Consider the following 57,671-nt stretch of genomic DNA (forward strand, 5'->3'; position numbering starts at 1 on the left):
AATATGCTATTTTTTTGTATATTACAGCTTGTAAATTTCGGCGTATTTGGCTTCCAGATAATCGGCAAGATAATCCGGGTTCAATTCTTCACCTGTTACGGCAATAATCAATTCGGAAGGTGTGCGACTTTTACCATACCGGTAGATCTTGTCTGTAAGCCATTCCTTAATAGGAATCAGATTACCTTCGGCAATAAGGGTATCAAACTCCGGCATTTCCTTGCGCAATGTATGTAGAATTTGAGCTGCATACATATTACCCAGAGAATACGAAGCAAAGTAACCAAAGTCCCCACCAGACCAGTGAACATCCTGAAGAACGCCTTCGCCATCATTCGTTGGCATAATACCGAGGTATTCCTTGTATTTTGCATTCCAGGTTTCTGGCAGGTCCTTCACTTCCAAGCCATCGTTAAATAACATTTTCTCAATCTCGTATCGGATAATAATATGCAGGTTATAGGTCAATTCATCTGCTTCAATTCGAATGAGTGAACTCTCCACCCGATTGATTGCACGATAGAAATCTTCCATTTCAACCTCGCTCAGTTGCGGGAAATGCTGCTGCAAATCTTTGTAATAGCGTGTCCAGAATGGCAAGCTGCGACCAATCATATTTTCCCAAAGACGAGACTGAGACTCATGAATCCCCATGGACGTTCCTTCAGCAAGAAGTGTACCCGCGAGACTGTCATCAATATTTTGCTCATACAGGGCATGTCCGCCCTCATGCAGTGAACTGAAGACTGCGCTTGCTACATCATCTTGCAGATAATGTGTTGTGATTCGAACGTCACCCGGGTTAAGGCCCGTTGCAAAAGGATGAACACTCTCGTCCAATCGTCCAGCTTCAAAGTCATACCCCATTTGTTCCAGGATGAACAAACTGAACTTCTCCTGCTGTTTGGTGTCAAACAACTGATTCAGGAACTCCGTATTCGGCTTGTTGTCCGAAGCATTAATCTTCTCTTGCAAAGGCACCAAACGTGCTTTGAGGCGGGCAAATACAGCATCCACTTTCTCAACAGTCAGATCTGGTTCATACATGTCAAGCAGCGTATCATAACGCGTCTCCTTCACACCCCAGTAATCAATAAACTCCTGTTTGAGCTTAACGATATCTGTCAGATATGGGGAGAATCCTGCAAAATCACTGTTATGCTTGGCATCTTCCCATGCGGTTTCGGACTTGGCCGTGAGTACAGTATAAGCTTGTACTTTCTCAGGTGGTACAGATTGACTGCGATCATATTCTTTCTTGCAATCTTCAACCAGACGACGATCTATATCTTCGAGTTGTTCCAACACCGCTGGAGCCGTTAAAACATCCAGGCAGGTCTTCATGTCAGCCGAAGTTTGCAGCTTGAATGCTTCGGTGGACAACATGCCCAGCGTCTCCGAACGAGTCGGAACGCCTTTTTTCGGCGCACCTGTGCGCAGATCCCAGTGAAGCAAACCAATGGCTTCATGATAGCTCTTGATTTTACGAGCCAGATTACGGAAGGATTCCAAATGTTCCTGTGTTTGTTTATCCATTGTTAACGTTCACCTCTTCAAAAAAAGTGTATTCCCCTATTGATGATACTTTTCCTATTGAGTATAATCAACTTTTAACAGAGGCAAATTTCATTAATCTCCTAAAAGATACGTGTTCAAAAAGTCTGGGTTTCATTACCGAGAAGATGGAGATGAATTTCAACTTCGATGCTGATTATGCCCTCAGGCATGTTTTGTAATCAAAAGTGGACTTTTTGAACAACCTCTAGAAGGTGAGTAATGACATCTGTTGACCGTGATATAAAAATAAAGCAAAGGCGCGTAGGACAAGCTGCATCAAATGCAAATGGCCGTGCTCGTCGTATTGGATAACAGGAGGCAATGGACATGAACAACATTCAAGAGATTTTGGCTTACAACAAATCATTTGTCGAGACTAAAGAATACGAAAAGTATACGGCTGGCAAGTTTCCAACCAAAAAGATGGTTATCATCACTTGTATGGATACACGTCTGGTGGAAATGCTGCCCAAGGCTATGAACCTGAAGAATGGTGATGTGAAAATCATCAAAAACGCAGGTGCGATTATCTCTCAACCTTTCGGGAGTGTAATGCGTAGTGTGCTTGTCGCCATCTATGAACTGGGTGCAGATGAAGTCCTGGTTGTCGGACATACGGAGTGTGGTATGGCTTCCCTTCATGCAGAAACCATGATTGGACATATGGTTGAGCGTGGCGTGTCTGAAGAAGTCATGAGTACCCTTGAGAATTCGGGTATTCGTTTGCAAAAATGGTTGCGCGGGTTTGACAGCGTAGAAGAAGGGGTAAAACATACTGTGGAAGTGATCAAGAAGCATCCTTTACTTCCTCCCAATGTACCCGTCCACGGCATGGTTATCGACTCTGCTACAGGTGAGCTTGATCTTGTCGCTGAGGGGTATGGACAACAGGCATCTCTCTAAATGGTTTGGAGTGCGGACCTTAAGGTTCGCACTTTTTTTTGTCTAAATTAAGGCAGTTGTTCTGTCAGGTTGTCAAACCATACAGTTTCAGTGTACACTTTTATGAAAGCGGTCAAAGAAAGCAAAAAGGTTTATTTTCTCTGACCCAGCCCTAATATTAAGGAGACATGTGCATGAACATACTTTCCTACGGATTGCTCGGGCTGCTTACCCGCGAGGAGTCATCGGGCTATGATCTGATGCTGAAGATTCAGCCTCATTGGCAGGCGAAACACAGCCAGATCTACCCACTCCTGTCCAAGATGGAAAACGATGAGTTATTGGCTTCACGCTGGGTGCAACAGTCTGACAAACCGGACAAGAAAATGTACGCAGTTACGGAAAAAGGCATTGAAAAGCTCTTGGAATGGATGATTACTCCGGTTACCGCACCAGTTACACGCGATGAGTTTAATTTGCGTATCTTGTGTGTTGGCATTGCGGAAGACGGAAGCATGAGACGCATTCTTAACGAGCGTAAAAGCTGGTTTATGGAACGCATACGGTACTTCGAGGATCTGAAGTCACGTATACCTCTGGATAATCTTCGTGTAGGCAACCGAGATTTTGGAAGCTACATCTTGGTACAAAAAGGGTTAATGCATGCGCAAACTGGCCTGGAGTGGTGTCATTGGGTTACCCAACTGCTTGATGGTCAAGCTGCAATTCAAGACCCAAGTCCAAGCGTTTCAGAAATTTAATAAAATTTGAAACGTTCCTGCAAGTTGACCGTATTACATGAGTAAGGCCCATTTTGGGTGATTCAAACAAATTAATCGGGGGGTTACGATCTTTACAATGAAGAAAAAATTTGGAGTTAAACATCTAATGATGGTATTTATGGCCTTTACATTATTGTTCGCAACAGTGGGAGTAACGAATCCGGATTCTGCGGATGCAAGACGTGGTGGCGGATTCAAATCCGGTACGAAAAGTTATACCAACACACCTAAGAAGTCAGATTCCAACAGCAACGTGAATCAATCCAATTCCGGTAATAACTCCGGTACTGGTGCAGCTGCAAACCGTGGTGGCGGATTCTTCGGCGGTGGCGGAGGATTCATGAAAGGCATGATGCTTGGTGGTCTTGCTGGTATGATGTTCGGTGGATTGTTCGGTGGCATGGGCGCCTTGGGCAACATCCTTGGATTGCTCGTGAACGTTGCAGCAATCATGTTGATTGTTATGCTGGCTATGGCACTCTTCAGAGCCATCTCCAATCGTCGCAAACCTGCTGCGGATGGCCGTTATGACCGTCGCAACGATCGTGATGATGACCGTAACAGAAACGGACGGTACTAATCTCTATGGTTCTGAGCATGGATGAAATTGTGAATGCAATCTGTATTCATATGGCAGAACGTAAGGGTGTACGTCCAACCGATGTGAACGTAGAACTGAGTTGGGAAGAGGATACAGGTTATTCCGCTGAAGTTTGGATTCAAGGCCGCAGTCAATATCTGGTGGAGTCCAATATGATTGAAGCGATTCTTCGTTACCTGCACAGTGAATACAACATCCGGGCGTACCGTGAGAACGTACGACTTGATCTGGATGAAGAGATCACAGCGATCGTCAATCAATAAAAATCAGGTCAAACACTGACCTGTTATACAAAAGACCGTCTCCGCTCTGTCACCTGACAGAGATGGAAGACGGTCTTTTTGTTTCTGAAGCTGTACTAGGATTGAAGTTTAACCAGACTGTAATTCTTTTTACCTTTACGGATAATGATAAATTTACCGCCAATGGCGTGCTCTGCAGACACCGTGAATTCAAGCTCTGTGATTTTCTCACCATTCATGGAAATCGCACCTTTGGTAACATCCTCACGCGCCTGGCGCTTGGATGGCTCCAGACCCAGATCCACGAGCCAGTCCACGATATTTTTGGCTTCGCCGTCCGTTTCATAAGTTGGCATTTCCTTGAAGCCCTGCTCGATTTCGTCGGCTGTCAGGGAACGGATATCACCACTGAACAGCGCCGCTGTAATGCGCTTAGCCTGTTCGAGCATTTCTTCGCCGTGAACGAATTTTGTCATTTCTTCCGCAAGTGCTTTCTGTGCTTCACGTCTGTGCGGCTCTGTCTCTACCTTTTCGGCCAAAGCTTCAATGTCTTCTTTGCTCAGGAAGGTAAAGTATTTCAAGTATTTGATCACATCACGGTCATCTGTATTCGCCCAGAACTGGTAGAATTCAAATGGTGTCGTTTTGTTCGGATCAAGCCAGATTGCGCCGCCAGCTGTTTTACCAAATTTCGTACCGTCGGATTTGAGCATGAGCGGAATGGTCAGACCATACGCTTTCGATTCGGATCCTTCTTTTTTACGAATCAGATCAAGACCACTCGTGATATTACCCCATTGATCCGAACCGCCGATTTGAAGCTGTACATCTTCATTCTGGAACAGGTGCAGGTAGTCGAGTGATTGAAGGATCTGGTAGGAAAACTCGGTGAACGAGATTCCGCCTTCCAGTCTGCTCGCAACGACATCCTTGGCCAACATCGTATTGAGGTTAAAGTTTTTGCCGTAGTCACGCAAGAATTCAATGACATTGATTTTGTGCGTCCAATCATAGTTGTTCACCATGCGAACCTGATTATCACCGTCTGTTACGAATAACTTCTTCATCTGTGCTGTCAGTGCATCCACGTTCTCCTGCACTTGCTCCAACGTTTGCAGAGAACGCTCTGCCTGACGACCACTTGGATCACCAATCGTGCCTGTAGCCCCACCAATCAGAATAACCGGACGGTGTCCTGCCAATTGAAACCGTTTCAGCATCATGAAAGGAATCAGATGTCCAATGTGCATGCTATCCCCTGTAGGGTCAACTCCACAGTATAATGAGATGGATTTGCTTTCAGTCAGTTCACGCAGTCCCTCTGCATCCGTCTGCTGGTTAATGGCGTCACGCCACTGTAATTCATCAATAATATTCATTCGTATAAACCCCTTTTCTATCCTCAAGATTCAGTCATGATTCACGTTGAATTGCGAAATAACACAATGGATCGGCATTTTTGGACACAAAAAAATCGCCTCCTTGTCTTCATTAGACACAGGGACGATTATCATAACCGTGGTACCACCCAAATTGCATGGACAACACATAACTTTAACACGCTATCCACACCACTTTTAGCAATATATCGTTTGCCCATCCGCTTGGCATTACCCAAGTACTCCAGAGTGTAATTCGCAGCCCTTGTATGTATCAGGTTCCATCAACCCCTGACTTTCTGTAACAGGGACAAAGCCGCTACTGCGCTCTATCAACGTGATTCATGTATTCAATTTATAGCAAGTATAGCCGAACGTTTGAGTCATTGCAAGACCAAGTATGCAAACTTGGAATTGAACAACATAGAACAACTGACGCTTCAATCGGAACCAGGTTATATAGGCATCATGTTCAATTTCCCATGATAATAACCATAGGCTTTCTCCGCAATCTGATCCTCATTATTCCAAAATTGCTCATCCAAGGCATCCAACTGCTGCTCTTGTTCCATTGAGAGTAATTTAGGAATATCCCACAGTTCAGTAAGTCTTTCGTCCTCTTCCAAGTGCTTAATGCAGCCGTATGCTGACGTAATAATGTCTGTCACCTGAGTCGCACCAATGGTCTGTAGTGCTCGCAATGCGTAACGGTATGCCTCTTCTCCCCAGTTGCAGAAAAACTGTATAAAACCACCATTAAAGACATCTGTCTCTAGCAGCCAGAGAGCAGCAATTTCCTGTTCATTTGAAGTTAAGGCTGCCCATCCTTGTCCAGAATCATTCTTTTTTCCAACATATAATACAGCATAGTCATACCACACATCATTGTTATCTTGCTCACTCACGTGACACACCTCACTTTTCTCTATTTCATGCCCTCCAGCTCCTGACGTTTACCCGTCTGATGCCATTGGAAATACGGATCACCGATCTGCTGGAAGGCTTCCTGCACGCCCATGTTCAGATCCGCCATCACTTCATTTGAATAGTTCAAATGCGTCTGTTTGTTATCCACACCATGTCTTTCCATCAACTCTACATGTGTCGCGGTGAAAATAATATCCGCCAGCAACCAGTAGATGACTTCGTCTGAGTGTTTCATCCGCTTCTCCAACGAGACGAGACCACGTTCGTAAATTCGAACAGTATACGTATCTTTTCCGCTCTCTACATAGGGAACACTATCCCATTTTAAGGTCTCGAACAAGCGGTTAACATAGTTTTCCATCTGTTCCCTGCGGAAAGATGTTCGTTCTAACAACTGTAAGAGGATCTCAGCTAATTGATGTTTGCTTAAGATGTTGGACAATGAATACACCTGCCAATCAAATAAAAATGAAAAAGCTGCCCAAGGCAGCCTCTTCTTCCATGCTGTTCAATCAAGTCCCACAAAAAGTCTGGTACGAAGTATTGCACTGTGCTGGCAGTTCAGCATATTCAGCCTGTTCGGGTGAATGTGCAAATGGATCTGAAAGAACAGCCAAAAGCTTCTGCATCACGCTAAGATCTCCGTGATTTTCTGCTCGCTCAAGCGCTTCTTCAACCCGGTGATTACGAGGAATGACGGCTGGATTGCTTGTTCGCATCAACTGCTCAGAGACTTCCTTCGTCCCCTGCTGTCTGTCCAATCTTGCTTGCCAACGTTCATGCCATTCAGAAAATTCTGTCGAGGCATACATTGTTATCCCTTCCAATGTGTCAAAGGTCAACGCCAGGAACGTATTGGTGTAATCTGCACCATGCTTCTCCATGAGTTCAAGGAGATCCTTGATCAGCGCTTCATCTTCGGCTTCTTCGTCCAACAAGCCCAGTTTGGCACGCATCCCCTTGAGCCAGTGCTGATGGTACAATTCAGAAAATTGTGCGATAGCATCCTGCGCAAGTTGCACTGCCTGCTCTTCATCTTCATGCAATAACGGCAGAAGCGTCTCGGCAAATCGAGCCAAATTCCAGCCAGCAATATAAGGTTGATTGCCATATGCATAGCGACCTTGTCTGTCTATGGAGCTAAATACGGTCGCAGGATTGTAAGCATCCATAAAGGCGCATGGACCGTAATCAATGGTCTCGCCACTAATGGCCATGTTATCCGTGTTCATCACACCATGAATGAAACCAACCCGCTGCCATTGGGCAACGAGAGCCGCCTGCCGCTTAATCACTTCCTGAAGGAGCAAAAGATAACGATTTTCGGTTTGAGCAACCTCGGGGAAATGTCGATGCAACGTGTAATCAGCCAACGCTCGAAGATCTTCAATAGACCCCCATCTTGCTGCGTACTGGAAGGTTGCCACCCGGATGTGACTGGAAGCCACACGAGTCAAGATCGCCCCAGGCCGCTCTGTTTCGCGAATAATGTTCTCGCCTGTAGACACCACCGCCAGACTGCGAGTTGTTGGAATACCCAGTGCATACATCGCTTCACTAATGATATATTCGCGTAACATGGGTCCAACGGCAGCTCGTCCGTCTCCACCACGGGAGTAAGGTGTTTTTCCTGAACCTTTCAGCTGGATATCCACTCGCTCGCCCTGTGGCGTAATCTGTTCTCCCAGTAGCAAAGCTCGTCCATCTCCAAGCATGTTGAAATTGCCGAATTGATGGCCTGCGTAGGCCTGCGCTAATGGCTCGGCTCCTTCCGGAATCAGGTTACCCGCAAAGATTTGCGCTCCTTCATCACTGTCAAGAGACTCCACATTTAACCCCAGACTGGATGCAAGCAGTCTATTGAATATAATAAGCTTTGGTGATTCAACAGGTACTGCGCCCTGACTTGTAAAAAAGGGTTGCGGTAACTGTGCATAACTATTGTCCAAATTCCAGCCTTTGTTCGACGTCGCTTGTTGCATGATGCTCACAACTCCTTTTCTGTACCCAAGAATATCCCTCGGTTATATTTTAGCCTTGTGAACCAATGCTCATTTATGTAGTCGCATGGAAATTCAATTTAGGGAACATATAAAATGTTCTTGATGAAACTTTAGCATATTTGCATTCCTTTTGCATTCCTCATGAATATTAACTTGGATGTAGGAACTAATACATTGCAGGTTTGCACAAAAAAATCCAAGTGGTTTCTCTGCCAAGTGGAGTCATTCCCTTTCATTCCACTTCCCAGAAAACCGTCTTGGATCTATTCCATATACGCTATGACATGTATGTTATTACAAGAATTACGTATGTGCTTCCTGAACCTGTACGGGTTGTACAGGCAAGCTTTCTTTTTTGAAGCTGAGATTAAAGAAGACATTGAGCAGGATCGCTGACAGGCTTCCTGTGATAATACCATCGCTAACAATGATGCGAATACTTTGAGGAAGCTGGGCAAAAAGATCGGGTACAGCGGTAACGCCAAGTCCAAGAGAAACGGAGCAAGCCACGATTAACAGATTGGATTGTTTACCGAAGTCGACGTTTTGCAGCATTTTGATCCCGGATGAGACGACCATTCCGAACAGGACAACAGTTGCTCCCCCGAGGACTGCGCTAGGAATAATGGTTGCAAAAGCAGCTACCTTTGGAATGAGTCCCAGAAAGACCAGAATACCTCCGGCTGCAACAACGACATTGGTCGTTTTCACTTTGGAAAGTTGAACCAAACCGACATTCTGTGCAAATGTATTGTATGGAAAAGCATTAAATATGCCGCCCAGGACAAACGCGAGACCTTCTGCGCGATATCCCCGTGCCAGATCTTTCTCGTTAATGGGTTGATCACAGATTTTGCTCAGAGCCATAAATACACCTGTTGATTCGATGATTACGACCGTACCTACAATTATCATTGTAATGATAGGGCCGATTTCGAACGTGGGCCATCCGAAGTAAAAGGGTTGGGGTAGATGGAACCAGGAGGCTTCCTGAACAGCGGAAAAATTCACTTTTCCCATGAAGGCTGCGATGAGGGTGCCCACGATAATACCAAGGAGAACAGCCAGGGATTTAACCAAACCGCGAGCATATCGATTCAGAATTAGAATGAAAAGCAATACGCCAAAAGAAAGGGCCAAATTGTCCAAACTTCCAAAATTCTCGCTGTTTGCTCCCCCCGCCATGTTTTTAATGCCGGTTGGGATTAACGCAAGACCGATGATGGTTACTACTGTACCGATCACAACGGGTGGAAATAATTTGACGATTTTGCTGAAAAACACGGCACAGATGACGATAAATAAACCCGCTGCAATGATCGACCCATATATGGCAGGAATTCCGTACTGCGATCCAATCGCAATCATGGGTGTCACCGCTACAAAAGAACTTCCAAGCACCGCTGGCAAACCTATACCCAGGTACTTCCCTTTCCGAGCCTGAAGCCATGTTGCAATCCCACACGTTAACAGGTCAATGGATACCAGATACGCCAACTGCTCTGCCGTCAGATTTAGCGCTCTGCCCACAAGCAAAGGTACCAAAATTGCTCCCGCATACATCGCAAGTACGTGCTGAATCCCCAGTGAAAATACTCTCATCTTTTTGGTTTCTTTCATCCCACGTTGCCCCCCTGAAATTAGAATCAACCGAACCACTGCAAAATCATGTTATGTTGATTCACATTATATAAACTATTCAGGGAAGTTCCATGATTCATAACATAGAATTGTGATAAGAGATAAAGAGCCCAATAAATATTGGGCGTGTTATACAAAAGGTCTTATCAAACGGTTTATACCGCGTTATATTAGTTAACACAAAAGGTTTGGTTCCAGTTCAGAGGTTTGATGTTAAAACGTTGCTCCATGACCTCTCCGTTCTGATGAACCATCTCTGTGAAAAAGACTTCTTCTCTGTTCATCAGAACAACGGATGAAGCTCTGGTCCCATAGTCGAATTTCTCACTTCTAACGAAGATGGGTGATAACAAACGTTCCCACTCCAATGGAACGCCTGTATGAGGCAGAAGTTCGTCCACTGAAGGATCTGCCATTTGCAGCATACCTAATATTTGTTCAGTGAGAGTACCCTCGTCTACGTTCTCCCCTTGGATGATTTTCTCCAGCCCTTCTTTCCCACGTTTCACCTTGGGCCAATCTGTATTGATCAAGTGATTACTAATCCCGTATATTCCCGGTTTCAACTTCATCACGACATTGCCCACATTCGAATAATAATAGAGGTTCTCCGGGTCACCCACTAACAAATTGTAGCCAGGATAATGATCTCGGTTTTGCTCCGCGCGTTGGATATATTGCTCAGGTGTGGACGTTCCCTTTAAAAAGTCAGCAACCAGATCTCCTCTCGAGCCCTTGGCATGTACCTCTTCATTCGGATCACGATAATTCGTAACAGCAGCCAGACGCCCACCGGTTGTTACGCCCATCCAGGTTCCCATTTTTGACAAGTCTCGCCCTGCCAATATTTGAGGGTAATCTTCCCAATAGTGTGCTTGAGCCGTAGGTCTGTGATAGAATTCATCCCTGTTTGATCCCAAAATAAGCGGATACGTTGGATGCATATTGTAAGCAAATAAAATTAAACACATGGGAATCTTCAACTCCTATAGTCGTCAAACCTATATAATCGCAACTTTATATCACGTAATCAACGACAATGACATCTTCCACCCAACCATCCAAAGAAGCTACAAATGCCTGATGAGCAGGATGTGGACCATAAGCACGCAGTGCGTCCTGATCTGCAAACGTCACTCTCAATCCAATCGTATAACCTTGAATACGGTCCGTTTCTTCCGTGACATTAATCCCTGCGGTCAACGCGACAATCCCCGGGATTTGTTCCTGTAACGCAAGCAATTGATCCACCCATTCCTGCTGTTTGGCTAGCGTGGTTTTATCGTTAAATTTAAAAACAACCAAATGATCAATCATATTGTCATTTCTCCTCCGTCCATTCGAATAATAATTCCATTTCGTTAAGTTAATTCAACAATTCCAATCCGCCCATCATATAGGGGACAACTCGCTGGGCCAAGTCATTAGGAGATTCCTGTCTTCCATCCATATTCCATCGATACGTCATTCCATAGATCGACCAGCTTAGCATGGTTGCAGTTATTTTCATTGTTTTGGGATCTACTCCCTTTGCCACTTTACTCATTAATTCAAGTAGAAATTGTTCCAGCTGTGTCTTAATATTTTCTTCAATTATCGGTGCAACTGTCTCATATTTCTTGATGCAGTTATTGCTTGAGACGTGATAATCACACAATGAAAATATAAGTTGCTGTATCGTTTCCGCTGATAAACGGGCATCCGGGTCTACCCTTTTCGTTACATATTCCATAAAAGCATCCGATAACAAGGCTTCAAGCAGGGCATATTTATCCTGAAAATGGGCGTAAAAAGTGGCTCTGTTAATTGTGGCTTGTTCCGTAATATTTTGAATCGTAATACTGTTGAAATTTTTGAGATTCAATTGGTTTAAAAACGCATCCAGGATTAATTGCCGAGTGCGAATGGCACGCGGATCGTTCGAGTTTGGAGACAATACACCAGACATGTCCCAATCCTCCTTTGTACACAACATATTTGGTCAGACTCCTTCATTATAGATAAGTGCTATTGGTTCAACAAGTGAAAGTAAGTGCAATGACACCATACAATAATCCGTGTCTTTCGCTTAAGCAACAAAACATTCAAACTGTTGGTTGAGTAGGCTTGTAGGAATTGTTAACATTGCAATCGTACCCACTGAGAGGTACAACATAATGGAGGTGCATACTTTGAGTAATCCACAATATAACATTATTTCTACAGAGCGTTTGTTTCAACCATACAACGTTGCAAAGCTAACCCTGTCCTCGCGCATCGTCATGTCTCCCATGGCACGCGCCTTCTCCCCGGATGGTGTCCCTGGCCCCGATGTAGCCGCATATTACCGTCGGCGTGCCGAGCATGGTGTTGGACTCATTATTACCGAAGGTGCGACCATTGAGCATCCATCTGCATCCAGTGAACCTAGAATCCCTCATATGTACGGAGCAGCAGCTCTACAAGGCTGGTCTGAAGTGGTCGAACAAGTTCATGATGCTGGCGGCAAAATCTTTCCTCAGATTTTACACATGGGAATCGTTCGTCCTTCAGGATCTAACCCACACCCGGAAGCTGTATCACTCAGTCCATCGGGATTGGATATGGAAGGTACACAAGTAGGTGCGTCCATGACGGAGGCAGAGATCGCGACGGTGATTCAAGCTTATGCTGATGCAGCCGCTAATGCGCAACGCATCGGTTTTGACGGAGTTGAGCTTCACGGTGCACACGGATTTCTGATCGATCAGTTTTTCTGGAAAACGACGAATAGAAGGACGGATCGCTACGGTGGTGACCTTCGGAAACGAACTCAATTTGCGATAGAACTTGTCATGGCAGTTCGTGCTGCGGTGGGTCCTGATTTCCCTATTGCAATGCGTATTTCCCAATGGAAGATGAATGATTATCAAGCCCGACTGTTCGACACACCCGAACAACTGGAACAATTCCTTAGCTTGTTAGTTGACGCGGGTGTAGATATCTTCCACTGCTCGACACGACGCTTCTGGGAGCCCGAGTTTGAAGGATCCGATCTTGGATTTGCAGGGTGGGTACGGAAGCTAAGTGGTCAAACCACGATAACCGTCGGTTCTGTAGGTATGGCAGGTGATCCTGAAGCAGAAGGCAATGAAATAAAACATCCGGGGATGAGCGAACTCATGAAGCGGTATGAGCAACAGGAATTTGACCTGGTTGCAGTGGGACGTGCACTTCTTGGCGATCCGGCATGGGCTGTCAAAATACGCGAAGATCGCGTATCTGAGATTCAGGCTTTTACACCTGAAGCACTGACCACGCTATACTAAGAACAATGACTTATTATTCCAGACATTTTTTCCCCATATATGTAGGTTTGAACCCATGAATCAACTATACTATGCAAAGGGCTCGCTTTCCCTCCGGGATCGCGGGTATTTTGTTTTTGAGATATCTGTACGATCAATACCTCGAGCAATAGCAATATCGTTCAAGAAAATTCCTTCTTTGCAACCTATAATGACCTTAACTTACCAGAAAGAAGGTGCATCATGACTCGGGAAGTGCGAACTGTGGTATTTGATACCGACTTACAGCTAGAAGCTTATCAGTTTGAAGGCATTATGCAGAAGTTCCCCAATCACTTTCATGACTATTACGTCATTGGATTTATTGAGCAAGGCAAGCGTCACCTCGTCTGTAACAATGAAGAATACATTTTGAATAGCGGAGACATGATTGTCTTTAATCCACATGACCCTCATGCCTGCGAACAGGTCGATGGCAGAACGCTCGATTATCGCTGTATCAACGTCCAGCCTGAGGTGATGCGGGAGTATGCAAGAGAGATTACCGGACAAGCTTACTTGCCACGGTTTACATCCCCCGTTCTCTACCAAAGTGAACTTGTTGGTTCTCTGCACGAGCTGCATCAGATGATTTTGGAGGAGCAATCGGATTTCTGCAAAGAAGAACGGTTACTTTTTCTGCTGGATCAATTGATGCGAGATTATTCAGATGCCGAACCGCCTGTTTCCACTCAGGATGTTACTATAGAGATCAGACGCATATGTGAGTACATCGAATCTCATTACATGGAGAGCATTTCATTAAACGAGTTAGCCGAATTTACGGAGATGAGCAAATATCACCTGCTGCGTTTGTTCACTCGCCAGAAAGGCATATCACCCTACCGCTACCTGGAGACAATTCGTATTAACCATGCCAAACGGTTCCTGGAACAAGGTCAGCTTCCGATTGAAGTTGCCGCACAGACAGGATTTAGCGACCAGAGCCACTTCACGAATTTTTTCAAAAAACTGATTGGCCTGACGCCCAAGCAATATAGACGTATCTTCAATCATGATACCGAGCCGAAACGAACCACCCATCACATCGTATGACGAATCGTTATAACACCAAGCTCTCTACCGGACATTTACTCGCTTTGTTTACCATATTGATCTGGGGCACTACCTTTGTCTCGACGAAGGTTCTGCTGATTGACTTTACCCCAGTGGAAATTTTGTTCTTCCGCTTCCTGATCGGATATTTGGTACTCGTGTTGATCTATCCGCGTTCTCTGCGGACCTCTTCATTCAGGGAAGAATGCTTATTTATCGGAGCAGGCATATGTGGAGTGACTCTATATTTTCTCATTGAAAATATTGCGCTGCTGTACACAACCGCTTCCAACGTGGGTGTTATTGTCTCCATTGCTCCATTCTTCACTGCCGTACTTGCACATTTCTTCCTGGATGGTGAGAAGTTAACACGCCGCTTTCTTATCGGATTTGGTATTGCCTTGAGTGGCATCCTACTCATCGCACTGAATGGCAATCTCGTGCTGCATCTGAATCCGGTAGGTGATCTGCTTGCTGTTATAGCACCTGCGGTATGGGCGATTTATTCTGTATTCATGCGTAAAATTGGCCAGCTTGGCTTCCACACCATTGGTGCGACCCGCAAAGTATTTTTCTATGGCCTGATCTTCATGCTGCCAGCTCTTTTCCTGTTCGAATTCCATTGGGAACTCGGGCGCTTCACAAGTGTGACCAATCTTTCTAATCTTCTCTACCTCGGTCTGGGTGCCTCCGCGTTGTGTTTCGTGACCTGGAACCGGGCTGTGAATCTTCTCGGAGCTATGCAAACGAGTGTATATATCTATCTGGTGCCTGTCATTACTGTCGTGTCGTCTGCGCTCGTTCTTCGGGAACAGATCACCTGGGTGATTGTAATTGGTGCGTTCTTAACACTATTCGGCTCTTACATTTCAGAGCGCAAAGCACACAAGCTTAACAACAAAAACACTAATCCTCTGAGAGGTTAGTGTTTGCTTTAGTTTTCTATTCATTTTTCACTTCATTTTTTACTTCATTTTATCTCATTCAATTGAGACAGCAGAATCTCCAGTTCCTCTTGCTCCAGGTGACGCCATTGCCCCCGCTCCAGTTGATCCAGTGTAATGTTCATAATTCGCACACGCTCCAGCTTCAATACGCGATAACCCAAGGCTTTGCACATTCGCCGAATCTGCAGATTGAGACCCTGTGTCAATATAATTCGAAATACATTTTCACTCTGCCTATGCACTTCGCAGGGCTTGGTCACCACGTTCAGAATTTCAACACCTTCAGACATGCACTTTACAAATTCATCGGTTACAGGTTTATCTACAGTCACTACATATTCTTTATCATGATTGTGCTCCGAACGCATCATCTTGTTCACAATGTATCCATCATTCGTAAGCAAAATCAACCCCTCAGATGCCTTATCCAGCCTGCCTACCGCAAATATGCGAGAAGGATAATTCATATATTGAATGATGTTGCCCTCCACATGTTCTGCTGCTGTGCAGACAATACCGATCGGTTTATTCAGAGCAATGTAGACAGGTTCACTGTCATTACGAGGAATCTCCTTGCCATCAATGAGTACCACATCATGAGGTTCAACATTCGCCCCTTTTTCACATACCCTGCCATTGATCGTTATGCGTCCGGCTGCAATTAAACGGTTCGTTTCCCTGCGGGAGCAGAATCCCGTTTCACTTATGTATTTGTTAATTAACATGTGTCACCGCTTCTCATCTGTAATCTATCTGCTGGTCTTTAATTAATGCTGCGTTCATTTACTCCTTCATGAGTTAGTACCTTGTACTGATTCTCATTTCACATCATCTCATTTATACTGAAATGAAGCAATGAATGCTTATATGAAAACATATAGAACAGTACATAGGAAAGCCAACATACACACGGAAGGGAGTTTCACATGTACAACGTTACTCGATTTACAGTTGACCCCGATGATCCAAACCAAGACTCTGGCATGTGGATTGGTGGAGAGATTGCATACGTTGCAGACTGGCCGCTCAACCCTGAGGGGCAACCGTTAATGCATCTGTTCTCCATCAATTGCAACACACTTTCGCAACAGGTTCCTATACCTTCTTTACCACAAGATAAATATATCTCGGTCTTCTCGACTTACTCCGCTTCCGAATACTTTCTGGACCAGGTAACCTATACGGGGGATGAGCTGGAATGGAACGAGAATATTCTCGCCGGATGCACTTATGTCTCGGTATCTTCGCATCCACTTGCTTCCGTATGTCCCGTGCCACCCGTTCCGTTAAGCGGCGTACGTTTGATTGAAATGGAGTTAGACGATCAGGAATTCCCTGCATTTTCATTCTTCTCTCCCACTTTACCAAACGGTGTGAACGGAATTGACCACCTGCTAGAGGAATATCAACTGGTGTGTCAGATATATTCCGGAGATTTTCCTGAACCATATCGGGATATATTGGGTCTTCCTGATGCTAACGGTTATTTGTTTTTGCGAAAGGGTCCAGCATCTGCTCATGCACCATTCGATGGAATTTTCTTTGTACAGACTGCTTAATGGTGACACGTGTGTCAGGTCCATCATATGGAACGGCTAGTCAGAACGTTTCCTGTCTACTTAGACAGGGGGCGTTTTTTTGATATTCGCACGGTTTACTATCCTCCTTCAATACAAGTGACAACACTGTTATATGGTCATGTACCTTGATCGAATCTATCCTTTCGACACGAAATCGTTTTAGAAAAAAATAAACTCGAGAAATATCTCTAACCATCAAAATTTAACATTATTTTACAATAAAAAGCATGTACATTTGGACAATTATGGTTTAAGTTATATATGAAATAAACATTAATTACATAATATAAAATTTTTATCCAAATAGGAGGTAAACTTTTGAAGAGAATATTCGCTCTTAGCTGCGGCTTTTATCTGTTAATCGGCATAACCAGCGTTGTGCTTGGTGCCCTTCTCCCTGTTTTATTGTCATATTATGATCGCGGTTACAGTGATGGCGGTTTTTTGTTATTTCTGCAGTTTCTTGGATTTCTTGTCGGTGTACTTGTAGCTCCTGCCCTGACAGCCCGTATCGGAAGAAAAGCGATGCTGACCCTTTCCTTGATCTGTATTGTGGTTGCTTATGTTGTTCTCGGATTTTTGCCATCATGGACAAGCGTTCTTCTACTTACTATTCTCATAGGCTTTGGCTCTGGCATCATTGAGCCTTCCGTTGGAGCATTCACGATCGAATTCACTGAGAATCAGAAGGCAGTCGCCATGTCCAAGCTGGATGTCTTCTTTGCACTTGGGGCACTGCTCATCCCGGCTGTCGCTGCTTTATTTATCTGGATGGATCTATGGCATCTTACGTTCTATATCGTGGCCGTGTTGTCACTGGTTCTCATGCTGCTGTGGATTACCATGCCCCGTCCAGCCGCACGGTATCTGGAACAGGCTGGCGAGAATACAGTGGCACATGCAGCTGGTAAAGCCCGATATTCGAGAAAACAGTTGGGACTACTAACGATTTTCGTTATCTTCTTTTTCATCTACATGGGACTCGAACTGGGATTAATGAACTTTCTGCCTTCCATTCTCGTAGAACGATTGCAGCTTCAGGAATCTGTCGCATCACTGAGTGTCTCCATCCTGTGGATTGCAATGATCATCGGTCGTCTTTTCTCGGGAAAAATTGCGGAAGCAGTCAACTATATGCCTTTCCTGATCTGGAGTACGGTCGGCACGCTTATGTTCGCAATCGCTATGGTATTTGTAACTGGACAGTGGGCAACGTACGTGCTGATCTTCGGGACCGGTTTGTTCATGTCAGGGCTGTTCTGTATTGCACTCGTCTATGCAAATGTTCTGATTCCCGGCATGACCGAACGCACAACCAGTATCCTGATCGCATCGGGTGGTATTGGAGGTGCCGTCCTACAGTATGTGACTGGATGGAGTATGAGTACCTGGCCTGTTGTGAATACAATCTGGATCTTGTCCGGATTCTGTCTGATCCTTCTTCTCACATTGATGGTCTCTCATCTATGGACTGTAAAAAACAATGTAGTACGTGCTGCTCTCGCACAACATCGTAAGGAAATGTAAACTTCATGACTTAAGGGAGGTGATGCCCGCATCATCCGGAATTGTTGAGCTTCGTTCGAGCTAGTACACCATTATATTGGAGGAAATCGTATGCAAACTTTAACCAACAACCGCTTCATAGCCGGAAAAGGGATTAAGTTGATTGACGATTCAGGTGTCGAATACCTCGATGGCGTGTCAGGTACGTTCAATCTGTCACTGGGCTATAATCACCCACATGTAGTCAGCAAAATTCAGGAACAAGTCGGCAATCTGACGCATATGTCCTCCTCCTTCACTGAACCATACGTAAATGAAGTACTTGATCACTTAATCGAATATGCTCCAAACGACATTAATGCCGGATGGATGCGGGATATTACCGGTTCAACTGCAAACGAATGTGCGACCAAAATTGCACAGAAGTATACTGAATCGACAGACATCATCAGCCTGTATCTATCCCATCATGGGCAGACCCAATTTGCCACCGGGATTTCGGGGAATGCCTTTAGACGGAAACGGTTCCCCAATTCAGCTGTGGCTAACGCTGTTCATGTACCTGCCCCATACTGTTATCGCTGCCCATTCAAATCCTCAAACGGAGACTGCGGCTATCAATGCGTTGAAGCTATCTCTGATGCAATAGAACATGCAAGTTCCGGCTCAGTCGCCTGCATGATCATCGAACCCATTCTGGGGAATGGCGGCAATATCATTCCTCCTGCCGGATATTTCAAACGACTGCGTAAACTGTGTGATGAATACAACATGCTTCTCATTGCCGACGAAGTACAGACTGGTATTGGTCGTACGGGAACCATGTTTGCCAGCGAACTGTTTGACATCCAGCCTGACATGATTACCCTTGCGAAAGGTCTTGGCGGAATCGGCGTTCCTGTTGCTGCTGTATTAATGCAATCCCGATTGAATGTGCTCGAAAAACACGAACATTCCTTCACCTCTGGAAGCAATCTGATTTCCGTAACCGCTGCCAAATCCACCCTGGAGGTGGTATCCGAACCCGGATTTCTCGATGCCGTGAAACGAAAAGGTGAAATTCTGGGTGAATTGCTGCATGAATTGGCTATAAAGTACCCAAGTATCGGGGAAGCTCGTGGCGTCGGGCTCATGTGGGGATTGGAGATCGTAGGTGACGGTAATGAACCGGATACACTCAAAACCAATGCCATTATTGATCGCGCTTTTACAGATGAGCATCTGATCTTGAGAAGTTCAAGATATGGCTTTGGCAACGTTGTTAAGGTCCGGCCTTCCCTCACCACCACTGAAGACGAATTGGTAGAGATTGTGGAGCGGTTGGATTCGGTGCTTGCCAGCGTTCATTAGTGAGTAATTCATATTACACTCGAACACTACGCAAACTGAACAACCTTTCGATCGCTGTTATCCCCGGATTTTTTTGATTCCCTTTCCCAAGGGAAAAACCCGTTGATAAAGGCGAACGCTCCGCTTCTCCATGTTTGTTCTGTTCTCTTCGTTATCGTGTAATCTGAAATACAATTTTTATAATTATAAGGAGGTCATATCATGCTTGCATTGGTATACAAATCTGCCTGGGATGTTGCACTTGAGGAACGACCTGTCCCGGAAATTACAAGAGATAATCAGGTGTTGGTTCGTATTCGGGCGACAGGCGTATGTGGTACCGATCTCGGTATTGTCAGCGGCAAATATCATGCGGTCCCTTCCGTCATACTCGGTCATGAGTCTGCAGGAGAAGTCATCGATGTTGGCTCTGCGGTAACGACATTACAACCGGGTGACCGTGTTGTGATTGATCCTACCTACTACTGCGGACAATGTGACATGTGCAGAACAGGCAGGCAAAATCATTGTACACATAAGTCTGTTACGGAGACAGGTGTAAGTGCTGACGGGACATTTACGGATTATTATGTGACCGAAGATCGCTTTTTGTACAAATTAAAGGATCATGTGAGCTATGAGGAAGCGACGTTGACGGAACCGCTCAGTTGCATGCTGACAGGAATTAATCAGATCCATCTACTGCCGAATTTCAGAACGATCATCCTCGGCGCAGGCCCGATTGGCATTCTGTACAGCTACGCGCTCGCGTCCAAAGGTGTTACCGGTTGTCTGGTCGACATCTCGGAGGAACGCTTGGCCATAGCCGGCTCCATTGCACCAGAGCGTTGGGAGGTTCATTCATCCTTCGAAAATGCGATAGAATCGCTGTCACCCGCAACTCATCAGGTCGATATGATTGTGGATACAACAGGTGTTGTAGGTACACAAGTGCTCTCCCAGCTCGCCAGTGGCGGTTATCTGATGTTGGTAGGTCTAAGAGATGGAAATACGTCGTTTAATCCAAAAGAAGTCGTGGACCGCAGTCTGAAAATTATTGGTTCCATCGATTCTCTGGGCACATTCGCAACAGCACATTACATGATTGAGCAAGAAATCATTCCAGCAAAAAAAATCATCACCCACTCCTTCCCACTGGAAGATTACGAAGAGGCGTTCCGCACACTTGGCTGCGATATTCAGGGACGTACACTTCAAGCCTCTTCACATGCCATTAAAGTTGTGCTGCAATCCAGCAGTTCCAGTTTCTAAGTTGGAAAGCTAACCATGAATGGATTAGATCAGAGATACATGTTTACACAATCCTGGAGGAGGAATACAACATGGTAGCAAACCAAGAGTCTGGCGGACTGGGTGCGGCCGATGATAACATCATTCAAGCAGTTATTTTTGATATGGATGGTGTACTGATTGACAGCGAACCGATTTATTTCGAGATTGAGCGTAGCTCCTTTGCCCATTTTGGCGTAGTGATGACGGAAGAAGAACACCACACTTATGTTGGAGTTACGCTGCAATCCATGTGGCAGCAAGTATTGGACACACATCAACTGACAGCTACGCTGGAAGAAGCACTGGTTTATCATCAGCATAATGTGATGCAAACCATGCTGGCTCACTCCAACTTGACGGCAATGCCTTCCGTGGAACGCTGGTTAAGCTGGCTGCAAGAGCAACACATTCCCATAGCCGTTGCTTCTTCCTCTCCACGTGCACTGATTGATTTGATCATGGACAAGACTGGACTTGGGCGATACTTTGAGGTACGAATGACCGGAGAGGAAGTCGAAAAGGGTAAGCCTGCACCAGATATTTTCCTGACCACAGCTGAAATGATTGGCGCATCCCCGTCGAATTGTCTGGTGATCGAAGACTCTCGCAATGGTGTTCAGGCCGCCAAAAGCGCAGGCATGCGCTGCATCGGCTATCACAATCCAGGATCAGGAAATCAGGACTTATCCAAAGCCGATCTTCAGATTTCCAGTTACGATGAGTTATGGACCTTGAAGAACACATTACCCTTTGAAGGCAGATCGCCAAGCCTGGCGAAGCTGCGCTGAAAAGATCGTAATTCTGGAATTAACGGACCTGGGACTATTTATAGAAAAAAATAACCCAAACGGCTTCAATTCATTGGAATTGGAGCTGTTCGGGTTTTGCTTGCTGCAATGGGTATTACATGAGAACACAGGTGTAATATCAACTAAACCGAAAGATCGAGACTTCCACCCAGATTGGGATGAGGAGCCGGAAGTGACTTTAACATTTCAGTCATTTGCTGACCTTGCTGCTGTGCTATGTCTTTCGACATAGACATCACTTGCAAACTTGCCGACTGCACTACTGAAGCCTGGCTCATTGCCATTGATAATGCTGCAATATCCATGCTCTGTACTCCTTTCTCTATCTTACTTATGGACGTACTTAATATATATCGGTTAACGAGGATCAAATGTTGAAGGAATAACACAACTCTACTTATATTTAAGCAGACTTCATTCGTTTTAGTGGTTGCCTTGGAGCTTTCGGTATATTTATCTACTGGATCTTGTCCGGAATTATGAAATAAATACATGGCAAACAGGCAACTGCCCATCCGGGAGTTGCCTATTTCATTTCACTTCATACTCTCATACATAATTTTACTTACCCCTCAATCAATCCATACTTCACAAAACTATGATACAATCCATCTTCCTCAACTGTGCCAGTAATATCATCTGCAATGACTTTCAGACCTGGCTTCGCATTGCCCATGGCAATTCCGACGTTACAAAACTCCAACATCTCGGCATCATTCATGCCATCACCGATGGCGAATGTATCCTCCTGCGACATGCCCAGATGCTCCAGCAGATCGGCAATCGCAATGGCTTTGTGAATACCAGGGATCATCAGCTCACCACTTCCTTCACCAAAGATCGGCACCGTGCACTGAATGACTTCGAATTTGCCTTCGAATTCCTGCTTGATTCGCTCAAACGGAATCACCGAGCTCTCCAAGAAACATACTTTGTTCACGTCATCCTTGTACAAGTCGGCCTCTCCATACGTCAATCCAGCAATGAACGGATGCGGTTTCAGCTCCTTCTTCTCTTTCGCTACCGGATCATTCTCCACGTCACCATAGATGCGTCGTTCCAGGTGAGGTTGCAGATTGCTGCTTGCATATAGAGCCGAGTTGGATTCAAGGTAGAAATCAATGCCATGTTCGTTGAAGAAATCGACCATATGGCGAACATCTTCCGCTGTCACTCTTTTGTGATACAGCACGTCCTTGCCAAACTCCACATAGCCTCCACCTGCACCGATCAGACCGTCAAATCCGACATCCCAGATGGAATCATAGATCTCCGCCTTGGAGCGACCTGTACATAAATAGAGCAGATGTCCATTCTCACGAGCCTGTTTGCAAGCCTTCTGCGCTGACAACGGAATGTTTCCGTCATCATCTACCAAGGTACCGTCAATATCAATAAATACAATTTTCCGCTTCATTTCTTGCATTTGCCTAGCCCCCATTATGTATGTTGTCTATGTCTAACCTAGCGAGTGCCGACAGGCATTTCCCTGATATAAAATCATCTATTCCGTGGTGTTCGCTGATCGATCAACTTCTCCAAAAATTCGGCAAAAGAATCCGCGTATACTTCAGGTTCCCCATTAAAGTAATCCAAACGCATCACCTTGTACTCTCCTAAGTGATCAGCCGTCTGCGTATCAAAGTAGTAATATTCATCCTCGTCCGGTACAAACAGTTCCAGTTTCCCTTCCTTCTTGGCGTCTTCATCGGCAAGTCGGTATCTATACAAAATGTCAACATCCGTATACTCTCGATGTTCTTCAGACGTAATCGTCAGAATTCCAGTCCCACTTAACAGCGCTTGACCATAATTCAGAAGCCACCAGCGATACGATGGAGGTAACGAAAAACCCAACTCTTGTTCAACTTCAACAATCCAGCTCTCTTGAACTTGATGATTCGGGAACCAGCGTATAGCCTCGGTATGCTCCAGCTTCTCAATCAGACTTGAATACATGGATAGATCTCCCCCGTTACTATTAAAATATTATTTTCCTTCATTCATTCAAGTGTCACTTACATGCCAACTTGTCCATATGTACGATCTGCCAGTCATTGTCCTGTTCAGCAATAACCGTAAACCCTTGGCGTGTCCAGAAATCTACGGCCCCTGGCAAAAAGCGATGCGTATGCAAATACAGTGTCGTATATTGCATATCCTTTACCACATTCTCCAGTTCTTTTACCAGCATCGAACCAATGCCGTATCTGCGATAAGCAGGATCTACATAACATTTCACAATTTCGGCTGCAGACCGGGCTACATATCGACCGTCCACGGCTTCAATACGTCCATCATATGGTAATATCCCAATAGATCCGACGATGCCCGCATCCCCCATCATTGCAACGAGAAAAATCGAACCATCGGAATTCAGGTAATGTTCACTGAACTGCTCGAAGTCTAGAGGTAATCTCGTATGATCCAGCATCGGAAACACTTCTCTGCGTACACGCATGGCAAAATCAATGGCATCATCAATCTGGTGTGCCTGAACTGGTGTTACTGTCGGTATATTCTGAAGTTCTGTCAATACATCCACATTCCTTATCCTCTGTATTGAGAGCTCTTGCCGGCCCTTCCTTGCAACTTATTCCTGCCAGATCTGCTCTCTTCCTTTCATCTTACCGAATTTATCCCGCCCTAGCAATCTATCTCCACTACTATCCAAATTGCATAAGTGCCCACGCAGTCTGATAGAGTTTGCATACGATAAGGCGTGTCACAATCCATATTGGAGGGAGAAACGCTCATGTGGTTATGGTTAGGTGTTTTTGGTTTCATTTTGCTAGCAATCATCACGACCATGTGTCGTTATCTGGACCAACGTGCCGAGAGCAAGTTTCACCCTCATGCTCCCAAGCAGCTCTTAGTCAGATTCAAGGAAGGTACAACGGAGGATGAGATGCACACCCTTCACAAAAAAGGGAGATGTAAGGTCGCTGAGACCTATGAAGATTTGGGATGGTACCGTGTGGAATCCCGCAAAAAAATGCACCGGATGCTTAAACATTACAAAGATCATGCGCTTATTGAACAGGCAGAACCGAATTACCTTGTTGAGGCATCCTTCACACCTAATGATCCGTTCTTTCCTTACCAGTATAACCTGTCAAAAATTAATGCACCCGCCGCATGGGACATCACTCAAAGCAATAGCTCTGTCAAAATCGCCATTATCGATACTGGTGTACAGTTGAACCACCCGGAATTGGCCTCCAAGCTTCTCCCCGGTTATGATTATGTTGATTATGATAACATTCCTGAGGATGGGAACGGTCACGGCACTCATGTGGCCGGGATCGCTGCCTCCGTTACCAACAATGGTGCGGGTATCGCAGGCGTTGCACCACTCGCATCCATCGTTCCGCTCCGGGTACTGGATAACAACGGGCAAGGAACGGTAGGTAATGTCGGTAACGGGCTTGTCTACGCTGCCAATAACGGTGTACAGGTTGTTAACCTGAGCCTCGGTGGTCCGATGGGAGATGCTTTCCTTCAAGCTGCCGTACAGTATGCTTGGGATCGTGGAGCCGTAATTATTGCCGCAGCCGGTAACGACAACACTTCATTCCCGATTGTACCCGCATCGTATCCCAACGTCATTGCTGTCGCTTCAACCAACCCCTCCGATCTCAAATCCAATTTCTCCAATTATGGTTCATGGGTGGATATGGCTGCCCCGGGTGATAGCATTCTATCCACATATTTGGGTGGTTCCTATGCCTACCTTAGCGGGACCTCCATGGCTGCTCCTCATGTGGCTGGAGTAGCTGCACTTCTTGCTGCACGCGGGAAAACCAATGCTCAGATTCGGGATGCACTGTGCTTCGCTTCTGATCCGGTATCAGGCTCCGGAATCTATTGGACATATGGGCGACTGAATGCCTATCAGAGCTTGCAGGTCCCATAATACACCACTATCACTCCTGATTGCTCCAATGCTTGAATAAAAAAAACGAAGGGCATCTGTAAGTGAGATGCTCCTTCTTTCGTTAAAAATATTCCTTATTACACGTTTTATTCTGTAGTGGCGAACACCTGAATTAGAAATACTGTGCACCATTATTCGCAATAACATCCTTATACCAGTGAAAACTCTTCTTTTTCACTCTGCGCAGTGTGCCCGTGCCATCATTATTTCTATCTACATAGATATAGCCATATCTTTTCTTCATCTCTCCGGTACCCGCACTGACCAGGTCAATCGGTCCCCAACTTGTGTAACCTATGAGCTCTACACCGTCTTGAATCGCTTCAGCCATCTCGGCAAAATGATTATTCAGATATTCGATGCGATAGTCATCTTCAACGGCGTCATTGTCTAGCAACACATCGGTGGCCCCAAGTCCATTTTCCACGATAAACAAAGGTTTGCCATAGCGGTCATACAGTTGATTACACGTAATTCGAAGCCCCTTTGGATCAATCGTCCATCCCCACTCGGATGCTTTCAGATAAGGGTTCTTCACTGAACCAAATACATTGCCTTCAGTCGAATCTTTCAAAATCTCAGGGTCTGTACTTGTACAACGGCTTGCATAGTAGCTAAATCCGATATAATCAACCGTATTCTGCATCAAAATCTCTGCATCTTCTGGTAGCATGTCAATCCGAATGTCATTTTCTCTGAAAAATCTTTTCGTATAACCGGGATATGCTCCCTTCGACTGCACGTCGATGAAGAAGAACGACTCGCGGTCTTTCTCCATAGCCTTCCATACGTCATCCGGGTTAGAGCTATATGGATAGACCATGCCAGCCGCTAGCATACAGCCAATCTGTGCACCAGGAATAATCCCATGACAAGCCTTAACAGCAAGTGCACTCGCTACCAATTCATGATGTGCTGCCTGATACAGGACCTGATCTTTGTCTTCACCTTCCTGCAGAACAATACCCGCTCCAATGTAAGGGAGATGCAGCAACATATTGATCTCATTAAACGTCATCCAATACTTGACTTTATTCTTGTATCGATTGAATAGCGTCGTCGCATATTTCTCAAAGAAACCGATCATCTTGCGATTCTTCCAGCCCCCGTAATTCTTAACCAGATGAACAGGTACATCGAAATGGCAGATCGTTACCACAGGTTCAATGTTGTTTTTTAATAACTCATCAAAGACATCATCATAAAATTGCAAGCCTGCTTCGTTTGGCTCCGCTTCATCACCATTAGGGAAAATGCGCGCCCAGGCTATGGAAAGCCTGAGGCATTTGAATCCCATTTCTGCAAATAACGCAATATCTTCCTTATAGCGATGATAGAAGTCAATGGCTTCATGTGAAGGATAGAATTCCCCTTCTTTGGGCTCATATGAATCCAAATTACCTAGAGCAATATTCCATCGATTAGCACCAATCGGAATCAGATCCACCGTAGTTAACCCTTTGCCACCTTCCAGATAGGCACCTTCCAATTGATTCGCTGCGGTTGCCCCTCCCCAGAGAAAATTCTCCGGGAAGGCTGTAAACTTATCATTCATTAATGACTTCCTCCTAAACCATCTGTAATTTCGATTAGCTTAATACCGTGATCAATTTATCTTTCTCATGAACGGTTGCATCTTTCGTTCCCACAATGTCCAGATAATTGGAAGTGTTCGTGACAATGATCGGTGTAACCGTCTCATATCCTGCATCCTTAATCGCCTGCAGATCAAACTCAACAATCAGATCACCTGCGTTAACTCGGTCTCCATCTTTTACATGGGTTGTAAAATGTTCGCCTTTCAGCTTGACCGTATCCTGTCCGATATGGATTAGCATCTCTACCCCATCATCGCTTACAAGACCAATAGCATGTTTGGTACGATATACGGTTTGAACGACACCTGTGATCGGAGATACCACTCTACCGCTGGTTGGACGAATTGCAATCCCTTTACCCATGTGCTCTCCTGCAAACGTTACGTCATTAATTTCTTTCAATGCAACGACTTCACCAGCCATTGGGCTTACGATTTCGTATCTGCTGTTCGGATTTGGATCAAGTACAGGTGCTGGAGCTGGTGTAGCTTCTACTTTGTCTTTAAATCCAAACACGTATGTCAAGACAAAACCAACGATGAATGCTACCAATACTGCAACGATGGACATATAGAATCCGGAATCAGGACCTGCTTCTTTGTTGATAAAACTTGGAATACCGAAGATACCCAGTCCACCAAAGACGTAAAGCTTTGAGCCTGCCCATCCTAAAATACCACCACCGACAGCACCACCAATACAACTCATGATAAATGGCTTTTTCAATGGAAGAGTTACACCATAGATTGCCGGCTCAGTTACTCCGAATATACCGGAAATAAACGCTGGAATGCTTAATGATTTCAACTTGGAATTTTTTGTTTTGAGCAGAACTGCAAGTACCGCACCCGTTTGGGCAAAGGACGCGCCGAAGGACATTGCAAGAACTGGATCAGCCCCCGATGTACTTAGGTTAAGAAGCATAACCGGTACAAGTCCCCAGTGAAGTCCAAACAGTACTAGCACTTGCCAGAATCCACCGAGAACCAAACCTGTAATAATAGGACTCAATTCATAGATGCTTGTTGTACCCGCACCAACCAATTGACCTGCCCAAGTGGCTATTGGACCAATTACAATGAAGGTTACCGGAACAATCACGAGCAAAGTGAAAAATGGAACCAAGAATGTGCTAACCACTTTAGGAATAATGTTTTTGAAGAATCTTTCAATCTTCACAGCGAAGAATGTAGCAATAATGATCGGAATAACCGATGTTGAATACGTCATCAATATAACCGGGATACCTAAGAACGTAATGTGAATTGGTGACTCAAACAATGTACCTGTGAACAAAGTGTATAGTGGATCTCCTGCAGTCAAACCGGACAGCGTAGGATACACTAACGAAGCACCTATCGCCATACCCAGGAACGGTGAACCCCCAAATTTCTTGATTGCCGTGTATCCAAGGAAGATCGGGAAGAAGTAGAACAGTGAATCACCGAGTGCATTCAGCAAATGGTATGTTCCGGATGTATTTTCGACCCATCCAAATGCTACAAACATGGCTGTAAAACCTTTGATCATCCCTGTTGCAGCAAGCAAACCGAGTAATGGTGTGAACACACCGGAGATCATGTCGATAAATCGACTGAACAATCCAACTTTCTTGCCTGAGTTGTCTGCTTCCTCCTCAAACTGACCTTCGGTTGGGAAATTCCCCGCTTTTACAACTGCTTTATATACATCCGGCACTTCGTTGCCGATTACGACTTGATACTGTCCACCACTCTGCATGACGGTAATAACACCTGGCAGATTTTTAAGTTCTTCCGTTTTGGCTACGCTTTCATTTTTCAGTTTAAACCGCAGTCTTGTTACGCAATGGAATACACTGTTTACATTCTCGCGTCCACCTACACCTGATAGAATGTCCTTAGCTAATTGATCGTAGTTGCTCATTGTAATTCTCCCTCTCTAAGTAGACTCCCCATGACTTTTGAAACAAATAAAACCTGAACTACTGAACATACACAACATACCGGATCGTCCGGAAATCAGTCGTGTTATTCAGCAATTCAGGTTTTGCCCTTAACGGTTGCAACCCTGTAAGGCTGTACACATTGGTATTTAATTCATTTTAATAACAAAGGTAAGTTGCATGCCATATCCTCGAACGGAGGATGGTCGGAATTGCCTGATTGAACAGTTACAACCCGATTGATGTATGCGCTTACTTCTTGAACTCATCATAGTACATCTGAACTAGGTTTGCAACACTTATTTTTATTAAATTCATAAATATATTAATGTGATCGAAAATGAAAAAAAGGGACCACTTCGAAAGTATCGAAATGGTCCCTAAATAGCATGATGTGCATTTTTAAATATACACTTATGGCATAATTAACCAATAACTGTAACCAATTTATCCTTTTCTTGTACCTCACGATTTGTTGTTGGAACCACGTCCAAATAATCAGCCGTATTGGTTACAATGATCGGTGTTACGGTCTCATACCCCGCCTCAATAATAGCTTGAAGATCGAATTCAACGATCAGATCACCGACATTCACACGATCCCCGTCTTTTACATGTGCTGTAAAATGCTGACCCTTGAGCTGTACCGTATCCTGACCGATATGGATCAGAATCTCTACCCCTTGATCATCTACAAGGCCAATCGCATGTTTGGTACGGTAAATCGTCTGTACAACACCATTAATCGGGGATACCACTCTTCCACTGGTTGGGCGAATGGCAATACCTTTACCCATGTGTTCACCAGCAAATGTAGCATCATTAATTTCTTGCAATGGAACGACATCACCCGTCATTGGGCTGGCAATTTCGTAACGATTATTTGGATTAGGCTCAAGTGCAGCCTTCTCTTCTTTTACCGGCTCTGGAGTCTGTTTGGCAGCTTCCGGATTAGCAGGATCTTTGAAACCTGCAAAATAAACAAGAACAAAGCTTAGTACAAAAGCAATAACTGTGGCAATCATAGCCATCCAGAACTCATAGTTAATCCCTGCTGTTGGACTAATCAGCGCTGGAACACCGAAGATGCCTGAAGCAAACACAAACATTTTGGAACCAGCGAATCCAATAATACCACCAGCTACCGCAGAAGAAATACAACTCATAATAAATGGTTTTTTCAGTGGCAAAGTTAGACCATAAATCGCTGGCTCAGTTACACCGAAAATTCCGGACACGAAGGCAGGAACACCGAGTGATTTAAGTTTGGTATTTTTTGTTTTAAGCATAACGCCAAGAACAGCACCAATCTGAGCAAAGGAAGCAGCGAACATCATCGCCAAAATCGGATCGGCCTTCAGTGTGGACAGATTCAGCAGCATGATTGGTACAATTCCCCAGTGTAACCCGAAGATAACCAACACTTGCCACAAACCGCCAACAACAATACCTGTTACCAATGGACTCAAGTCATAGATGCCCGATACGCCTGCACCGATTAGCTGACTTGCCCATGTCGCGATTGGACCAATCAAGAGGAAGGTTACTGGAACAACAATCAGAATCGTAAAGAAAGGCGTCAAGAACGTTCTCACGACAGACGGAATGATCTTTTTGAAGAACGCTTCTACTTTTGCTCCAAAATAAGCAGCAATTATAATCGGAATTACAGATGAGGAATAACTCATCAAGATAACGGGAATGCCCAGGAACGTGATATGAATCGGCGATTCAAACAATGTGCCTGCAAACAGCGTATACAGCGGCTCTCCCCCGCTAAGACCGGATAAGGTCGGATATACAAGTGACGCCCCGATGGCCATCCCGAGGAATGGAGATCCACCGAATTTTTTCATTGCTGTGTAACCTAAGAAGACTGGGAAGAAATAGAACAGGCAGTCTCCTGCAGCATTCAACAATTGATATGTTCCTGAAGCCGGGTCCAGCCATTCGAGAGAAGTAAACATGGACAAGAAACCTTTGATCATCCCTGTTGCAGCAAGCAAGCCAAGAATCGGTGTAAATACACCGGAGATCAAGTCGATAAACCGACCCAGAAGACTTTCTTTTTTGCCGGAAGATTCAGACTCATCACTGGAGACCGGTTCATCCGCATTCATATTCCCAACCTGTAGCAAGGCTTTATACACATCGGAGACCTCGTTACCCACGACAACCTGGTATTGTCCACCGCTTTGCATTACCGTGATGACTCCGGGCAGATTTTTAAGATCGTCTGTTTTTGCATTACTATCATTTTTTAATTTGAAACGAAGTCTGGTCGCGCAGTGAACCACGCTGTTGATGTTCTGTTTACCACCAACGCCAGACAGAATGTCTTTAGCTAATTGTTCGTGTTTCATGAAGTTGTTTTCTCCCTTTCTGGTTAAACACGGATTCGAAGCCTATTGGAGAGAATAAAAAAACCTGAACATCTGAATGTACGGAACATCCGGTTAACGGCATGTTCTATCATTCAATCGTTCAGGTTTTGCCCTGGTGGTTGCAACCCTGCAAGCTGATCTATGGGATTATTCAGAAGTTGCATTCACAACTCTCTCAATATGAATCGTTAAGTACATTATTTCTTCGTCAGTTAGTTGATACGTGTAGTTGCTTTCAATGAACTTCTTGATTTTCTCCGAGCACTTGTGCGCTGCTGGATACTTTTTCTGAATCATCAGGAACAGTTCATCGTCATTGTTGCTCTTGTAATGTTTTCCCTTCACCAAACGTTGAGCGAAAAACTTCAAATGCGTCACAAAGCGATAGAATGTCAGTGAGTTCTCATCAAAATCAATCTTGAAATGATACTTGATGATCGTCAAGATTTCCTGCATGACCTGCGTCATACTCTTGATGTTGGGCATTTCCTCGTTCAAAGCTGCATTGACAAAGTGAAGTGCCATAAAACCGGCTTCGTCCTCAGGCAGGATTACGCCAAACTGATCACAGATCATATTGAGCGCTTCCATTCCCACTTCGTATTCCTCTTTGTACAGCTGCTTCGTCTCCCAGATTAACCCGTTGCGTATAGGCAGATTCTTCCGATACCGCTCAATGGCAAAGTGAATATGGTCTGTGAGGTGTAAGTAAATGCTCTCATTCAGTTTCTTGCCAAGTTTTAATTTGGCGTAAGCGATGATTTCCTCGGAGACTTTCATATATTCCAGAGGAATGCTTGAGATTAATGCCTTGAAGTTTTCCTGAATATCTTCATTCTGTAAAGTAAATATCTTGTCGATATGCTGTTCGGAAACCATATCACCCGCCCGCTTCTGGTAAGCAATCCCCCGGCCTATGATAATAACTTCCTGTTGTTCGTCATTCATAGCAACTACAGCATTATTGTTCAGCACCTTCTCGATTTTCACTTTATCACTCCAATATACAGAAAAAGACAAACCAATCCCTTTTCCAAGGTATACGGCTTTGCCTGATTCAACAGTTACAACCCGATATGTTGTACGCGCTTCCCTCATAATATTACAAATTTCTACACAGTGCAACAAAAACTTAATATCGAATTAGCATGACTCCCGATCTAGGTAAATATACTCACAGGAGTGAGCAAAACAAGAATTATTTTACATGTACTCAAGGCTTATTTTTATTTCTCTCTTTCTCCAATTCCGCTTCAATTCTTCGATTAATGACGTCCATTTGTTCTGAATCCAAACGATCCACTTGCGTGTACTCTTTATCCATCTCGTACTCTTGCGCCTCACCTTTGTTCATTAGCCCCAGATGATTCTTGATGTCCCGGATATCTTCACGCATATGCATTGTCTGGCGGTATTGGTCTACAACGAGTGCAAAAATAATCCCCCCGACCACAATTGGACCAAATGGGAACAGATAACATAATACAAGTCCTATGAGCAAAAAAATAACAAAATACATATGTAATGCCCCTCTCATATATAAAGTCTACTCTGCTAAGATAGATGTTTCTCAGATTACAAATTAAATCGTTCCTGAATTAACTTGGCCACTTCCCCAGGGCTCTTCTGTGTGTTATCAATCCGCAAGTAATGCTCATGCGTGATTTCCCCCGGCTCCGAATTCAGTCGATAATTCTTCATTGTATCTAGCAAATCTCGCTCAGACCACGCAATATCACGCTTTGTTGGCTTATGCAGCAGACGATGTGGACTCTTGTTACGCTCCAGCCTTTCCGATGGGTCAGCCTCCAGTTCCACATAGCAGACCTGACCTCCATGGGATTCAAACAACTCGCTAATCTTACGGATGTATTCTCGGTCTAGCTCCAAGTCCAAAGCCCACACAAATGTGAAAATTAAACCCGGCAGGTCACTCTTCGCCACTTCTTCAAAAATCTCCTGACGGAACAGACTGACCAGTCTTTTGCCTTGTGGTGTACCATAGCTGAAATAAGGAGACACCAATTCAATGGTCATATGGTTATGAAACAATTTTAGCTTTGTTATCTTCTCCAGTTCTTGCCCAACCGTCATTTTGCCCACAGCCTGCGGGCCAAAGATAATAACCAATTTCATTCGATCACTCCTGACAAGGTAGTGTTGATTCCATTAATTCAATTTTATGGACATTAAATTCTATAATACCTTCTTTGCCGCAAATAAAAAAGAGGTTTCAAGTGATTCCCTCAACGCGTGAGGGCTTGAAAACTCTTATCTTAACTGGTATTTGTTTATTTTAACTTAACGTCCAATCAGTACCCATCCCCACTTCATCCGGCGCAGTCCCATCGCACAGATCCACGAGATCAGGAGCGCCATAACATAAGACAGAATGATACCCAGGCTGAAATGCCGAGCCAGTTCATCTGTGAATTCACGCCTCCAGAAGAGCAAAACGAGTGGATGCATTAGGAATACACCGAATGCAACTGTACCCAGGGAGTCCAGAACATGCGTAGCTTTACGAACTTCGGTATGTTTTCCTGTGCCCATTCGTTCACTGAAGATCAGCAGGAGCAAGCAGGCTGACAACGTAAACAGATTCCGGAACAGAAACAAAATGGAATAGGTTACCACCGGATATGCAGCAAAAGCGGCTTTGATCGAAGCATTACCATATATAAAAATGGCACCTCCACTCAATAACGCAGCTAGAAGCATATAACGGTGAGTATACAGTTTCTTCAATGCCCATTCAAAGTTCAGCCCAACCCATGCACCAAATCCGATCACAATCAGATAACTGGGTAACAAACTTCCTGTCCGTTCGAAGTGAAACTGCAAATGTAGTGCATAGAAGATCGCTTGGCCCGCAATAAATAATAATGGCAAGTACCGCTTAAAAAGATGATGGCGTGTAAGCAAAAGAAGTAAGGGAAAAACAATATAAAATTGAAGAATAATCAGAAAAAAGTACAAGTGCGTATGAGCAGTTCCCATCATTAATTGTTTGGCAAATTGAACACCGTGAGTCAAAGGTTCCTTGCCCGCAAGCAACTGTTTAATGGCAAAGTAGATAAGGGACCACACCACATAGGGTACAAATACATAGAATAAACGCTTCTTATAAAAAGAGAGCATCCAGCCCTTCTCATTCACCTTGGGGTTGTAGTTGTAGAACAAGACCAGGGATGACAGGAACAGGAACGCTGGAACGGCAAATTGCAGGAACGTGTTCCAGAAGTAATACACATCATGATCTAACGTGTGCTTGGGGTAATGCGCAACTGCTGTTGAAGTCGCATGAATGGCTACTACTGCCATGATGGCGAAAGCACGGTAGAGATCCAGAAACTCAATGCGCCGGGGCCGATTAACCGGTTGATTCATAAAGATAACCTCACTTGTGCCTGATAGGATGATAGTTTCCGGCCGCAATCCAGATTCTATGCTTCATTTTAATCAGCACGCGAGGGTATTACAATCATAATCGATACTATTTTCGATATATAACAACATTATTCTTCATTATTCGACATTTTCTATCCAGAATCGTTCAACAACGTTGCCATTGGACTCCACATAATCTTCATCCTGAATACCACCATTTCGAATTATGACCCTTCTGGAAGAATCATTCATCGAGTCGCATACGACCAATACTCTGGTGATTCCAAGCTCTCTCGTTTTCTCCAGTGACAGTCTGAGGATTTCGGAACCATAACCATTGCCCCGCTCCCCTGGACGAATACCATAACCAATATGTCCTCCACTGTTGAACAATTTGTCGTTAAGCTCATGCCTTATATTGACGGCACCCACGATTCGATCACTCTCCGTGACCAGCCAGTATGTACTGTCTTTGACCCAACCTTCCGGGATATCGATCCCTTGTTCATTACGCTGTAAGAACGCCAACATCTCGTCTAACGCGTAAGGCTCTTTGGATATGACCCACGGCACCATTAATTCTCCACTTCTGAGCCAGTCCTCATAAAATGCCAAATAAGTATCCTTATACGCTCCTGATGGTTTAATTAATCTAACGTTTTCTTTCACCATGATCACTACATCCTCCCAACAGATATTGATATTGCCACCTTCTCCCTTTCAGGAGACAGCTTTTGCTCTTTCACAGACAAGTTCGAAAAAGGACCTGCATGTGTGCAGATCCTCTTCAACTATACATCTTACCGCTTATTCTATTATTATACGGACTCTGTCAATGTAGGCTCCTGAACTTCTCGCTCCTTGTTCACATTCGTGTCCTTGTACGTAAATTGGTAACTTCCAGATCCAAGTGTGACTTCAACATCGTCTCCAATGTTTTCAATATCCTGAATTCCACTTATCTGATCCAACGGTTTTCCTTGCTCCAGAACGATCTGTGCACCTGCTCCAGGAAGACGAACCGTACCTCTCGTATTTGCGGGAATATGCACCCGAATCTCCATTTCACCCTCCGCCAGCCGGTGCCAGCTTGAAGCAACTTGACCATACATCGTCTCCAAACTCGCTTCCACCCAATCCAATCCAGGTCCAGGTTGTGGCTGAATATGCACCATTCGGAATCCTGGCTGATGTTCATCGGACCGGATGCCAGCAACATAACGATATAACCATTCTCCAATTGCCCCGTACGCATAGTGGTTAAATGAGTTCATGTCAGCACTCCAGAGACTGCCATCCTCTTTGATCCCATCCCAATGTTCCCAGACCGTCGTTGCACCTTGAGTCACCTGATATAACCAGGATGGGTAATCCTCTTGAAAAAGTAGTGTATACGCCAGATCGTGAAGACCGGCGTCACTCAGCACAGGATTCAGATAAGGTGTGCCTACAAAACCTGTAGTAAGATGATTCCCCGCCTCTTCCACGAGTTTCGCCAATTGATCGACAGCCCGAGTTCGGGCAGTGGCGTCCAACAGGTCGAATTGCAGCGCAAGAACATGCGCTGTTTGCGTTGGAACAGCAATTTTGCCGGCTGGAGTCACGAATTCATTTCGAAAGGCATGAACAATGTTTGTATGCAACTACTTGTAGTATTCAGCATCATCTGTCTTTCCAAGTACCTCAGCCGCTTTTTGAGTTAACGAAACCGAATAGGCATAGAAGGCAGTTGCCACATAATCCGTGTCCGTTGCACCAACATAACTATCGGGCTTGGAGTCGAGCCCCAGCCAATCGCCAAAGTGGAATCCCGTGTTCCACAGATACGGGTCGTCACCCTGCACATGAATGTACTCGATCCACCGTTTCATACTCTCGTATTGCTCGGCCAGTAATCTGGCATCCCCATACATCTCATAGATGGTCCAAGGACAGATGACTGCTGCATCACCCCAAGCCGCTGAGGAATGACTGGTGTCCCCCCATCCTTCGGACGTGGAACTTCTCAGATCCGGAACGAAGAATGGAATACCTCCATCTTCTCCCTGATCCGCTGCCAGATCCCGCAACCATTTTGTGAAGAAGGGTGCCGTATTCATCAGGTAGGTAGACGTGCGGACAAACATCTGTGCATCGCCAGTCCACCCGAGCCGTTCATCCCTCTGTGGACAGTCTGTCGGCACATCAAGGAAATTCCCCTTTTGCCCCCACAATATATTGTGGTGCAGTTGGTTTACCAGTGGATTGGAACATGAGAACCGACCTGTTTGCTCCATATCCGAGTGCAGGACTATTCCGGTGAATTCATCCAGAAGGAGATGTTCCGGGAAGCTAACCAGTTTCACATATCGGAATCCTTGGAACGTAAAATGCGGTTCATATGTCTCCACTCCGTCCCCTTTGCAGATGTAGCGAATACACTGCTTGGCTGCGCGAAGATTATCAGTGTAGAAGTTGCCCTCACCATCCAATATCTCAGCATGGTGCAGTTCAACCGTCCGACCCGCCTCACCTTGAATGCTGAATCTCACCCATCCCACCATATTCTGCCCCATGTCTATTACACGATCTCCCTGAGGAGTTGTTAACAAGGCGATTGGCTGTAATTGTTCCACTTGGGTGACGGGTACATTTTCCTGCGCAACGATGATATCCTTCGGATGTTCAAGTATGTTAACGGGGGACCAATTCACTTGAGATGAATCTGACCAATCGGACTCCATCCGTGCATCATACGTCTCGCCCATATAGATGTCCGACATGCGAATGGCACTTGGAGCAGCCTTCCACTCCCCATTGGATAGAATACATTCCTCTGATCCATCTGCATATTTCATATGTAGTTCCAGCAGCAACGCAGACGTTGAACCAAATATCTCCCGTTCTTTGTTCCAGCCAAGATACCCTCGATACCAGCCATCTCCCAGATTAGCACCTAAAGTATTCTGTCCATGTTTAATCAGATGAGTAACATCATAAGTTTGATATTGTAACCGCTTACGATAAGAAGTCCAGCCAGGTGTAAAATATTCTTCTCCTACTCTTGTATTGTTTATATGCAGCTCATATAATCCAAGTGCTGTCACATATATGCGGGCAGATGTAACCGGTTGTTCCACCTTAAATTGTTTGCGCATCCGCGGGCATGACATTTCCGCATCGTCCGTCGGTGGAGCTGTAATCCATTCCGCTTGCCAGCGGTTATTACTGTCCATAAGCCCCGTCTCGAAATAAGCCGTTTCAGACCAGCTTGAATTATTTCCTGCATCATCCCATGCCCGTATCCGGTAGTAGTATCGCGTTCGCGGTGAAGGCTGAAATGGGTCCAATTCCACATGGATGGATTGATCCGTGCTTATCTCGCCAGAATCCCATGCAATTCCCTCAAAATCTTCTGTCATCGACAGTTGAATCTGGTAAGCGGATTGCGTACAGTTTCGGCGATCGGAATGCAGCTGCCAGCTTAATCTTGGTGATTTCACATCAAGGCCAATCGGATTCATTTTGTACTCACAACGAAGGTGACTCACGGTAAACATCAGCAGATCGTCCTTTCCATCTTGGCTTCCCATTCGGGGTTACGATATAATTATATCGATCCTGTTGCCCTAAATACCCGGTTATCAGGACTATTTCATCCGGTGATTCAGCCATCTGTGCGAGGAGGTTGCTTATGAATTCATCTGTACAACTTATGAAAAGCGAATACTTTCTGCATAATCATCTGCAACTTTTTGTCAATCGTTGTTCTGAAGATTTTGTGCTTCCTTTTCACGCACATGAATTTATTGAGTATAGCTATGTCTCCGAAGGAAAGGGCTTTCATCATATCGGTGAAGATGTCATTCCCGTGAAGAAGGGCATGCTGTTTGTCATTCCTGTCGGCATTCCTCATGTTTTCCGTCCTGTGAGTAGCAACGTAACCGAGCATCCGTTAATTATATATAATTGCCTGTTTAATGCTGAATTGATCCACACGCTGACAGCCATCATTCAGGAAAAAGAAATCATTCAACATCTGATGGATCTGGTACAAAATCAGGTTCCTTATATATCCGTTGTGGATCATAACGACCGGATTGAAGAATTGATGGTGAAGCTATACCGTGAATCCTCCGTTCAGGGAATCGGTTCCTCTACCATGTTATACACCCTGGTGAGCCAGCTGGTATTGATGACCTACAGACAACTTTATCAAAAGGAACATGATGTAGAGAATCATTCCACCGGTTTTGATTACATTCTTCAATATCTCAAACAACACGTAAGCAATCGTATTCGGATGTCTGATCTGGTCCGCGTATCGGGCTGGAGCGAGAAGCAAATTGGACGAATGTTTCTTCGGTATACCGGGCAAACCTTTAGCGGCCACCTGCAACATCTGCGCATACAAAAAAGCTGCGAACTTCTAAAGAATTCACAGCACAAAGTCAGCCTGATTGCCGAGCTGGTCGGATATCGGGATATGGATTCATTCTATGCCGCATTCAAAAAAATAACAGGCGAAACACCTCTCGCCTATCGCAAAAAATCCAGAGCACTGCGCTCTGGACAATAAGGTTAACTAACTTTCAGACACTAACAACCTGTAACACTTCATCTATGTATGCCTTGGCTTCTTTCCATGAAGACATCAACGGAAAGTTGTATCGCTCACGCTCCTGTATATTCCACGGATGCGGGATACAGATAACCTTTTTGCCGTCCTCATGCGCGGGAATCAGGTTATGTGCGCCATCATCAATGAGCAGATCGAATCCGAGCAAGCTTTTTCTTTTGCATGTAATAAACTGTTCTGCGGTTATAAAAGGCATGTGCTGCTGAAGCCAGTTCCACTTCTCAACGACTGTTCTTGGTTCTGCTGCCGTCACCACAATGACATCATAAGCATCGTTCAGCTTGCGCATCTCATCCACAACATACTCGTCATATAACTCCAATTCCTCGAACAGACCCGGCCGACCATAAAATACATCATGAGTGCTCTCTGGATGACGCAAATGGGATGTATCCCAATGAATCATATCCTCATAGCGCAACGGATGGGTCGGGAAGTTGAGGTTGTTGTGATATATGGCCCGTTTGACCAAATGACATATCGTGTCATCCATATCTACAGCAATAATAGGTTTCTTCATGGTTATCCCTCCCCCAATACGATCACAGTATACCATCCAGCATGTTATGCAGTCATCTTTTATGTATTAAAGTTTCATTTGTGTTGATGAATTTTGCGAGATTATAATAAAAAGACGCCCCGGCGCCGTAATACCACCTACGCCCGGGGTGCCCATATTGGTTAATCTATTCCAAGTTCTCGCCATTCGAGGCAATGACTTTTTGGTACCAGCCAAAGCTCTTTTTCTTATACCGATTCAATGTTCCCTGTCCGTTGTCGTCCTGATCCACGTAGATCACGCCATAACGCTTGGACATTTCCGAAGTGGATGCGCTGATAATATCAATCGCTCCCCAGTTGGTATACCCCATGAGGTCCACACCATCCATAACGGCTTCTTTCATTTGTGTAATATGTTTTCTCAGATAATCAATACGATAATCATCGTTGATGGAACCATCTGCTTCAACGGTATCTTTCGCGCCAAGTCCATTCTCCACCACAAACAATGGCAATTGGTAACGATCATACAGTTCTTTCAATGCAACGCGCAGACCGATCGGATCAAGCTGCCAGCCCCACTCCGTACGCTCCAGATTCGGGTTCTTAATCGTACTGTACAGGTTACCACCCGTCACTCCATATTCCTCTGGGTTCACTGCGGACACCAAGGATGTGTAATAACTGAATGAGATGAAGTCAACTGTGTGCTCACGCAGGATCTGTTCATCTCCCGGTTCCATTACAATGGCGATCCCGTTCTCTGCCCAGTACCGAGCCATGAACGTTGGATAACTACCACGAACTTGTACATCCGTATGCAGCAGGTTCAGCTGGTTATCGATCTGTGCTTGCAGCACATCCTCTGGCTTCGACGTCGCCGGATAGTGAATCATGCGCGCAAGCATACATCCGATCTGGAAGTTCGGGTTAATCTGACGCGCTTTCTCTGTTACCAGGCTGCTGGCTACAAATTGATGATGAAGCGCCTGATAAGAAGCCTGCATCGTGTTCTCCACACGGTCTTCAATAATACCTCCGCCTGTGAACGGTTCAATAATGGTCGTATTAATCTCATTAAACGTTAACCAATATTTGACCTTGTCCTTGTAACGGGTCATCACGGTTTCAGCATATCTCACAAAGTGTCCAATCACTTCGCGGCCTGCCCAGCCGTTATATTTCAGAACAAGTGCCATAGGCATCTCATAGTGCGAGAGTGTTACAAGTGGTTCGATATCATATTTACGGAGTTCATCGAACACTTCGTCGTAGAAGCGCAGTCCCTCTTCATTTGGCTCGGCATCATAACCATTTGGGAAAATGCGCGGCCAGTTAATGGACAGTCGGAATGTCTTGAAGCCCAGCTCGGCGAACAGCGCAATATCCTCTTTAAAACGGTGGTAGAAGTCAATCCCGTAACGCTTCGGGTAACCTTCTGCAGTGTGATGTGCCATTGCTTTCTCAACCGTTGCACTGGTAACATGCATCAGTTCTCTAAGGTTGGTGTAGTCCTTCTTTTCAAAATAAGGAACCATGTCGGCTGTCGACCATCCTTTGCCACCTGCGTCGAATCCACCTTCAGCCTGATTGGCGGCTATAGCACCGCCCCATAGAAACCCTTCCGGAAACCCTTGTCGATTCATCATGTCTATCTCTCCTCTTCGGATTGATTTAATCTTTGCTGACTAACCACTAATCTTAAATATTAGATTTCAGACTTCAATACATCTTCACCCATCGTGATTTCGCCCAATTTCACAGGCAGAACTTGCTTGTAATCCGCTGTATTGGTAACAACCATAGCAGTTGTAATGTCGTATTCTTTGGCAATCTCGGCCAGTTCAAACGTGAGCAACTTGTCACCAGCCTGTACCCGTGCTCCTGTTGCAACATGTGCATCGAAGTACTGTCCACGCAGCTTCACTGTGTTAATTCCAACATGAATCAACAATTCCATCCCGTTATCACTGCGGACAACGATCGCATGTTTCGTTTTGAACACATTCATAATGGTACCTGTCACTGGTGATACCAGTTCGCCTACTGTTGGAACAAAAGCTACACCTTTACCCATCAATTCATCACCGAATGTTGGATCATTGACTTCTTGGAGCGGGATCGCTTTACCTGTCATCGGTGCAACGGCTACTGCATCACTCGTTGGTGTTGGAGCGCCCATATCGTCCACATTCACGCTGGCAGCATCATTTGAAGCTACTTTCGCTGGTACAGAAGAGGCACCTGGCGAGAATTGAGCCAACGCCTCAGCGTCTCCTTCTTCTTCCTTAATCCCAAATATCGTAGACATAATCGTACCTACAACAAAGGCCAAAATCATACCCCCGAAGGAATACCAGAAGGTTTGTCCGATCAGGGAAGGAAGTCCTGGCAGACCACCGTTACCTGCAAGCACATATGCTTTTGCGCCAAATGCAAGGGCGAATCCGCCACCTACGGCACTACCAATCATGGCTGCGGCAAATGGTTTTTTGTATTTCATGTTTACACCGTACATCGCCGGTTCCGTTACACCCATCAGAGCTGTAAAACTCGTGGACAATGCCACGGTTTTGAGTTTTTTATCTTTTGCCCGGAAGAATACGCCGAGTGTAGCACCAGCCTGACCCATATTGGAGATAAAGGTCAATGGCAAGAATTTATCGAAGCCCAGTGTAGCGATATTACTCAGGATAATTGGCACAAGTGCATAGTGCATTCCTGTCATAATAATGAGCGCCATTGCGCCGCCCAGTACGATACCTGCAATCAATCCGCCTTCATTCAGCAGCCAGTTGATGCCGCCAGACAATCCACTACCTACAAATGTACCCAATGGACCGATTGCAATCAATGTCACCGGAACCATAACAAGCAAGGTAATCAACGGCACAAGCAACAGCTTGAGCGCAGCAGGGACAACGCGGTCAACCCATTTCTCAACATAGGACATCAACCATACAGCAAGTAAAATTGGAATGACCGATGAAGCATAACTTACTGCTGTAACCGGGATTCCCAAAAATCCAACCGATTCACCGCTAGATAGCAATGTTGTCATGTCTGGATACATTAGCGCCGTACCTAGTGCAATCGCAACAAATGGATTACTGCCAAATTTCCGTGCAGCACTGACTGCAATCAGTAGAGGCAGGTAATGGAATACACCGTCACCAATGGCTGAAAGAATACGGTACGTATCTGTTCCAGCAGACATCCAACCTACGGACACGAATAGTGCCAGTAACCCTTTGAGCATACCTGCCGCTGTAATCGCTGGCAGCATCGGAGCAAAAACACCTGCGATCGTTTCAAAAATTTTCAGCACAACATTTTGTTTTTTATCCGACTTTGGTTCTTTATTTTCCGTACTTTGCTGGATTGCCGGATGTTCTTTCACCATGGCATCGAATACTTTCGACACATCATTACCGATAATGACCTGAAATTGGTCACCAGAAACGTTAGTACCCATGACTTTATCCAGTTTATTGAGTGAACCGTTGTCCACTTTATCGTTGTCTTTCAGATCAAAGCGCAGTCGAGTAACGCAGTGATACACCGAGTTAATATTGTTTGTTCCCCCAACGGCTTTGATGATCTCCTGTGCCGCTTCCTGATGTTTCATGATGTCTTCCTCCTCATTTTTCCAATAAAAAATACCCGAACGAATATAGCGCAAATGATGGCGCCATCTCATTCGGGTATTGCCTGATTGAACAGTAACAAGCCCATGGGATATCCAGTTGTAATTTCATTCTATTGCGTGGACTTAAGCATCCCGCTTGGTTTTCATCAAACGTTCCAAATGGAGCGTTAAATATAGCTGCTCCGAGTGAGTCATGTCATACTGATAGTTTTTATGGATAAACGTCTCGATCTTGCCAATACATTTGAATGTCTCCGGATAGTTTTTCCGAACCACTTCATACAAATATTCCTCGGCATCATCATGTGAAGAATGGGTAATGACACGCTGACAGAAATACTTCAAATGGGTGATGAAGCGGAAATAGTTGACGCTATCTTCATCCAATTCGACGTTGAAGTGATATTTGATGATATTCATGATCTCCTGCAATAGCTGCATGAGATGAGTGACATCGTTCATGGAATCATTCACTTCCGCATTGATGAAATGCAATGCTATATTACAGATTTCATCTTTGGGGAACTCAATATCCAGCCTTTCCTTCAACAAGGTCAGTGCTTCTCTGGCCACGTCATACTCTGCCTTATAGAAGTGCTGAACTTCCCAAGAAAGTGGATTACGAGTGATCATTCCTTTTTCCAAGCGCTGAACAGCAAAGTGAATGTGATCCGACAGCGAGACATAGATCCCGTCACTGATGGTTTTGTTCAATTGCGTTCGTGCCAGTGTCACTATATCATCTGTTGCCTGCAGAATCTCAATCGGCACTTCAGCTACGATGGATTTAAATTTCTCATAGATCGATGTATCCTGAAGACGGAATACCTTCTCAATCCGCTCTTCATCAATCTCATCGCCTGCTTTGAACTTGAATCCGATACCCCGGCCGAGGATCAGTAGTTCCTGATTTTTGTCATCCACGGTACTGACAATATTGTTATTAAATATCTGTTTAATAATCATTCTGGACCCACCTGGTTTTTTTTGAGGAATAAAAAAGGGCAAAACCAAAACAGAAATAATAAAATCATTTCCATAGTGGTTTTGCCCGCATTACCGGTAACAAGCCTCGGATCTAATTTATCATAAGCTGAAAACGGTGTCAACCACAAATACAGTCAATGCTATTCACTTCATTCCATTACTCGAGTCAATGTTCCTATGATTCATGTTTAAGGTACATAGATTTTATCATTCACATGTTGAGGCAGATTCAAACGATAAATTTCCAGCAACTCACCGCTTGGAGCGAATGAGATTATAACTAATAATAAATGTTATGAAGGATTTTCACTTAAACATAGAGAAATGAATGGATTGATAAATAATAGTTTTGGAATAAAGGAGATTTATTTGTGAGAGACAAAGTAAAAGGATTAATCATCGGTATCACAATCGGCTCAATGCTTACAGGAGTTACAGTTTATGCAGCATCAGGAACGCCAATAAAAGCTTTACTACAGAAAGTGAATATTTATGTGGACGGAACAAAGAAGTCGACAGCTAATGCAATAACCTATAACAACACTACATATGTACCAGTTAGAAGTATAAGTACTGCACTTGGTAAGGACGTAGCTTTAAAGTCTAACAATCTGTACATTGGCAAACAACCATTAATTAAAATCACAGGAGATCAAGCGTTTGAACTGTTATATAAAAAAATCAAAAAAGAAATTGAGACGTATGGTCTAACTGTTGGAGAGGAACCCAAAGATGGAGATTATTATGTAATGCGTTCATACTCAGACAGAGAAACGCATGAAGTGACTTATGGCCTCTACTACATCCACATGTACACTGGGGAAGTCTACGAATGGAACTTCAAATCCAAGAAGAAGGTTAAAATATAGTTAATTAAAAGGCCCTTTTCTCAAAGGGCCTTCATCATTACTGGAAAGTCACATGAATCTGCACAATCTCCGAACGGCTGCTTGTACGAATTGGAGGCCCCCAGAATCCAAATCCGGAGGTTACGATGGAATGCATGGAACCCTTTTGCAGATAACCCCAATCATTCTCGTAAATAGCCTGTGTGATGAACTGAGCAGGTGCAATCTGACCACGATGGGTGTGACCGGATACCACCAGATCTACATTGTTCTGTTCTGCAATATCCAGATCATACGGCTGATGATCCATCATAAGTACCGGTAGGCTCAAGTCCGTATTTTGCATTAAAGTAGATACTGCTGCACGATCCTTCTCTGTGCGGTCTTTTCGTCCAATGAGAGTAATCTTGTCATTCAGTACAATTTTGTCATCATACAAAACCTGCATGTTGCTCTTCTCCAGCGCAGCGATCAGATCTTCAATCGGACCATCGAATTTGTCGTGGTTCCCAAGAGAAGCATAGACACCGTATGGAGCCTGAATGTCACTGATAATATCCGCAATTCCGCTATTCAGATACATATCCAGATTGTCATCAATAATATCTCCAGGATACAGCACCAGATCCGGCTTCAGCGCATTAATCTCCTCCACCATGCGTTTGGCATGTGCAGGACCAGATAGAAGTCCGAAGTGCATATCGGCAGCCATGACAATGTTAAGCTTGTCTACACCTTCTACTTTTTTATCAATCTGGATATTATATGTTCTCACTACCGGGCTGTAGGCGTTGAAAATTCCATAACCCATTGTGGACAATAACAGCACCAGTGCAACAACACCCGCCCATTTCTGTGTGTGATGCCTAGGAATACGGGTTAATCTCAGCAACCACATCGTAAGGTGAACGATAGGCAGGATCAGCAATAACAACGAGAAGATCGCCAGCCAGTAAGAACCGATAATACTGAGAAATGAGATGCTTCCAAATACACGTGCCAAAATGAAAGAAACGGCAAGGAATACAAGCGCTATAATATAAAACCATCGAAATCTGGCGGACACGACTGGTTTCATCCAACTCCAACCGCTCCAGCCTATGTAGAACACTAATAATCCATATACGACCAAAAACAATATCCCCGCTAATACAAACATGCCCGGTCTAACCTCCACGTCAATAAGTTGTATTCTGAATTTTCATCACGGATGTAATTCCGTCTGAACAAGTATAACGTAGTTGAAGAGTCAGATCATCTGTTTGCCAAACCCAGATTCGTACATTTTATTACAATTTGATGATATTTAAATTCGAACCATTAACGAGAAAAAGCACCCTTGCAGGTGCCATGAAGTTGAATTCATGATCGACTGCAAGAATGCTATAGCTTCGAAAGTGATATTACTCGTTCGTGTCCATCCACTGGAAGTGGAATGAACCTTCTTTGTCCACACGTTTGAAGGTGTGAGCACCGAAGTAGTCACGTTGTGCTTGCAGCAAGTTGGCTGGCAAACGCTCTGTACGGTAGCTGTCGTAGTAAGAAAGAGCGCTGGAGAAGCCTGGTACCGGAATACCTTGTTTTACAGCTGCTGCTATAACTTCACGCCATGCACCTTGATAAGACTCAACAATGTTTTGGAAGTAAGGATCCAAGAGCAGGTTTTTCAGAGCTGCATCTTTGTCATATGCTTCTTTGATGTTTTGCAGGAATTGTGAACGGATGATACATCCGCCACGGAAGATCATGGCAATGTTGCCGTATTTAAGATCCCAGCCGTATTCATCGGAAGCTGCACGCATTTGTGCAAATCCTTGAGCGTAAGATACGATTTTACTTGCAAACAATGCTTTACGAACGTTCTCGATGAACGCTTTTTTGTCGCCAGAGAATGCTTCAGTTGCTGGTCCATTCAGGATTTTGCTTGCTGCTACACGCTCATCCTTCATTGCAGACAGGAAACGGGAGAATACGGATTCTGTGATCATGGACAATGGTACGCCGAGATCCAGCGCGCTTTGGCTTGTCCATTTACCTGTTCCTTTTTGTCCAGCCGCATCCAGAATAACGTCAACCATTGGTTTTCCTGTTTCTGGATCATATTTGGAGAAGATATCTGCCGTGATTTCGATCAGGTAGCTGTCCAGCTCCCCTTGATTCCACTCCGTAAAGATCTCATGCAACTCTTCAACGGAAACGTTCAATACGGATTTGAGCAAGTGGTAGGCTTCACCAATCAACTGCATATCTCCGTACTCAATGCCGTTATGCACCATTTTCACATAGTGTCCAGCACCGTCTGGTCCGATATATGTGCTACAAGCATCATCGCCCACTTTGGCGGAGATTGCTGTAAGGATCGGTTCTACGAGTTGATAAGCACTTTCCTGACCGCCTGGCATAATTGCCGGGCCTTTCAGTGCGCCTTCTTCACCACCGGATACACCTGCTCCGATGAAGCGGAAACCTTTTTCTTCCAGTTCTTTACTGCGACGTTGTGTGTCAGGGAAGTAAGCATTACCTCCATCGATAATAATGTCGCCTTGATCCAGATGAGGAAGCAGTTGTTCAATGGTAGCGTCGGTCGCTTTACCTGCTTGAACCATGATCAGAATTTTACGCGGAGACTCCAGGGATTCCACGAATTCTTCAATAGTGAACGCACCTGTCAGGTTTTTACCTTCTGCTTCTTTCAGAAGATCATGGGTTTTCTCCGGGGAACGGTTAAATACCGATACTGAGAACCCTTTACTTTCAATATTCAAAGCCAGGTTTTTACCCATTACTGCCAATCCAATAACACCGATCTGTTGTTTACTCATTATGTCCTCCCAATGCTCCATGATTTATATAATTCTATAGTAAGTTGAAACAAATAAATGTTCTGTGATTATTGTACTGTTTTTTTCCAGTCAGCTGCAAATTTGTCCATACCTTGATCTGTCAGCGGGTGTTTGGAGATCTGTTCAATGACGGAGAATGGAACCGTAGCAATATGTGCTCCAGCCATCGCGACACGTGTAACGTGGTCTGGATGTCTAACCGAAGCCGCAATAATCTGTGCATCCAGGTTATGTGTACGGAACAATTCAGCAACTTTGGCAACCAACTGTACGCCATCTTCGGAGATATCGTCAAGACGTCCCAGGAATGGGGATACATATGTCGCACCCGCACGAGCAGCCAGAAGCGCCTGGTTCACCGTGAAGATCAACGTTACGTTGGTTTTCACGCCTTTTTTGGTCAAGTAACGGCAAGCTTCAAGCCCTGCAAGTGTCATCGGCAATTTAATCGTAATGTTTTTGTCGCTGTTGTTAATTTTGATCAATTCGTCTGCTTGCGCGATCATTTCTTCAGCAGTAAGGGCATCTGGTGTTACTTCCGCAGAAACGGACTCTACTTCAGGTACCAAACGCAAAATTTCTTCAATACGATCTTCGAATTTCACTCCTTCTTTGGCTACCAAAGATGGGTTAGTTGTTACACCAGACAATACACCGATTTTGTAAGCTTTTTGGATATCTTCCACGTTAGCTGTATCGATAAAAAATTTCATGATTGAATTACCTCCAGATATATTTTTTTTGTTATGGTTTAGAGATTCGCATTAACCGCCAAAGGTATGCTGTTCGTAACTACAGACTGCTGATCGGCAGGCTCATCAAACCACCAGTGGTGACCTTCTTCTTCAAGCATAGCATCTGATTCAGCCGGTCCATAGCTACCCGCAGGATACAGATGAAGTGGCAACAGATTTTCCTGGAATGCGTCCAGAATTGGTTGCACCCAGGCCCAGGACAATTCGACTTCATCCCAGTGGGCAAAGAATGTTGGATCACCCAGCAAGGCATCACGAATCAGATTCTCGTAAGCTTCCGCAAGGTCACCTTTATCGGGAGAAAGGTCGATATGAACCGGTTTGAATTCACCTTTATTCTCAGGATCACTTGCATTCAGTTGCAATGTCATGCTCTGATCCGGACTCATCTCAATGACGAGCAGGTTTGGCTTGGAACCTTTGTTCTTCAGCACATTCGTCTGTCCTGAAGGTTCTTTGAATTCAATTACGATACGTGTTGATTTCTCCTTCATTCTTTTACCCGTACGAATGTAGAATGGAACACCGCGCCAGAAGAAATCATCAATTTGCAATTTCGCTGCAATGAACGTGTCATTCATCGTGTTCTCTGCTACACCCGGTTCAGCAACATAAGCATTGACAGGTTGGCCTTGAATGTTGCCTTCTGCATACTGCCCACGGATGATGCTTGCGCCCACGGTTTGCTTTTGTAAAGGCTGAATCGATTCCATAATGTGCTTTTTCTTCAATCCAACTTTTTCAGAAGAACTGTTGTATGGGAGCTGAATCGCCATCATCATAAGCAATTGCAACATATGATTCTGGAACATGTCTCGCACTGCACCTACATGATCATAATAGGATGCACGTTCTTCGACACCTACAGTCTCATTAGCTGTAATTTGCACATTGGAGATGTAACGGTTGTTCCACAACGCCTTCATGATTGGATTACTCTGATGCAATGTCTCCAGGCGCTGTACCATCGGTTTACCCAAATAGTGGTCGATGCGATAGATCTCTTCTTCGGTAAACGACTCGCTTAATTTGCGATTAAGATCTCTTGCGGATTGCAGATCGTGACCAAATGGCTTCTCGATAACAAGACGTTTCCAGCCCTCTGTGGAACCCAGCCCACTTTGTTGAATGTTCTCGGCAATCGGTTCGAAGAATTCCGGACCAACCGAGAGATAGAATAAGCGATTGGACGGAATGCCAAGCTCTGCTTCTCTCTGTTCAACTAATCCCAACAGCTTTATATAATCTTCCTTATGGCTTATATTCAATACACTGTAGCGAAAAGCTTTCACAAATGACTTCACAACTTCAGGATCCGCTTGGCGTCTGGAAAATTCATTTAATGATTTTTCCACTTGTGCCTGAAAGAATTCATCAGACCACTCTCTACGCCCCAGACCGATCAATGAGAAGGTTTCCGGAAGCTTCTGCTCAAGATATAAGTTATATAAGGCAGGATATATTTTTCTTTTGGCTAAATCGCCAGTAGCACCAAATAAAACAATGGTAGTTGGTTCCATCTTACCGTTCTCCTTCCAAGTAACTCTGGTTTCTTTGTTGTAGTTACACTATAATACGTTTTGTAGCCATACAAGTAATTAATATATTTCACAGGAGCTATAGACAACATCTATGACAACAAATTATGAACTATATAAAGTCTTTTATTGGGCCGCCAAAACAGGCAGTCTGACGCAAGCTGCCAAAGCATTGTATATCACTCAACCCAGTGTCAGTCATGCCATCAAGCAATTGGAAGAGAGCTTTGGACTCACCTTGTTCTATCGAAATTCCAAGGGTGTAGCGTTGACACAGGAAGGTGCCAGTCTGTACTCCTATATTGAACAATCCCAGATTCTGATCTCACTTGCGGAAGAAAAAATGGCCGCACTGAAGAATCTCGACAACGGTGAACTCCGGATTGGTGGCAGTGACTCCTTGTTCAAGCATTACATGTTGGCGTATCTCGAAGAATTCCACACCATATATCCTAATATCAAGCTGCATCTGAGTCATGGAACCACACCGGAAGTCATCACCTTTCTCAAAGAAGGCAAGATTGATCTTGGGGTTGTTCGAATGCCCATTGTTGACCCACAGCTCGAAGTCAGGGAAAGCATTCAGTTGAAAGACTGCTTTGTAGCTGGGGAACGTTATGCTCAGTTAAAAGGTAAAGTCATGACGCTTGAGATGCTTCTTGAGCATCAACTGATCCTCTTCTCCCGGAACAGCCGGGTTCGGATGGCTATAACCGAATTGTTTAACAGCTATAATTACACGTTGAAGCCGGAGATTGAGGTCGGTAGCGTTGATCTGCTGATTGAATTTGCACGTAGGGGACTGGGTATTTCTTATGTCACACGTGAATTTATCTCCAAAGAGCTGGAAGAAGGTTCTCTCTTCGAGATTCAGCTTGATGTCCCGCTCCCCCCTTCCCATGTGGGGATAATGACCAAACGCAATATGCCGATTTCTTTGGCAGCCAACCGGTTTATGGACCTCATTTTCAAAGCCTGAGTGGTCACCATGTCAAAAGGTACAACGAAGAGCCCCACCATCCAGTTATGGAAGATGAGGCTCTTTGGCCTGCATAATGCTTATCTAACGATTAATGACTCACCAGATAGGAAGCGTCCAATATCAGGGCAACCTTACCATTACCCAGGATCGTTGCGCCAGACAGATGATTCATTGCACCCAGATACGTACCCAGCGTTTTGATCACTACTTCCTGATTCCCAATGATCTCATCTACCGCGTATGCTGCAATTTTGTCAACGGAACGCACGATCACTAGTGGAATGGTCTTGGATTTGCGATCTGTTCGTGAATAGTTCAATTTATCACACAGTCTGTGAAAAGGTACAATACGACCATGATTCAGAATCGCTTGTTGCCCTTGAATCATCTGAATATCTTCAGGTGAGATTCGAACAATTTCGGCCACATTGTACATCGGCAAGATCAGAACACGACCGGATACTTTGACTAACAGACCTTTAATAATCGCTAAAGTGAGTGGCAGTCGAATCGTAAACGTGGTACCAACACCAACCTCCGTGTCAATATCAATGATACCGTTGAGTCGCCCGATCTGACTACGCACGATGTCCATTCCAACGCCGCGTCCTGATACTTCGCTTACAGAAGATGCTGTAGAGAAACCTGGCTCAAATATGAGATGTACAGCCTCCTGTGTTGTCAGGCGTGCAGCCTGTTCCTCACTAATAATGCCTTTGCCCAGGGCGGAAGCCTTGATCTTCTCCCCATCGATCCCTTTGCCATCATCCGAAAACCGAATGACGACATGATTTTCTTCATGAAACGAAGTTAAGGTTATACGTCCTTTGGACGGCTTACCGTTTGCCGCACGAACCTCTGCGCTTTCAATGCCGTGGTCAGCACTGTTGCGAATGAGATGGATCAGCGGGTCACTCAATTCTTCAATAATCATCCGGTCAAGCTCGGTCTCTCCACCTTGAATAACCAGTTCCAGATCTTTACCCAGCTTCTGCGAAAGGTCACGAACCAATCTCGGAAAGCGACTGAATAGTTGATCAATGGGTAACATCCGCGTCTTCATTACACCTTCTTGGAGCTCCTTGATTACCCTGCCCATATGATCGGATACACCACTAATACTCTGGATGCGTGAGGAAGACTCTTTACGCGCACCCGATCCACTCAGATCTGCAAGGGATGTCTGATCAATGAGCAGTTCTCCAACCAGATTCATTAGATGGTCCAGACGCTCAACACTTACACGAACTGTAGGTTGAGCAGCTTTCACTTTCTCTTCCGGGCCAGATGTGCCCGTATTCGTCACGGTTGGTTTCGTTTGCTCTGTTTCAGAGCTGAATTCAACTGGAGCAGAAGTCGCTGCAACCTCATTGGATTCCAGCACATATGCATCTATCTCCAGCATATGAATATCCGAGTCTGCAGACAACTCTGCCTTAAGCTTTTGTGGGTCCTTCAAAGTAGCCACGATAAAGATGAACTGACCATACTGATCATCTTCATTCTGCGCGCCCGGTTGGCTCTCCATGAGAGAATTTGCAACAACCGTACCACATATGTCCTCAATGCGTTGTCGCAAAATATGATATCTGGCCGCTTTCATCATACACTTCTGCTCCAGCACAATGTGAATGGACAATAGCTGCTTGCCTGACACAATAGCTGCCTGTGCAACAATCGATTCTGCTGGTTGCAATTGAGGTGTAACAAGTTTCCCGACAACTGCCGGGGTTTGAATTAGATCTTTTATTTCTCGTACGACTGCTCGAAAGTCTCCATAGGCTTCTCCACGGATGTACTGATCACGAAGCACCTTCATGGCGTCCAGAGAGCGGAATAACATATCAATGAGTTCCGAAGTTATTTCCGGTTTTTTCTCCCGGACCCATTCTAGGGCATACTCCACTTCATGTGTGAGGTCGCTTAATTCACGAAAATCCATTGTGGATGCCGAACCCTTGATGGTATGGGCCGCCCGAAACAGCGTTTGAACCAGTTCAACAGAAGGCGAAAGTTCCAATGCCAGCAAAGACTGATCCATACGTTCCAGTTGATCATTCAGTTCTTCGATAAAAATGTCACGGTAGGCAGACAAATCCATCATTCGTGTATTCCTCCCTAACCGCCCAATATTTCGTCCAGTTTCAAAATGCCCACAAGCTTGTCTTCCTGTTGCCCTACACCATGGAAGAGCCCTTCACGGTTACGACCGTAACCTCCGGTTGGTGGATGTATTTCCGAATACGTGGTTACCTTGTTTACCCGATCCACGATCAAGCCAATATATTCATCCTGATACCGAACTACGATAATACGAGTTGCTCTGGTATCCGGTTCATCCGGCATACCCAGCAGGTTGCGCAAGCTCATCACACATACAACCTTGCCACGCAAATTAACTACCCCTTTAATCTCTGATCGGCTGAAAGGGATATCTGTAATGCTGAGCATTTTAATAATTTCGTGAATCTCTTCGATTCGAATGGCGCAAGTCTCTGCACCTACAGACAGCTCAATATATTGTTCCTTCTGAAGTGAAGACATCGATTCACCCTCAATTCAATGTGGTTTATTGGGTTTTGAAGGCAGCTGCAGAATTCGCCAGCTCTTCCGCCAGATGTGCCAAAGACTGGCAGGTTGCCGCAGTCTCTTCTGACGCAGCCGCGGATTCCTCACTTGAGGCTGAGATGGATTCAACAGAGCTCATGACCTCCGCCGCTTGAGCCGCCTCTTCCTCACATGCAGCTGCAATTTCGTTTACTTTGTGCGAAGAGTTATTGACCATATCAATGATCTGATCAAACGCCTGTCCAGTCATGGAAGACTGCTCAACACTGGCTGCTACTGCCTGTACACTCTGTCTCGTGTTTTCCTGCATCGCTTTGATGATGGCTGTAATTTCTTTGGTCGCCTCACCGCTTCGTTCTGCAAGTTTCCGGACTTCATCTGCGACTACGGCGAATCCTCGCCCTTGCTCCCCCGCACGCGCCGCTTCAATGGCAGCATTCAGCGCGAGCAGATTGGTCTGCTCAGCGATGTCATCAATCACTTCAATGATGTCACCGATTTTACGAGAATCATCTTCAAGCTTGGTCATTTTCGTATTAACAGCTTGCATACCTTCCAATGAAGTCTGTACAACAAGTCCACCTTCACGGGCAGTCTTCACCGTATCGTTGGACAGTTCAGCCGCTTCTTCCGCACTTGCAGCAACGGAGTTAATGGCAAGTGAAAGCTCTTTGAATAATTCAGAGATATTTCCTGCCTCACTGGATTGGCTTGTGCTGGTACTAGCAATTTCCTGCGTGCTGGCTGAGATCTGTTCTGAAGAAGCGGCAACACTTTGAGAGTTCATCACGATATTGTTGATTAACCCTTTCAGGTTGTCGACCATTCGATTCAATGCCGCAGCCAGTTGACCCACTTCGTCTTTGCTAGAGATGTCTGACTTAAGGGTCAGATTTCCGTTGGCAACTTCCGTAGCTAGACCCAACATGGCCATGAGTGGCCTCGAAATGGAGCGAGAGATGATATATCCAATGAGGATACTGAAAAGTACGGAAGCAACTACCATAACAATGGTGACTGCAAAGGAAGTTGTATAGGCTTCTTCAGACTTTGTGTTAGCCTGTTCTGCCAGGGTTACATTAAGGTTCACCAAATCCGAGAGTGTTTTGACCACCTCATCACCCGGAGGTTTTAATGTTGCTTTGAGGAATGTAATGAAAGCTGCATCATCATTTGATAACGCCATAGTGACGCCTTGATCAAATAGTTTCATATAACTGTCATACTGGGTATCTAACTTACGAAGCAATTCCGTTTCTTCCGGGGTAGTAGCAAGAGGACGATACGTAGCAATTCGCTCCTCCATGGATTGACGAATTGTAGCCATATTTTCCGTAACTCTGGTCTGTTCTGCTGCTACAGTTTCGAAATTCAAATCTCTCACGTTAACTCGCAATCTCTGATAATCAACCTGAGCTGAGGACAGTTCTCTAACCGAGATCAGATTGTTGTTATACATCTCTTGCATTCGTTCATTCGTACTTCTCAATGTTACTACCGAGTAGACGCCAAGGGACGCGAGGATTATCGACACAATTAAAAATGCTGAGATAATCTTTGTTGCTGTTTTCAAGTTTCCAAACCACTTCATGTAATCTCCTCCTAGGCATCGTAGTGTCCAGTTATGTATATAACGCTTGGTTGGTAAACCCTTCTCTAGGTCGCGCTCCAGACAACTTACGATCTATTTCGACATAAATATATTAAAACTGAATAGGAGATTTTTATTTCTATAAATTTGCACGATTATGAATTTTTATTTCAGATATAAAGAATCTTCTTTTTAGTATACTTTATACTTTTTACCTATTAAATCCCCCACATCCTTTCATATATATGTATAATCAACATTTTTTGTTGACACATACAGGCACCTCCAAACAAACTTTCATGTCGCATAATCTACTTATATTTATGTAAAAAGCTATATAGTTCTTATGTCTAACACCCATCCGTTCCCGTGCTAAAAAATGATGTATTATGTTATTCACTCTCCTTATACCGAGACTAAAGTCTAATAAAAACCCACTCATACTGAGTCCATTTTCCCATAAATAAAAACCAAACCCGAATCAACCAAGTTTGGTTTTGAAGCGAATAAACACACTTTAAATTAACATAAAACCCATTTAAAACGAATTAACTATGTCCTGTATAACTGCTCAAGTTCCATTAATCGGTCCTTAATCCTATGCGGAATAATACGAAACAGGTTATCCCACGTCATGAACATCTCCGGTTTTAATACATATTCTTCAAACTCCATGGCAGGTACGAACGCTTTGGTCTGGAGATATCGTTCTACCTGAGCATCGATCTGTTCATTCGTTTCGAAATAACCTTGAAACAGCTCATTCACAAGTAGCCCATCACATCCAGCTTTGGAACCTGCTGCACTATACAGGTTAGGCAATAATTCAAATACAACCGGAAGTGGTGAGAAAGCATGTTTGCCAGGCTGCGAGTACAGTAGAACATGATGTCCAACCACATTAACCCGTTCCTTCAACAGTCCGCGCAGTACCTTCCCATGAAAGCTGGCTTCACAGTCTACAACCTCTCCGTCATGACCCACATAGACCCATACATGCTCCATTTCATACAAATGTCCAATCTCATAATCCCACCATATCGCATATTCGATTACATATTGCACTACCTCGCTTGGAAACTCGATGTCCCTTCTGAACGATGGTGAAGGTCCGGATTGATGCAACAAAGAGATGCCAACAAAATCCGGATAAAAGGGTTCGTTTCTGTCAAACATCAAGATAGGTGCATAACTCATTGCAGTTTCAATCGTTTCCATTTCTGATATGTTCATTAATGAGTCCTCCGTTTTCATTGGATGTTCATATTATACTACCAGAGAACGAGACACACTGGCTCAAGCCTTTTGAATTATTTTTTAATATAATGCCGCCCCTTCCCTGGACTCCATTCGACAATTACATTGACACATCAAAAAACCTGCAACTGTTATGCTCCAGTTACAGGCTCTACACATTGATAATGACTGAGAAATCTTGAATTAAGATTTCAGCTTATTGGATGGTGACACGGACGTCTTGGAAGGTGAGGTCGATTCATCAGAAACCTGCGTATCACATCCTATTGGCGGGCCCAGAATGGCATCATTTTTAATAGACGCAACGGCTCTGGCATACGCCTCTTCATCCAAACAGTACGCGCGATGAGCCACCTCCGGCGGTGTAGCTGCCAAGAAATCCGCTCCAAACACAATATCAGGCGTAGGTTGATCAAAGATCGTTAATACATATACATCATCTGTCTCGGCGACAAACCAGTG

The 57,671-nt window shown here is 44.7% G+C and carries 52 protein-coding genes, 1 pseudogene and 1 other annotated feature (1 of these 54 only partly in view); of the genes and pseudogenes, 16 read left to right on the forward strand and 37 right to left on the reverse strand.

All coding sequences use genetic code 11. From position 1 onward, the window contains the following. Positions 1-21: 21 nt before the first annotated feature. Complete coding sequence (locus ACTHPG_RS12280) at positions 22-1,536, reverse strand: carboxypeptidase M32 (RefSeq protein ID WP_440389602.1); 1,515 nt, start codon at positions 1,534-1,536, stop codon at positions 22-24. A 348-nt stretch (positions 1,537-1,884) separates the two neighbouring features. Between ACTHPG_RS12280 and ACTHPG_RS12285 the strand changes: the two genes are divergently transcribed. The 4 genes from ACTHPG_RS12285 (at position 1,885) to ACTHPG_RS12300 (ending at position 4,085) form a co-directional block, all read left to right on the forward strand. Continuing rightward, positions 1,885-2,460 carry a beta-class carbonic anhydrase gene (locus tag ACTHPG_RS12285; protein WP_440389603.1) on the forward strand — a complete coding sequence of 192 codons (576 nt, stop codon included), beginning with the start codon at positions 1,885-1,887 and terminating at the stop codon, positions 2,458-2,460. 173 nt (positions 2,461-2,633) lie between these two features. Then, positions 2,634-3,200: a PadR family transcriptional regulator gene (locus tag ACTHPG_RS12290; RefSeq protein WP_253437997.1), complete on the forward strand. Its 567-nt coding sequence runs from the start codon at positions 2,634-2,636 to the stop codon at positions 3,198-3,200. Between the two features lie 97 nt (positions 3,201-3,297). Then, complete coding sequence (locus tag ACTHPG_RS12295) at positions 3,298-3,801, forward strand: hypothetical protein (RefSeq protein ID WP_440389604.1); 504 nt, start codon at positions 3,298-3,300, stop codon at positions 3,799-3,801. A 5-nt stretch (positions 3,802-3,806) separates the two neighbouring features. Further along, positions 3,807-4,085, forward strand: a complete 279-nt coding sequence (locus ACTHPG_RS12300) for a YxcD family protein (RefSeq protein WP_017687903.1) — start codon at positions 3,807-3,809, stop codon at positions 4,083-4,085. A gap of 95 nt (positions 4,086-4,180) precedes the next feature. Here ACTHPG_RS12300 and tyrS read toward each other — a convergent pair whose 3' ends face one another. The 8 genes from tyrS to ACTHPG_RS12340 all read right to left on the reverse strand — a co-directional run bounded on the left by tyrS (position 4,181) and on the right by ACTHPG_RS12340 (position 11,962). Beyond that, positions 4,181-5,443, reverse strand: coding sequence for a tyrosine--tRNA ligase (gene tyrS / locus ACTHPG_RS12305; RefSeq protein ID WP_440389605.1), 1,263 nt, complete (start codon positions 5,441-5,443; stop codon positions 4,181-4,183). Positions 5,444-5,560: 117 nt separating this feature from the next. After that, positions 5,561-5,788, reverse strand: a binding site (T-box leader). 110 nt (positions 5,789-5,898) lie between these two features. Beyond that, positions 5,899-6,348 (reverse strand): DMP19 family protein, encoded by a 450-nt coding sequence (locus ACTHPG_RS12310; protein WP_440389607.1) that lies wholly within the window; start codon positions 6,346-6,348, stop codon positions 5,899-5,901. A gap of 20 nt (positions 6,349-6,368) precedes the next feature. Continuing rightward, positions 6,369-6,812: an Imm63 family immunity protein gene (locus ACTHPG_RS12315; protein ID WP_440389608.1), complete on the reverse strand. Its 444-nt coding sequence runs from the start codon at positions 6,810-6,812 to the stop codon at positions 6,369-6,371. Positions 6,813-6,882: 70 nt separating this feature from the next. After that, on the reverse strand, positions 6,883-8,352 hold the full coding sequence (locus ACTHPG_RS12320; RefSeq protein ID WP_440389609.1) for a protein adenylyltransferase SelO: 1,470 nt from the start codon (positions 8,350-8,352) through the stop codon (positions 6,883-6,885). A gap of 324 nt (positions 8,353-8,676) precedes the next feature. Beyond that, positions 8,677-9,993, reverse strand: a complete 1,317-nt coding sequence (locus tag ACTHPG_RS12325; RefSeq protein WP_440389610.1) for a nucleobase:cation symporter-2 family protein — start codon at positions 9,991-9,993, stop codon at positions 8,677-8,679. A gap of 191 nt (positions 9,994-10,184) precedes the next feature. Then, positions 10,185-10,985: an NRDE family protein gene (locus ACTHPG_RS12330; RefSeq protein ID WP_440389611.1), complete on the reverse strand. Its 801-nt coding sequence runs from the start codon at positions 10,983-10,985 to the stop codon at positions 10,185-10,187. Between the two features lie 46 nt (positions 10,986-11,031). Beyond that, the gene (locus ACTHPG_RS12335) at positions 11,032-11,331 is read right to left on the reverse strand and encodes a Dabb family protein (protein WP_440389613.1); all 300 of its coding nucleotides are present in this window, start codon (positions 11,329-11,331) and stop codon (positions 11,032-11,034) included. Between the two features lie 49 nt (positions 11,332-11,380). Next, positions 11,381-11,962 (reverse strand): TetR/AcrR family transcriptional regulator, encoded by a 582-nt coding sequence (locus tag ACTHPG_RS12340; RefSeq protein WP_440389614.1) that lies wholly within the window; start codon positions 11,960-11,962, stop codon positions 11,381-11,383. 223 nt (positions 11,963-12,185) lie between these two features. On the opposite strand from ACTHPG_RS12340, the gene ACTHPG_RS12345 reads away from it, so the two are divergent. The 3 genes from ACTHPG_RS12345 (at position 12,186) to ACTHPG_RS12355 (ending at position 15,301) form a co-directional block, all read left to right on the forward strand. Next, positions 12,186-13,301 carry an NADH:flavin oxidoreductase gene (locus ACTHPG_RS12345; RefSeq protein ID WP_440389615.1) on the forward strand — a complete coding sequence of 372 codons (1,116 nt, stop codon included), beginning with the start codon at positions 12,186-12,188 and terminating at the stop codon, positions 13,299-13,301. Positions 13,302-13,523: 222 nt separating this feature from the next. Then, positions 13,524-14,375, forward strand: coding sequence for an AraC family ligand binding domain-containing protein (locus ACTHPG_RS12350; protein ID WP_440389617.1), 852 nt, complete (start codon positions 13,524-13,526; stop codon positions 14,373-14,375). Next, a complete protein-coding gene (locus ACTHPG_RS12355) occupies positions 14,372-15,301 on the forward strand; it encodes a DMT family transporter (protein WP_440389619.1) in 930 nt (309 codons plus the stop codon). Before ACTHPG_RS12350 ends, ACTHPG_RS12355 begins: the two co-directional genes overlap by 4 nt. Positions 15,302-15,345: 44 nt before the next feature. Here ACTHPG_RS12355 and ACTHPG_RS12360 read toward each other — a convergent pair whose 3' ends face one another. Beyond that, entirely contained in the window at positions 15,346-16,047 is a 702-nt protein-coding gene (locus ACTHPG_RS12360) for a pseudouridine synthase (RefSeq protein ID WP_440389621.1), read from the reverse strand. A gap of 201 nt (positions 16,048-16,248) precedes the next feature. Here ACTHPG_RS12360 and ACTHPG_RS12365 point away from each other — a divergent pair, with 201 nt between their 5' ends. The 5 genes from ACTHPG_RS12365 to ACTHPG_RS12385 all read left to right on the forward strand — a co-directional run bounded on the left by ACTHPG_RS12365 (position 16,249) and on the right by ACTHPG_RS12385 (position 21,818). Next, positions 16,249-16,881 carry a hypothetical protein gene (locus tag ACTHPG_RS12365; RefSeq protein WP_440389623.1) on the forward strand — a complete coding sequence of 211 codons (633 nt, stop codon included), beginning with the start codon at positions 16,249-16,251 and terminating at the stop codon, positions 16,879-16,881. Between the two features lie 339 nt (positions 16,882-17,220). Beyond that, positions 17,221-18,429: an MFS transporter gene (locus tag ACTHPG_RS12370; protein ID WP_440389624.1), complete on the forward strand. Its 1,209-nt coding sequence runs from the start codon at positions 17,221-17,223 to the stop codon at positions 18,427-18,429. A 90-nt stretch (positions 18,430-18,519) separates the two neighbouring features. Next, on the forward strand, positions 18,520-19,758 hold the full coding sequence (locus ACTHPG_RS12375; protein WP_440389625.1) for an aspartate aminotransferase family protein: 1,239 nt from the start codon (positions 18,520-18,522) through the stop codon (positions 19,756-19,758). 201 nt (positions 19,759-19,959) lie between these two features. After that, positions 19,960-21,009, forward strand: coding sequence for a zinc-dependent alcohol dehydrogenase (locus tag ACTHPG_RS12380; RefSeq protein ID WP_440389627.1), 1,050 nt, complete (start codon positions 19,960-19,962; stop codon positions 21,007-21,009). 71 nt (positions 21,010-21,080) lie between these two features. After that, complete coding sequence (locus tag ACTHPG_RS12385; protein ID WP_440389629.1) at positions 21,081-21,818, forward strand: HAD family hydrolase; 738 nt, start codon at positions 21,081-21,083, stop codon at positions 21,816-21,818. 143 nt (positions 21,819-21,961) lie between these two features. Here ACTHPG_RS12385 and ACTHPG_RS12390 read toward each other — a convergent pair whose 3' ends face one another. From ACTHPG_RS12390 to ACTHPG_RS12405, 4 genes are all read right to left on the reverse strand, one after another. Beyond that, a complete protein-coding gene (locus tag ACTHPG_RS12390) occupies positions 21,962-22,144 on the reverse strand; it encodes a YjfB family protein (RefSeq protein ID WP_440389630.1) in 183 nt (60 codons plus the stop codon). A gap of 260 nt (positions 22,145-22,404) precedes the next feature. Continuing rightward, complete coding sequence (locus ACTHPG_RS12395) at positions 22,405-23,265, reverse strand: Cof-type HAD-IIB family hydrolase (RefSeq protein ID WP_440389631.1); 861 nt, start codon at positions 23,263-23,265, stop codon at positions 22,405-22,407. 74 nt (positions 23,266-23,339) lie between these two features. After that, positions 23,340-23,798, reverse strand: a complete 459-nt coding sequence (locus tag ACTHPG_RS12400) for an SMI1/KNR4 family protein (RefSeq protein ID WP_440389633.1) — start codon at positions 23,796-23,798, stop codon at positions 23,340-23,342. 55 nt (positions 23,799-23,853) lie between these two features. Beyond that, complete coding sequence (locus tag ACTHPG_RS12405) at positions 23,854-24,384, reverse strand: GNAT family N-acetyltransferase (protein ID WP_440389635.1); 531 nt, start codon at positions 24,382-24,384, stop codon at positions 23,854-23,856. A 210-nt stretch (positions 24,385-24,594) separates the two neighbouring features. Between ACTHPG_RS12405 and ACTHPG_RS12410 the strand changes: the two genes are divergently transcribed. Next, positions 24,595-25,755, forward strand: coding sequence for a S8 family peptidase (locus tag ACTHPG_RS12410; protein WP_440389637.1), 1,161 nt, complete (start codon positions 24,595-24,597; stop codon positions 25,753-25,755). A 133-nt stretch (positions 25,756-25,888) separates the two neighbouring features. Here ACTHPG_RS12410 and ACTHPG_RS12415 read toward each other — a convergent pair whose 3' ends face one another. The 10 genes and pseudogenes from ACTHPG_RS12415 to ACTHPG_RS12460 form a co-directional block, all read right to left on the reverse strand. Then, positions 25,889-27,331 (reverse strand): 6-phospho-beta-glucosidase, encoded by a 1,443-nt coding sequence (locus tag ACTHPG_RS12415; RefSeq protein WP_440389639.1) that lies wholly within the window; start codon positions 27,329-27,331, stop codon positions 25,889-25,891. A gap of 34 nt (positions 27,332-27,365) precedes the next feature. Then, the gene (locus tag ACTHPG_RS12420; RefSeq protein ID WP_440389640.1) at positions 27,366-29,279 is read right to left on the reverse strand and encodes a beta-glucoside-specific PTS transporter subunit IIABC; all 1,914 of its coding nucleotides are present in this window, start codon (positions 29,277-29,279) and stop codon (positions 27,366-27,368) included. Between the two features lie 444 nt (positions 29,280-29,723). Then, positions 29,724-31,661 (reverse strand): beta-glucoside-specific PTS transporter subunit IIABC, encoded by a 1,938-nt coding sequence (locus ACTHPG_RS12425; RefSeq protein ID WP_440389641.1) that lies wholly within the window; start codon positions 31,659-31,661, stop codon positions 29,724-29,726. A gap of 168 nt (positions 31,662-31,829) precedes the next feature. Next, positions 31,830-32,672, reverse strand: coding sequence for a BglG family transcription antiterminator LicT (gene licT, locus ACTHPG_RS12430; RefSeq protein ID WP_253438078.1), 843 nt, complete (start codon positions 32,670-32,672; stop codon positions 31,830-31,832). A gap of 223 nt (positions 32,673-32,895) precedes the next feature. Further along, positions 32,896-33,201, reverse strand: coding sequence for a hypothetical protein (locus ACTHPG_RS12435; RefSeq protein ID WP_440389642.1), 306 nt, complete (start codon positions 33,199-33,201; stop codon positions 32,896-32,898). 56 nt (positions 33,202-33,257) lie between these two features. Next, positions 33,258-33,818 carry a shikimate kinase gene (locus tag ACTHPG_RS12440; RefSeq protein WP_440389643.1) on the reverse strand — a complete coding sequence of 187 codons (561 nt, stop codon included), beginning with the start codon at positions 33,816-33,818 and terminating at the stop codon, positions 33,258-33,260. A gap of 165 nt (positions 33,819-33,983) precedes the next feature. Next, entirely contained in the window at positions 33,984-35,072 is a 1,089-nt protein-coding gene (locus tag ACTHPG_RS12445) for an acyltransferase (protein WP_440389644.1), read from the reverse strand. Positions 35,073-35,210: 138 nt separating this feature from the next. Continuing rightward, on the reverse strand, positions 35,211-35,744 hold the full coding sequence (locus ACTHPG_RS12450) for a GNAT family N-acetyltransferase (protein WP_440389645.1): 534 nt from the start codon (positions 35,742-35,744) through the stop codon (positions 35,211-35,213). A gap of 146 nt (positions 35,745-35,890) precedes the next feature. Continuing rightward, entirely contained in the window at positions 35,891-36,313 is a 423-nt protein-coding gene (locus ACTHPG_RS12455; protein WP_440390237.1) for an alpha-L-rhamnosidase C-terminal domain-containing protein, read from the reverse strand. Continuing rightward, positions 36,299-38,644, reverse strand: a pseudogene (locus ACTHPG_RS12460) (family 78 glycoside hydrolase catalytic domain); the annotation flags it as partial. The gene ACTHPG_RS12455 and the pseudogene ACTHPG_RS12460, both read right to left, overlap by 15 nt. Before the next feature lie 101 nt (positions 38,645-38,745). Between ACTHPG_RS12460 and ACTHPG_RS12465 the strand changes: the two are divergent. Beyond that, positions 38,746-39,630: an AraC family transcriptional regulator gene (locus ACTHPG_RS12465; RefSeq protein ID WP_440389646.1), complete on the forward strand. Its 885-nt coding sequence runs from the start codon at positions 38,746-38,748 to the stop codon at positions 39,628-39,630. Between the two features lie 13 nt (positions 39,631-39,643). Here the strand turns inward: ACTHPG_RS12465 and ACTHPG_RS12470 are convergent, their stop codons facing one another. From ACTHPG_RS12470 to licT (ACTHPG_RS12485), 4 genes are all read right to left on the reverse strand, one after another. After that, complete coding sequence (locus tag ACTHPG_RS12470) at positions 39,644-40,210, reverse strand: 5' nucleotidase, NT5C type (RefSeq protein ID WP_440389648.1); 567 nt, start codon at positions 40,208-40,210, stop codon at positions 39,644-39,646. Between the two features lie 166 nt (positions 40,211-40,376). Then, on the reverse strand, positions 40,377-41,840 hold the full coding sequence (locus ACTHPG_RS12475) for a glycoside hydrolase family 1 protein (protein ID WP_440389650.1): 1,464 nt from the start codon (positions 41,838-41,840) through the stop codon (positions 40,377-40,379). A 59-nt stretch (positions 41,841-41,899) separates the two neighbouring features. Next, positions 41,900-43,819 carry a beta-glucoside-specific PTS transporter subunit IIABC gene (locus tag ACTHPG_RS12480; protein ID WP_440389651.1) on the reverse strand — a complete coding sequence of 640 codons (1,920 nt, stop codon included), beginning with the start codon at positions 43,817-43,819 and terminating at the stop codon, positions 41,900-41,902. A gap of 144 nt (positions 43,820-43,963) precedes the next feature. Next, positions 43,964-44,806, reverse strand: coding sequence for a BglG family transcription antiterminator LicT (gene licT / locus ACTHPG_RS12485; protein WP_278294535.1), 843 nt, complete (start codon positions 44,804-44,806; stop codon positions 43,964-43,966). A 392-nt stretch (positions 44,807-45,198) separates the two neighbouring features. Here licT (ACTHPG_RS12485) and ACTHPG_RS12490 point away from each other — a divergent pair, with 392 nt between their 5' ends. After that, positions 45,199-45,696, forward strand: coding sequence for a stalk domain-containing protein (locus ACTHPG_RS12490; RefSeq protein ID WP_440389652.1), 498 nt, complete (start codon positions 45,199-45,201; stop codon positions 45,694-45,696). Between the two features lie 37 nt (positions 45,697-45,733). Here ACTHPG_RS12490 and ACTHPG_RS12495 read toward each other — a convergent pair whose 3' ends face one another. The 4 genes from ACTHPG_RS12495 to zwf form a co-directional block, all read right to left on the reverse strand. Next, the gene (locus tag ACTHPG_RS12495; protein ID WP_440389653.1) at positions 45,734-46,834 is read right to left on the reverse strand and encodes a metallophosphoesterase; all 1,101 of its coding nucleotides are present in this window, start codon (positions 46,832-46,834) and stop codon (positions 45,734-45,736) included. A 244-nt stretch (positions 46,835-47,078) separates the two neighbouring features. Then, positions 47,079-48,497: an NADP-dependent phosphogluconate dehydrogenase gene (gene gndA / locus ACTHPG_RS12500; RefSeq protein WP_253438175.1), complete on the reverse strand. Its 1,419-nt coding sequence runs from the start codon at positions 48,495-48,497 to the stop codon at positions 47,079-47,081. A gap of 68 nt (positions 48,498-48,565) precedes the next feature. Beyond that, positions 48,566-49,231 (reverse strand): fructose-6-phosphate aldolase, encoded by a 666-nt coding sequence (gene fsa, locus ACTHPG_RS12505; RefSeq protein WP_076210039.1) that lies wholly within the window; start codon positions 49,229-49,231, stop codon positions 48,566-48,568. Between the two features lie 38 nt (positions 49,232-49,269). Further along, complete coding sequence (gene zwf, locus ACTHPG_RS12510; RefSeq protein WP_440389654.1) at positions 49,270-50,793, reverse strand: glucose-6-phosphate dehydrogenase; 1,524 nt, start codon at positions 50,791-50,793, stop codon at positions 49,270-49,272. Between the two features lie 112 nt (positions 50,794-50,905). On the opposite strand from zwf, the gene ACTHPG_RS12515 reads away from it, so the two are divergent. After that, on the forward strand, positions 50,906-51,790 hold the full coding sequence (locus ACTHPG_RS12515) for a LysR family transcriptional regulator (RefSeq protein ID WP_440389655.1): 885 nt from the start codon (positions 50,906-50,908) through the stop codon (positions 51,788-51,790). A gap of 91 nt (positions 51,791-51,881) precedes the next feature. On the opposite strand, the gene ACTHPG_RS12520 is transcribed toward ACTHPG_RS12515, so the two are convergent. From ACTHPG_RS12520 to ACTHPG_RS12540, 5 genes are all read right to left on the reverse strand, one after another. After that, positions 51,882-53,897 carry a chemotaxis protein CheW gene (locus tag ACTHPG_RS12520; RefSeq protein ID WP_440389657.1) on the reverse strand — a complete coding sequence of 672 codons (2,016 nt, stop codon included), beginning with the start codon at positions 53,895-53,897 and terminating at the stop codon, positions 51,882-51,884. A gap of 14 nt (positions 53,898-53,911) precedes the next feature. Further along, complete coding sequence (locus tag ACTHPG_RS12525; RefSeq protein WP_440389659.1) at positions 53,912-54,337, reverse strand: chemotaxis protein CheW; 426 nt, start codon at positions 54,335-54,337, stop codon at positions 53,912-53,914. A 25-nt stretch (positions 54,338-54,362) separates the two neighbouring features. Continuing rightward, the gene (locus tag ACTHPG_RS12530; protein WP_440389661.1) at positions 54,363-55,952 is read right to left on the reverse strand and encodes a methyl-accepting chemotaxis protein; all 1,590 of its coding nucleotides are present in this window, start codon (positions 55,950-55,952) and stop codon (positions 54,363-54,365) included. Between the two features lie 552 nt (positions 55,953-56,504). Next, positions 56,505-57,185 carry a hypothetical protein gene (locus ACTHPG_RS12535; protein WP_440389663.1) on the reverse strand — a complete coding sequence of 227 codons (681 nt, stop codon included), beginning with the start codon at positions 57,183-57,185 and terminating at the stop codon, positions 56,505-56,507. Positions 57,186-57,392: 207 nt separating this feature from the next. Further along, on the reverse strand, positions 57,393-57,671 hold the 3' end of the coding sequence (locus ACTHPG_RS12540; RefSeq protein ID WP_440389665.1) for a cupin domain-containing protein. It continues 318 nt past the right edge of the window; only the last 279 of its 597 coding nucleotides appear in the window; its start codon lies off the right edge, out of view; it ends in the stop codon at positions 57,393-57,395.

The organism is Paenibacillus sp. SAF-068, assembly GCF_051967555.1.
Taxonomy (GTDB): Bacteria; Bacillota; Bacilli; order Paenibacillales; family Paenibacillaceae; genus Paenibacillus.

Excerpts from the sequence above, each read along its gene's own strand:
- ACTHPG_RS12335 (WP_440389613.1), bottom strand. The coding sequence starts at position 11,331 with ATGATTGATCATTTGGTTGTTTTTAAATTTAACGATAAAACCACGCTA.
- ACTHPG_RS12390 (WP_440389630.1), bottom strand. The coding sequence starts at position 22,144 with ATGGATATTGCAGCATTATCAATGGCAATGAGCCAGGCTTCAGTAGTG.
- gndA (WP_253438175.1), bottom strand. The coding sequence starts at position 48,497 with ATGAGTAAACAACAGATCGGTGTTATTGGATTGGCAGTAATGGGTAAA.
- licT (WP_278294535.1), bottom strand. The coding sequence starts at position 44,806 with ATGATTATTAAACAGATATTTAATAACAATATTGTCAGTACCGTGGAT.
- ACTHPG_RS12400 (WP_440389633.1), bottom strand. The coding sequence starts at position 23,798 with ATGTATTCAAGTCTGATTGAGAAGCTGGAGCATACCGAGGCTATACGC.
- ACTHPG_RS12325 (WP_440389610.1), bottom strand. The coding sequence starts at position 9,993 with ATGAAAGAAACCAAAAAGATGAGAGTATTTTCACTGGGGATTCAGCAC.
- tyrS (WP_440389605.1), bottom strand. The coding sequence starts at position 5,443 with ATGAATATTATTGATGAATTACAGTGGCGTGACGCCATTAACCAGCAG.
- ACTHPG_RS12290 (WP_253437997.1), top strand. The coding sequence starts at position 2,634 with ATGAACATACTTTCCTACGGATTGCTCGGGCTGCTTACCCGCGAGGAG.
- ACTHPG_RS12355 (WP_440389619.1), top strand. The coding sequence starts at position 14,372 with ATGACGAATCGTTATAACACCAAGCTCTCTACCGGACATTTACTCGCT.
- ACTHPG_RS12380 (WP_440389627.1), top strand. The coding sequence starts at position 19,960 with ATGCTTGCATTGGTATACAAATCTGCCTGGGATGTTGCACTTGAGGAA.
- ACTHPG_RS12375 (WP_440389625.1), top strand. The coding sequence starts at position 18,520 with ATGCAAACTTTAACCAACAACCGCTTCATAGCCGGAAAAGGGATTAAG.
- ACTHPG_RS12445 (WP_440389644.1), bottom strand. The coding sequence starts at position 35,072 with ATGAATCAACCGGTTAATCGGCCCCGGCGCATTGAGTTTCTGGATCTC.
- ACTHPG_RS12410 (WP_440389637.1), top strand. The coding sequence starts at position 24,595 with ATGTGGTTATGGTTAGGTGTTTTTGGTTTCATTTTGCTAGCAATCATC.
- ACTHPG_RS12300 (WP_017687903.1), top strand. The coding sequence starts at position 3,807 with ATGGTTCTGAGCATGGATGAAATTGTGAATGCAATCTGTATTCATATG.
- zwf (WP_440389654.1), bottom strand. The coding sequence starts at position 50,793 with ATGGAACCAACTACCATTGTTTTATTTGGTGCTACTGGCGATTTAGCC.
- ACTHPG_RS12295 (WP_440389604.1), top strand. The coding sequence starts at position 3,298 with ATGAAGAAAAAATTTGGAGTTAAACATCTAATGATGGTATTTATGGCC.
- ACTHPG_RS12465 (WP_440389646.1), top strand. The coding sequence starts at position 38,746 with ATGAATTCATCTGTACAACTTATGAAAAGCGAATACTTTCTGCATAAT.
- ACTHPG_RS12330 (WP_440389611.1), bottom strand. The coding sequence starts at position 10,985 with ATGTGTTTAATTTTATTTGCTTACAATATGCATCCAACGTATCCGCTT.
- ACTHPG_RS12525 (WP_440389659.1), bottom strand. The coding sequence starts at position 54,337 with ATGTCTTCACTTCAGAAGGAACAATATATTGAGCTGTCTGTAGGTGCA.
- ACTHPG_RS12535 (WP_440389663.1), bottom strand. The coding sequence starts at position 57,185 with ATGAACATATCAGAAATGGAAACGATTGAAACTGCAATGAGTTATGCA.
- ACTHPG_RS12395 (WP_440389631.1), bottom strand. The coding sequence starts at position 23,265 with ATGCAAGAAATGAAGCGGAAAATTGTATTTATTGATATTGACGGTACC.
- ACTHPG_RS12365 (WP_440389623.1), top strand. The coding sequence starts at position 16,249 with ATGTACAACGTTACTCGATTTACAGTTGACCCCGATGATCCAAACCAA.
- ACTHPG_RS12340 (WP_440389614.1), bottom strand. The coding sequence starts at position 11,962 with ATGTCTGGTGTATTGTCTCCAAACTCGAACGATCCGCGTGCCATTCGC.
- ACTHPG_RS12520 (WP_440389657.1), bottom strand. The coding sequence starts at position 53,897 with ATGATGGATTTGTCTGCCTACCGTGACATTTTTATCGAAGAACTGAAT.
- ACTHPG_RS12515 (WP_440389655.1), top strand. The coding sequence starts at position 50,906 with ATGACAACAAATTATGAACTATATAAAGTCTTTTATTGGGCCGCCAAA.
- ACTHPG_RS12480 (WP_440389651.1), bottom strand. The coding sequence starts at position 43,819 with ATGAAACATCAGGAAGCGGCACAGGAGATCATCAAAGCCGTTGGGGGA.
- ACTHPG_RS12475 (WP_440389650.1), bottom strand. The coding sequence starts at position 41,840 with ATGATGAATCGACAAGGGTTTCCGGAAGGGTTTCTATGGGGCGGTGCT.
- ACTHPG_RS12530 (WP_440389661.1), bottom strand. The coding sequence starts at position 55,952 with ATGAAGTGGTTTGGAAACTTGAAAACAGCAACAAAGATTATCTCAGCA.
- ACTHPG_RS12350 (WP_440389617.1), top strand. The coding sequence starts at position 13,524 with ATGACTCGGGAAGTGCGAACTGTGGTATTTGATACCGACTTACAGCTA.
- ACTHPG_RS12495 (WP_440389653.1), bottom strand. The coding sequence starts at position 46,834 with ATGTTTGTATTAGCGGGGATATTGTTTTTGGTCGTATATGGATTATTA.
- ACTHPG_RS12360 (WP_440389621.1), bottom strand. The coding sequence starts at position 16,047 with ATGTTAATTAACAAATACATAAGTGAAACGGGATTCTGCTCCCGCAGG.
- ACTHPG_RS12425 (WP_440389641.1), bottom strand. The coding sequence starts at position 31,661 with ATGAAACACGAACAATTAGCTAAAGACATTCTGTCTGGCGTTGGTGGT.
- ACTHPG_RS12285 (WP_440389603.1), top strand. The coding sequence starts at position 1,885 with ATGAACAACATTCAAGAGATTTTGGCTTACAACAAATCATTTGTCGAG.
- ACTHPG_RS12450 (WP_440389645.1), bottom strand. The coding sequence starts at position 35,744 with ATGGTGAAAGAAAACGTTAGATTAATTAAACCATCAGGAGCGTATAAG.
- ACTHPG_RS12470 (WP_440389648.1), bottom strand. The coding sequence starts at position 40,210 with ATGAAGAAACCTATTATTGCTGTAGATATGGATGACACGATATGTCAT.
- ACTHPG_RS12415 (WP_440389639.1), bottom strand. The coding sequence starts at position 27,331 with ATGAATGATAAGTTTACAGCCTTCCCGGAGAATTTTCTCTGGGGAGGG.
- ACTHPG_RS12280 (WP_440389602.1), bottom strand. The coding sequence starts at position 1,536 with ATGGATAAACAAACACAGGAACATTTGGAATCCTTCCGTAATCTGGCT.
- ACTHPG_RS12320 (WP_440389609.1), bottom strand. The coding sequence starts at position 8,352 with ATGCAACAAGCGACGTCGAACAAAGGCTGGAATTTGGACAATAGTTAT.
- fsa (WP_076210039.1), bottom strand. The coding sequence starts at position 49,231 with ATGAAATTTTTTATCGATACAGCTAACGTGGAAGATATCCAAAAAGCT.
- ACTHPG_RS12385 (WP_440389629.1), top strand. The coding sequence starts at position 21,081 with ATGGTAGCAAACCAAGAGTCTGGCGGACTGGGTGCGGCCGATGATAAC.
- ACTHPG_RS12420 (WP_440389640.1), bottom strand. The coding sequence starts at position 29,279 with ATGAGCAACTACGATCAATTAGCTAAGGACATTCTATCAGGTGTAGGT.
- ACTHPG_RS12435 (WP_440389642.1), bottom strand. The coding sequence starts at position 33,201 with ATGTATTTTGTTATTTTTTTGCTCATAGGACTTGTATTATGTTATCTG.
- ACTHPG_RS12440 (WP_440389643.1), bottom strand. The coding sequence starts at position 33,818 with ATGAAATTGGTTATTATCTTTGGCCCGCAGGCTGTGGGCAAAATGACG.